At 71.2% G+C, this 52,424-nt stretch carries 41 protein-coding genes and 2 rRNA genes (1 of these 43 only partly in view); 19 read left to right on the top strand and 24 right to left on the bottom strand.

Annotated elements, in window-relative coordinates:
- Positions 1-45 precede the first annotated feature (45 nt).
- Together A6A08_RS05680 and A6A08_RS05675 are read right to left on the bottom strand one after the other, a co-directional pair.
- Positions 46-3,138 (bottom strand): 23S ribosomal RNA (locus A6A08_RS05680).
- A 319-nt stretch (positions 3,139-3,457) separates the two neighbouring features.
- A 16S ribosomal RNA gene (locus A6A08_RS05675) occupies positions 3,458-4,990 on the bottom strand.
- The 16S and 23S rRNA genes sit together here, the layout of an rRNA operon.
- 1,357 nt (positions 4,991-6,347) lie before the next feature.
- Between A6A08_RS05675 and A6A08_RS05670 the strand changes: the two genes are divergently transcribed.
- From A6A08_RS05670 to A6A08_RS05660, 3 genes are all read left to right on the top strand, one after another.
- Positions 6,348-6,977 carry a DUF6230 family protein gene (locus A6A08_RS05670; RefSeq protein WP_073701452.1) on the top strand — a complete coding sequence of 210 codons (630 nt, stop codon included), beginning with the start codon at positions 6,348-6,350 and terminating at the stop codon, positions 6,975-6,977.
- A gap of 71 nt (positions 6,978-7,048) precedes the next feature.
- Positions 7,049-7,411 (top strand): DUF6114 domain-containing protein, encoded by a 363-nt coding sequence (locus A6A08_RS05665; protein WP_073701451.1) that lies wholly within the window; start codon positions 7,049-7,051, stop codon positions 7,409-7,411.
- Positions 7,412-7,590: 179 nt separating this feature from the next.
- Entirely contained in the window at positions 7,591-8,262 is a 672-nt protein-coding gene (locus A6A08_RS05660) for a hypothetical protein (RefSeq protein ID WP_073701450.1), read from the top strand.
- 120 nt (positions 8,263-8,382) lie between these two features.
- On the opposite strand, the gene A6A08_RS05655 is transcribed toward A6A08_RS05660, so the two are convergent.
- Both A6A08_RS05655 and A6A08_RS05650 read right to left on the bottom strand, forming a co-directional pair.
- A complete protein-coding gene (locus A6A08_RS05655; protein ID WP_073701449.1) occupies positions 8,383-8,631 on the bottom strand; it encodes a hypothetical protein in 249 nt (82 codons plus the stop codon).
- Positions 8,632-8,705: 74 nt separating this feature from the next.
- Positions 8,706-10,316 (bottom strand): molybdopterin-dependent oxidoreductase, encoded by a 1,611-nt coding sequence (locus A6A08_RS05650; RefSeq protein WP_073701448.1) that lies wholly within the window; start codon positions 10,314-10,316, stop codon positions 8,706-8,708.
- Positions 10,317-10,506: 190 nt separating this feature from the next.
- Here A6A08_RS05650 and sigK point away from each other — a divergent pair, with 190 nt between their 5' ends.
- The 5 genes from sigK (at position 10,507) to A6A08_RS05625 (ending at position 14,782) form a co-directional block, all read left to right on the top strand.
- Positions 10,507-11,061: an ECF RNA polymerase sigma factor SigK gene (gene sigK, locus A6A08_RS05645; protein WP_073701447.1), complete on the top strand. Its 555-nt coding sequence runs from the start codon at positions 10,507-10,509 to the stop codon at positions 11,059-11,061.
- Positions 11,058-11,798 (top strand): anti-sigma factor, encoded by a 741-nt coding sequence (locus tag A6A08_RS05640; protein WP_073701446.1) that lies wholly within the window; start codon positions 11,058-11,060, stop codon positions 11,796-11,798. The genes sigK and A6A08_RS05640 overlap by 4 nt, the downstream gene beginning before the upstream one ends.
- Before the next feature lie 189 nt (positions 11,799-11,987).
- Positions 11,988-13,628, top strand: coding sequence for an AMP-binding protein (locus A6A08_RS05635; protein WP_073701445.1), 1,641 nt, complete (start codon positions 11,988-11,990; stop codon positions 13,626-13,628).
- Between the two features lie 217 nt (positions 13,629-13,845).
- Positions 13,846-14,340 carry a MarR family winged helix-turn-helix transcriptional regulator gene (locus A6A08_RS05630; protein ID WP_083608879.1) on the top strand — a complete coding sequence of 165 codons (495 nt, stop codon included), beginning with the start codon at positions 13,846-13,848 and terminating at the stop codon, positions 14,338-14,340.
- A gap of 208 nt (positions 14,341-14,548) precedes the next feature.
- Positions 14,549-14,782, top strand: coding sequence for a hypothetical protein (locus A6A08_RS05625; RefSeq protein WP_073701444.1), 234 nt, complete (start codon positions 14,549-14,551; stop codon positions 14,780-14,782).
- Here A6A08_RS05625 and A6A08_RS05620 read toward each other — a convergent pair.
- Positions 14,779-16,086, bottom strand: a complete 1,308-nt coding sequence (locus tag A6A08_RS05620; protein WP_083608877.1) for a PHB depolymerase family esterase — start codon at positions 16,084-16,086, stop codon at positions 14,779-14,781. The genes A6A08_RS05625 and A6A08_RS05620 overlap by 4 nt on opposite strands.
- 237 nt (positions 16,087-16,323) lie before the next feature.
- Here A6A08_RS05620 and A6A08_RS05615 point away from each other — a divergent pair, with 237 nt between their 5' ends.
- Both A6A08_RS05615 and A6A08_RS05610 read left to right on the top strand, forming a co-directional pair.
- The gene (locus tag A6A08_RS05615; RefSeq protein WP_073701442.1) at positions 16,324-17,157 is read left to right on the top strand and encodes a 3-hydroxybutyrate dehydrogenase; all 834 of its coding nucleotides are present in this window, start codon (positions 16,324-16,326) and stop codon (positions 17,155-17,157) included.
- Positions 17,142-19,202 (top strand): GAF domain-containing protein, encoded by a 2,061-nt coding sequence (locus A6A08_RS05610; protein ID WP_073701441.1) that lies wholly within the window; start codon positions 17,142-17,144, stop codon positions 19,200-19,202. Before A6A08_RS05615 ends, A6A08_RS05610 begins: the two co-directional genes overlap by 16 nt.
- 95 nt (positions 19,203-19,297) lie before the next feature.
- Here A6A08_RS05610 and A6A08_RS05605 read toward each other — a convergent pair whose 3' ends face one another.
- The 6 genes from A6A08_RS05605 to A6A08_RS05580 are packed head-to-tail and all read right to left on the bottom strand — an operon-like array spanning position 19,298 to position 25,091.
- Entirely contained in the window at positions 19,298-20,212 is a 915-nt protein-coding gene (locus A6A08_RS05605; protein WP_073701440.1) for an alpha/beta fold hydrolase, read from the bottom strand.
- On the bottom strand, positions 20,209-21,345 hold the full coding sequence (locus A6A08_RS05600) for a branched-chain amino acid ABC transporter permease (protein ID WP_143181676.1): 1,137 nt from the start codon (positions 21,343-21,345) through the stop codon (positions 20,209-20,211). The genes A6A08_RS05605 and A6A08_RS05600 overlap by 4 nt, the downstream gene beginning before the upstream one ends.
- Entirely contained in the window at positions 21,345-22,244 is a 900-nt protein-coding gene (locus tag A6A08_RS05595; RefSeq protein ID WP_073701438.1) for a branched-chain amino acid ABC transporter permease, read from the bottom strand. Before A6A08_RS05595 ends, A6A08_RS05600 begins: the two co-directional genes overlap by 1 nt.
- Positions 22,241-23,089: an ABC transporter ATP-binding protein gene (locus A6A08_RS05590; protein ID WP_073701437.1), complete on the bottom strand. Its 849-nt coding sequence runs from the start codon at positions 23,087-23,089 to the stop codon at positions 22,241-22,243. Before A6A08_RS05590 ends, A6A08_RS05595 begins: the two co-directional genes overlap by 4 nt.
- Positions 23,086-23,913: an ABC transporter ATP-binding protein gene (locus A6A08_RS05585; RefSeq protein ID WP_073701436.1), complete on the bottom strand. Its 828-nt coding sequence runs from the start codon at positions 23,911-23,913 to the stop codon at positions 23,086-23,088. Before A6A08_RS05585 ends, A6A08_RS05590 begins: the two co-directional genes overlap by 4 nt.
- Positions 23,914-23,915: 2 nt before the next feature.
- Positions 23,916-25,091: a substrate-binding domain-containing protein gene (locus tag A6A08_RS05580; protein WP_073701435.1), complete on the bottom strand. Its 1,176-nt coding sequence runs from the start codon at positions 25,089-25,091 to the stop codon at positions 23,916-23,918.
- Positions 25,092-25,492: 401 nt separating this feature from the next.
- Between A6A08_RS05580 and A6A08_RS05575 the strand changes: the two genes are divergently transcribed.
- Positions 25,493-25,681 (top strand): hypothetical protein, encoded by a 189-nt coding sequence (locus A6A08_RS05575; protein WP_073701434.1) that lies wholly within the window; start codon positions 25,493-25,495, stop codon positions 25,679-25,681.
- A 196-nt stretch (positions 25,682-25,877) separates the two neighbouring features.
- Complete coding sequence (locus tag A6A08_RS05570) at positions 25,878-26,720, top strand: SDR family oxidoreductase (RefSeq protein ID WP_073701433.1); 843 nt, start codon at positions 25,878-25,880, stop codon at positions 26,718-26,720.
- Between the two features lie 22 nt (positions 26,721-26,742).
- Here the strand turns inward: A6A08_RS05570 and A6A08_RS05565 are convergent, their stop codons facing one another.
- Complete coding sequence (locus A6A08_RS05565; protein ID WP_073701432.1) at positions 26,743-28,557, bottom strand: PASTA domain-containing protein; 1,815 nt, start codon at positions 28,555-28,557, stop codon at positions 26,743-26,745.
- Positions 28,558-28,678: 121 nt separating this feature from the next.
- Here A6A08_RS05565 and A6A08_RS05560 point away from each other — a divergent pair, with 121 nt between their 5' ends.
- The gene (locus A6A08_RS05560) at positions 28,679-29,647 is read left to right on the top strand and encodes an ADP-ribosylglycohydrolase family protein (RefSeq protein ID WP_073701431.1); all 969 of its coding nucleotides are present in this window, start codon (positions 28,679-28,681) and stop codon (positions 29,645-29,647) included.
- Between the two features lie 87 nt (positions 29,648-29,734).
- Positions 29,735-30,253: a YbaK/EbsC family protein gene (locus tag A6A08_RS05555; protein WP_073701430.1), complete on the top strand. Its 519-nt coding sequence runs from the start codon at positions 29,735-29,737 to the stop codon at positions 30,251-30,253.
- A 132-nt stretch (positions 30,254-30,385) separates the two neighbouring features.
- Here A6A08_RS05555 and A6A08_RS05550 read toward each other — a convergent pair whose 3' ends face one another.
- Together A6A08_RS05550 and A6A08_RS05545 are read right to left on the bottom strand one after the other, a co-directional pair.
- Positions 30,386-31,483: a CU044_5270 family protein gene (locus tag A6A08_RS05550; RefSeq protein ID WP_073701429.1), complete on the bottom strand. Its 1,098-nt coding sequence runs from the start codon at positions 31,481-31,483 to the stop codon at positions 30,386-30,388.
- Positions 31,480-32,097, bottom strand: a complete 618-nt coding sequence (locus A6A08_RS05545; RefSeq protein ID WP_073701428.1) for an RNA polymerase sigma factor — start codon at positions 32,095-32,097, stop codon at positions 31,480-31,482. The genes A6A08_RS05550 and A6A08_RS05545 overlap by 4 nt, the downstream gene beginning before the upstream one ends.
- A gap of 489 nt (positions 32,098-32,586) precedes the next feature.
- Here A6A08_RS05545 and paaZ point away from each other — a divergent pair, with 489 nt between their 5' ends.
- The 3 genes from paaZ to A6A08_RS05530 all read left to right on the top strand — a co-directional run bounded on the left by paaZ (position 32,587) and on the right by A6A08_RS05530 (position 36,866).
- Positions 32,587-34,620: a phenylacetic acid degradation bifunctional protein PaaZ gene (gene paaZ, locus A6A08_RS05540; RefSeq protein WP_073701427.1), complete on the top strand. Its 2,034-nt coding sequence runs from the start codon at positions 32,587-32,589 to the stop codon at positions 34,618-34,620.
- A 198-nt stretch (positions 34,621-34,818) separates the two neighbouring features.
- Complete coding sequence (locus tag A6A08_RS05535; protein WP_073701426.1) at positions 34,819-35,718, top strand: NAD(P)-dependent oxidoreductase; 900 nt, start codon at positions 34,819-34,821, stop codon at positions 35,716-35,718.
- 158 nt (positions 35,719-35,876) lie between these two features.
- Positions 35,877-36,866, top strand: a complete 990-nt coding sequence (locus tag A6A08_RS05530) for an MBL fold metallo-hydrolase (protein ID WP_073701425.1) — start codon at positions 35,877-35,879, stop codon at positions 36,864-36,866.
- Positions 36,867-36,882: 16 nt separating this feature from the next.
- Here A6A08_RS05530 and A6A08_RS05525 read toward each other — a convergent pair whose 3' ends face one another.
- From A6A08_RS05525 to pdhA, 4 genes are all read right to left on the bottom strand, one after another.
- Positions 36,883-37,242 (bottom strand): VOC family protein, encoded by a 360-nt coding sequence (locus A6A08_RS05525; RefSeq protein ID WP_073701424.1) that lies wholly within the window; start codon positions 37,240-37,242, stop codon positions 36,883-36,885.
- Positions 37,243-37,344: 102 nt separating this feature from the next.
- Positions 37,345-38,778: a dihydrolipoamide acetyltransferase family protein gene (locus tag A6A08_RS05520; protein WP_073701423.1), complete on the bottom strand. Its 1,434-nt coding sequence runs from the start codon at positions 38,776-38,778 to the stop codon at positions 37,345-37,347.
- Complete coding sequence (locus A6A08_RS05515; RefSeq protein ID WP_073701422.1) at positions 38,775-39,767, bottom strand: alpha-ketoacid dehydrogenase subunit beta; 993 nt, start codon at positions 39,765-39,767, stop codon at positions 38,775-38,777. The genes A6A08_RS05520 and A6A08_RS05515 overlap by 4 nt, the downstream gene beginning before the upstream one ends.
- Before the next feature lies 1 nt (position 39,768).
- On the bottom strand, positions 39,769-40,854 hold the full coding sequence (gene pdhA, locus A6A08_RS05510) for a pyruvate dehydrogenase (acetyl-transferring) E1 component subunit alpha (protein WP_073701421.1): 1,086 nt from the start codon (positions 40,852-40,854) through the stop codon (positions 39,769-39,771).
- A gap of 375 nt (positions 40,855-41,229) precedes the next feature.
- On the opposite strand from pdhA, the gene A6A08_RS05505 reads away from it, so the two are divergent.
- On the top strand, positions 41,230-41,727 hold the full coding sequence (locus tag A6A08_RS05505; RefSeq protein ID WP_073701420.1) for a phosphoribosyltransferase: 498 nt from the start codon (positions 41,230-41,232) through the stop codon (positions 41,725-41,727).
- Between the two features lie 5 nt (positions 41,728-41,732).
- Here the strand turns inward: A6A08_RS05505 and nrfD are convergent, their stop codons facing one another.
- The 3 genes from nrfD to fdh are packed head-to-tail and all read right to left on the bottom strand — an operon-like array spanning position 41,733 to position 46,968.
- Entirely contained in the window at positions 41,733-42,827 is a 1,095-nt protein-coding gene (nrfD, locus tag A6A08_RS05500) for an NrfD/PsrC family molybdoenzyme membrane anchor subunit (RefSeq protein WP_073701419.1), read from the bottom strand.
- A complete protein-coding gene (locus tag A6A08_RS05495) occupies positions 42,827-43,717 on the bottom strand; it encodes a 4Fe-4S dicluster domain-containing protein (protein WP_073701418.1) in 891 nt (296 codons plus the stop codon). The genes nrfD and A6A08_RS05495 overlap by 1 nt, the downstream gene beginning before the upstream one ends.
- The gene (gene fdh / locus A6A08_RS05490) at positions 43,714-46,968 is read right to left on the bottom strand and encodes a formate dehydrogenase (protein ID WP_073701417.1); all 3,255 of its coding nucleotides are present in this window, start codon (positions 46,966-46,968) and stop codon (positions 43,714-43,716) included. Before fdh ends, A6A08_RS05495 begins: the two co-directional genes overlap by 4 nt.
- A 381-nt stretch (positions 46,969-47,349) precedes the next feature.
- Between fdh and A6A08_RS05485 the strand changes: the two genes are divergently transcribed.
- Positions 47,350-49,008, top strand: coding sequence for a catalase (locus A6A08_RS05485; protein WP_073701416.1), 1,659 nt, complete (start codon positions 47,350-47,352; stop codon positions 49,006-49,008).
- Between the two features lie 117 nt (positions 49,009-49,125).
- On the opposite strand, the gene A6A08_RS05480 is transcribed toward A6A08_RS05485, so the two are convergent.
- From A6A08_RS05480 to A6A08_RS05470, 3 genes are all read right to left on the bottom strand, one after another.
- Positions 49,126-49,584 (bottom strand): DUF4383 domain-containing protein, encoded by a 459-nt coding sequence (locus tag A6A08_RS05480; RefSeq protein ID WP_199866849.1) that lies wholly within the window; start codon positions 49,582-49,584, stop codon positions 49,126-49,128.
- A gap of 126 nt (positions 49,585-49,710) precedes the next feature.
- Positions 49,711-50,823 (bottom strand): enolase C-terminal domain-like protein, encoded by a 1,113-nt coding sequence (locus A6A08_RS05475; RefSeq protein ID WP_073701415.1) that lies wholly within the window; start codon positions 50,821-50,823, stop codon positions 49,711-49,713.
- A protein-coding gene (locus A6A08_RS05470) for an FAD-binding and (Fe-S)-binding domain-containing protein (RefSeq protein ID WP_242422124.1) crosses the window boundary here: on the bottom strand, positions 50,820-52,424 show its 3' portion. It continues 1,446 nt past the right edge of the window; the window shows 1,605 of its 3,051 coding nt (coding positions 1,447-3,051); its start codon lies off the right edge, out of view; it ends in the stop codon at positions 50,820-50,822. The genes A6A08_RS05475 and A6A08_RS05470 overlap by 4 nt, the downstream gene beginning before the upstream one ends.

Raw genomic sequence — 52,424 nt, 5'->3', positions numbered from 1 at the left:
CGAGCAAGCTCCGTGAACAATGTGCGCGAACACCCAATTATCTGCAGCGGACAAGCCCTCGGCCTATTAGTACCGGTCAGCTCCACCCCTCACAAGGCTTCCACACCCGGCCTATCAACCCCGTCGTCTACAGGGAGCCTTACCCTCTCAAAGGAGGCAGGAGACCTCATCTCGAAGCAGACTTCCCGCTTAGATGCTTTCAGCGGTTATCCCTCCCGAACGTAGCCAACCAGCCATGCCCTTGGCAGAACAACTGGCACACCAGAGGTTCGTCCGTCCCGGTCCTCTCGTACTAGGGACAGCCCTTCTCAAGTCTCCAACGCGCACAGCGGATAGGGACCGAACTGTCTCACGACGTTCTAAACCCAGCTCGCGTGCCGCTTTAATGGGCGAACAGCCCAACCCTTGGGACCAACTCCAGCCCCAGGATGCGACGAGCCGACATCGAGGTGCCAAACCATCCCGTCGATATGGACTCTTGGGGAAGATCAGCCTGTTATCCCCGGGGTACCTTTTAGCCGTTGAGCGACACCGCTTCCACACGCCGGTGCCGGATCACTAGTCCCAGCTTTCGCTCCTGCTCGACACGTCCGTCTCACAGTCAAGCTCCCTTGTGCACTTACACTCAACACCTGATTACCAACCAGGCTGAGGGAACCTTTGGGCGCCTCCGTTACTCTTTGGGAGGCAACCGCCCCAGTTAAACTACCCACCAGACACTGTCCCCGAACCGGATCACGGTCCAAAGTTAGATGCCCGAAACAGTCAGAGTGGTATTTCACCAACGCCTCCACCGCCACTAGCGTGACAGCTTCACCGGCTCCCACCTATCCTACACAAACCATCCCAAACACCAATGTCAAGCTATAGTGAAGGTCCCGGGGTCTTTCCGTCCTGCTGCGCGAAACGAGCATCTTTACTCGTAGTGCAATTTCACCGGGCCCATGGTTGAGACAGTGGGGAAGTCGTTACGCCATTCGTGCAGGTCGGAACTTACCCGACAAGGAATTTCGCTACCTTAGGATGGTTATAGTTACCACCGCCGTTTACTGGCGCTTAGATTCCCAGCTTCGCAGGAGCGAACCCCCACTAACCAGTCCTCTTAACGTTCCAGCACCGGGCAGGCGTCAGTCCGTATACAGCGTCTTACGACTTCGCACGGACCTGTGTTTTTAATAAACAGTCGCTTCCCCCCGCTATCTGCGACCCCACCCAGCTCCGGATGCAAGATCCATCACCAGACAGGGCTCCCCTTCTCCCAAAGTTACGGGGACAATTTGCCGAGTTCCTTAACCATGGTTCACCCGAACGCCTCGGTATTCTCTACCTGACCACCTGCGTCGGTTTAGGGTACTGGCCACACACGAACTCGCTAGAGGCTTTTCTCGACAGCATGGGATCACTCACTTCACCTAAAACGGCTCGGCATCACGTCTCAACCACATGATGTGCGGATTTACCAACACACCGGCCTACACGCTTACCCCCGGACAACCACCGCCGGGTAGAGCTACCCTCCTGCGTCACCCCATCACTTGCCTACTACGGGATCGGTTCCCAGACCAGTCCAGAGGCAGTTCCCGAAGGAACCATCAAGAACCAGCGTGGTTAGCATCACCCGGCTCAGCATGGACGCTCGTGCACGGGTACGGGAATATCAACCCGTTATCCATCGACTACGCCTGTCGGCCTCGCCTTAGGTCCAGACTCACCCTGGGCGGATTAACCTGCCCCAGGAACCCTTAGTCAATCGGCGGCAACGTTTCTCACGTTGCTTTCGCTACTCATGCCTGCATTCTCACTCGCACACCCTCCACCACACGATCACTCGGCAGCTTCCCCGGATGCACGACGCTCCCCTACCAACCCAGGAACAAATCCTAGGCTTCACAGCTTCGGCGGTGTGCTTCAGCCCCGCTACATTATCGGCGCAGAACCACTTGACCAGTGAGCTATTACGCACTCTTTAAAGGATGGCTGCTTCTAAGCCAACCTCCTGGTTGTCTCAGCAACTCCACAACCTTTCCCACTTAGCACACGCTTAGGGGCCTTAGCTGATGATCTGGGCTGTTTCCCTCTCGACTACGAAGCTTATCCCCCGCAGTCTCACTGCCGCGCTTCACTTCACCGGCATTCGGAGTTTGTCTGACGTCAGTAACCTTGTCGGGCCCATCAGCCAAACAGTAGCTCTACCTCCAGCAAGAAACACGCGACGCTGCACCTAAATGCATTTCGGGGAGAACCAGCTATCACGGAGTTTGATTGGCCTTTCACCCCTACCCACACCTCATCCCCCAGGTTTTCAACCCTGGTGGGTTCGGGCCTCCACGAGGTCTTACCCCCGCTTCACCCTGGACATGGGTAGATCACTCCGCTTCGGGTCCACAGCATGCGACTCCAACGCCCTCTTCAGACTCGGTTTCCCTACGGCTACCCCACCCGGGTTAACCTCGCCACACACCATGACTCGCAGGCTCATTCTTCAAAAGGCACGCCATCACCAGCCACAAGGACCAGCTCTGACGGCTTGACAGCACACGGTTTCAGGTACTATTTCACGACCCCTCACCGGGGCACTTTTCACCTTTCCCTCACGGTACTAGTGCACTATCGGTCATCAGGACGTATTTTGGCTTAGCAGGTGGTCCTGCCAGATTCACACGGACTTTCACGGGCTCCGCGCTACTCGGGAACACACCAACACCTAGACGGTCACTTCATCTACGGGACTCTCACCCACTCCGGTTCCGCTTCCCAACGGATTCAACTATGACCGACATCAGCGCTCCAGGCCGGCAGACCTGGACAGGTGCACCCCACAACCCCGCACACGCAACGACTGCCGTCTCTCACACGCCTGCGGTTTAGCCTCTTCCCCGTTCGCTCACCACTACTAGGAGAATCACTGTTGTTTACTCTTCCTACGGGTACTGAGATGTTTCACTTCCCCGCGTCACCACCAACTGCCCTATACATTCAGACAGCGGCAACCCGACACAACTCGGGCTAGGTTTCCCCATTCGGACACCCACGGATCACAGCTCGGTTGACAGCTCCCCGTGGCCTATCGCGGCCTCCCACGTCCTTCATCGGCGCCTGATGCCAAGGCATCCACCGTGTGCCACTATCACTTGGCCACTACAGATAACAAGATGCTCGCGCACACTATTCACAAATCAAAACACCAACCGCACACTCCGACACCACTCACACCACCAGGATCCTCGTCCTGACGACACCTGAGAGTTCTCAGAGGCGGTCCGCGGGAACCAACCACGACGGTTGCTTCCTCAGACACCCAACAGCGCGCCCCCGGATGCTTCTAGTCACCCGAGGTCAAGTTCGATCTGTCTTCAAGCCACTCCCGGTGCGGACAGTCCGAAGACCGACCACCCGGGTCCACTTTCGAGTCCGACCAGCACATAGAGTGAACGCTGGCCTGCAAAAGACTCCTTAGAAAGGAGGTGATCCAGCCGCACCTTCCGGTACGGCTACCTTGTTACGACTTCGTCCCAATCGCCAGCCCCACCTTCACTCACTCCCTCCCCGAAGGGTTAGGCCGCAAGTTTCGGGTGTTGCCGACTTTCATGACGTGACGGGCGGTGTGTACAAGGCCCGGGAACGTATTCACCGCGGCGTTGCTGATCCGCGATTACTAGCGACTCCACCTTCATGGGGTCGAGTTGCAGACCCCAATCCGAACTGAGACCGGCTTTTAGGGATTCGCTCCACCTTGCGGTATCGCACGCCCATTGTACCGGCCATTGTAGCATGTTTGCAGCCCAAGACATAAGGGGCATGATGACTTGACGTCATCCCCACCTTCCTCCGAGTTGACCCCGGCAGTCTCCCATGAGTCCCCACCATCACGTGCTGGCAACATGGAATAAGGGTTGCGCTCGTTGCGGGACTTAACCCAACATCTCACGACACGAGCTGACGACAGCCATGCACCACCTGTCACCCGCCAACTAAATGACCCCACATCTCTGCAGGTCCACGGGTGATGTCAAACCTTGGTAAGGTTCTTCGCGTTGCGTCGAATTAAGCAACATGCTCCGCCGCTTGTGCGGGCCCCCGTCAATTCCTTTGAGTTTTAGCCTTGCGGCCGTACTCCCCAGGCGGGGCGCTTAATGCGTTAGCTACGGCGCGGAAACCGTGGAAAGTCCCCACACCTAGCGCCCAACGTTTACGGCATGGACTACCAGGGTATCTAATCCTGTTCGCTCCCCATGCTTTCGCTCCTCAGCGTCAGGTAAGGCCCAGAGACCCGCCTTCGCCACCGGTGTTCCTCCTGATATCTGCGCATTTCACCGCTACACCAGGAATTCCAGTCTCCCCTACCTACCTCTAGCATGCCCGTATCCACTGCAGAACCGGAGTTAAGCCCCGGTCTTTCACAGCAGACGCGACACGCCGCCTACGAGCTCTTTACGCCCAATAATTCCGGACAACGCTCGGACCCTACGTATTACCGCGGCTGCTGGCACGTAGTTAGCCGGTCCTTATTCCCCACCTACCGTCAACCCCCAGAGAACTGGGAGCCTGCGTTGGTGGTAAAAGAGGTTTACAACCCGAAGGCCGTCATCCCCCACGCGGCGTCGCTGCGTCAGGCTTTCGCCCATTGCGCAATATTCCCCACTGCTGCCTCCCGCAGGAGTCTGGGCCGTGTCTCAGTCCCAGTGTGGCCGGTCGCCCTCTCAGGCCGGCTACCCGTAATCGCCTTGGTAGGCCGTTACCCCACCAACAAGCTGATAGGCCGCGAGCCCATCCCCAACCGAGAAAACTTTCCACCCACCACCATGAGATGGCGGGTCGTATCCGGTATTAGACGGCGTTTCCACCGCTTATCCCGGAGTCAGGGGCAGGTTGCTCACGTGTTACTCACCCGTTCGCCGCTCGTGTACCCCGAAGGGCCTTACCGCTCGACTTGCATGTGTTAAGCACGCCGCCAGCGTTCGTCCTGAGCCAGGATCAAACTCTCCATAAAGGTCACTCAACCCGACCCGGCGATCCTCGCGGACCGTCCCTGGGCGGGTAAACCTAGAAGTAATCCTGACCAACCGGGTCACCCCGGCTAATCAAAGGAACCCTCCACACCGAAGTGTGGCGGGGCCAAAACAAACATGGCTTAAAGAAAATCAAACACGCGCTGTTGAGTTCTCAAGAAACAACCGCTCTTCCCGTACAAGCCCGGAACCGAGAGTTCCTGTCGCTTTTCCGTGGAAGGCGCTGTATGCGTTTCCGCTTTGTTGTGTCTTCACTTTATCAGGTGTTCCGTTTCCCGCCAAACCGGCGGTTTTCGGTGTTCCTGGTCGGGGTGAAGCCCGGTGTGCTTCCGCGTTTTCCTTGGAAGCGCCCTCCGAGCTTACCGGCTCGAGAACACTGCTCGAACCAGTCAGTCAGAGAAGGGAGTGAACCGGCCCGTCCGCGGGGATCCGCGTCCGTCTCGCTCGGTACTTCCCCAACTCTACCCCTGCGCCGGAGTGCTNTGACCAACCGGGTCACCCCGGCTAATCAAAGGAACCCTCCACACCGAAGTGTGGCGGGGCCAAAACAAACATGGCTTAAAGAAAATCAAACACGCGCTGTTGAGTTCTCAAGAAACAACCGCTCTTCCCGTACAAGCCCGGAACCGAGAGTTCCTGTCGCTTTTCCGTGGAAGGCGCTGTATGCGTTTCCGCTTTGTTGTGTCTTCACTTTATCAGGTGTTCCGTTTCCCGCCAAACCGGCGGTTTTCGGTGTTCCTGGTCGGGGTGAAGCCCGGTGTGCTTCCGCGTTTTCCTTGGAAGCGCCCTCCGAGCTTACCGGCTCGAGAACACTGCTCGAACCAGCTCGACTCGGGAGAGAAGGATGGTGCCGCCGGACCGGTCCGGTTCCGAGTCGGCCCGAGGGCCGCTCGCCGTCCCGTGGCGACTCGGTGAACACTACCCCCGCCCGGAACACCGAGCAAACCGAAACGCCTGTGTCGCCACTCACACCTTGGCCCCTCGCGCGGGGTCGGCGGCCACCGGGCACGCCCCCACGTGACTCACCCCGTTGAGGAGGATGCCCTGGCCGGGCACTCACTGGAATGACAAAGAACGGAACGGCGACGTGAAATAGGAACAGCGTTTTCGCAGCCCAGGACACCCGTGGCATCGAAACAAGGCGTTTACCAGGGAACATGGAGAAAGGCGGGTAAACACCCTTGAAATCCTTCCGGGGGCGATACATGATGTGCAGCGTTACTGGAACGGATTCTGGTCCGGTGGCACCCCGGCCGGGGGCGACCACGACCAGGCCGCGTGCCGGATGTTCGGGGGACGGCGGGCGCAGCGCGGCCATGCACCCACGGAAGGACCTGCATGGACACCACATCCCCCGACGCCACCGCGGCTTCTGGGAGCCACACCAGCTGGAAGCGCTTCGCGCTCTTCTCCATCCCGGCGAGCGTCGCCGTGGGCGGCATCCTGGTCGCCATGGCCCAGGGCGCGCTCGCGGCCTCCTTCACCGTCTCCGGCCAGGACTTCAAGATCTCCGCCGACCATCTGGACGGTGAGGGGTTCGTCCAGTACGGCTGGCTGGACCAGACGGTCCGTGAGGAGGCCGTGCCCGTGGCCGTCGCCGGTATCAGGCACGCGGAGATCGAGGGCCTGTGCCAGTCGGTCCTCACCGAGTTCCCCCTCATCGGCAAGATCTCGCTCCAGCTGACCGCCGGTGACCAGGGCGCCCCCGTCATCGCGGAGAACCTGGTCATCGACATGTCCCAGATGGACGGCAACGCCGAGTTCGAGAACATCGAGATCGGCCGCGACGCGGGCACGCTCGACCAGGGGCCCGAAGGAGCCCAGGGATTCAACGACCTGTTCGGCATGCAGTCCGACACCATCGTCGTGGAGGACCTGGAGCAGACCGCCAGAGCGGCCAGCGCCGGGACCTTCCGCCTCTCGGGGCTGAGCCTGGGCCTCAGCCTCGGGGAGGACGAGTGCTTCTGAGGTCGTTGCGGAGCCTGTGGGAGGCCTGGCACCGATGGTGCAAGCGCCGCCCCTTCGCGGGAGGGCTCCTGATGATCCTCTCCGGCGTCGTCATGACGTCGTTCGTCGCGATGCCGGTGGAACTGATGATCCAGACCGGTGTCGGCGGGGTCTCCTCGCTGATGTTCGGCGGCATGCTCGCCGTCCTCGGGCTGGTCACCTGGTTCACTCCGAACCAGCACGTCATCACCGGTTCGCTGGCCGGATTCCTCGGCCTGGGCGCACTCATCCTCTCCAACCTGGGCGGCCTGGTGATCGGCACGCTGCTGGCACTGGTCGGCGGCGGGCTGGCCTTCTCCTGGCGCCCCGTGGCCCGGCCGCCGCGCGGGAGGCGACGGCGCCCACGCGAACAGGCACGGCGGGACACGGAGGACGTCCCCCGTTCCGGGGAGTGATCCCCGACCGTCCGAGCCGTGCCTCCCCGATCACCGGGGGCACGCGGGAGTACCCGGGCCCGCGTGTTCCCGGTCGTCCACCAGGAAAACCACGTCTACCGAGTCGGCGCGTACCTTCCGTATCCCGTCCGGTCGGCGCCTTCCGTGCGCCCACCGGCCGTTACACACAAGGAGTACTCATGTCGGTTCCGCGACCGATGGCCCCCGCTCGCGTCCTCCTCGCCGCCACGGCGGCCGGTGCCCTGGCACTGGCCTGGGGCGGCAGTGCCGCCGCCCAGCAGGGTTCGACCACCGTGGCGCCCGCCGGCGCGGCCTTCGAGGCCTCGCTCAGCGGCAGCGCCACCTTCACCGCAGGCAGCGTCGTGGTGACCTGCCAGGTCTCGTCCACCTCTCCGGGCGACGGCAACAACGTCGTGCCCGAGGCGCCCGACAACCACAACCCCGCAGGTGCGGTCTCCTCCACGATCAACGCCCCGGACTTCACGGACTGCTCGACCAACGTGCCTTTCGTGAACGCGTCGGTCGCCGTGAACGACCCGGTGTGGGAGATGACCATGCAGCACGGCTCGCCGTCCGTCGGCACGATGGTGATCCCCGCGGGGGGCATCGTGGTGACCACCAGCGGCCTGTCCTCGTGCACCGCGACGGTCAGCCCGGACGGTCCGGTCGGCATCGGCGGCACGTGGACCAACGGTGACCCGGCCTCGACGCTGGCCTTCGACACCGCGGCCCCGGTCGAGGTGACGGGCGGGTTCGGCTGCCCGACCAGCGCGACCGAGGCGCCCTTCCAGGCGACCTACGAGGTGACCAACGCCGATGACCCGGCCTCACCGATCACCGTGACCGGCTAGGGACGGTCCCCTCCGGGCCGCGGGGCCGCGTGTGAGACCGTCCCCGCGGCCCGGACACGGTCGCCGTGTGGGAGGGGCCGCCGCGCGGCGGCCCCTCCGTGGGCCGGGTCCCGCCCTCTTCTACATGTCGTCGTCACCCATGTCGTCGCCCTGCATGTCCTCGTCCATGGACTCCTCGTCCATCGACTCCTCCGACATGTCGCCGCCCTCCATGTCCTCGCTCATCGACTCCTCGGACATCTCCTCGCTCTCCACGGTGTCGCCCCCGGCGGCGCCGTCGTCGCACGCGGCCAGGCCGAAGGCCGCGACGAGGCTGAGGGCCCCGCTCGCGAGGAGGCGGCCGAGCTGGTTCGAGGCGATCGTGCGCATGGTGTTCTCGTCTCCTTGTCATCGCTGTCGCGACGGGTTGGCCGGGCCCCGTACGGGCCCGGGGTCTGTCGGGGTCAGGCCACGTTCACGGTGACGGTGTGGTGGCCGGTCGCCCCGTCCGGAGCGGGCGGCGCCTGCTCGGAGGTCTGGGTGTGTCCGTCGCGGTCGGTCGCGCGGACGGCGATCCGGTGCTCTCCGGACCCGGCGTCCCAGTCGAGGGCCCACTGCCGCCAGGTGTCGGCGGTGTCCTCCTCCGCGAGTCCCGCGCCGGTCCACGGTCCGCCGTCGACGCTCACCTCCACCCGGTCGACGCCGGTGTTCTGGGCCCAGGCCACTCCGGCGACGGTGATCCGGCCCCGGTCGAGGTCCGCGCCGTCGCGGGGGGTGTCGATGCGCGACTGGGTCTTGACCGGACCGCGCGCGGACCAGCCCCGGGGCACCCAGTAGGCGTCGAAGGCCCCGAACGTGGTCAGCTCGATCTCGGTGATCCACTTGCAGGCGGACACGTATCCGTACAGGCCCGGGACGACCATGCGGACGGGGAATCCGTGGTCGTAGGGCAGCGGCCGCCCGTTCATGCCGACCGCGAGCATGGCCTCCCTTCCGTCCATGACGTCGGTGACGGGCGTGCCGATGGTCATGCCGTCCTGGGAGCGCGAGACGAGCTGGTCGGCCGGTCCTCCGTCGGCGGGGGAGCGGACGCCGCTATCGGCGAGGAGGGAGGCCAGCGGCACGCCGATCCAGCGTGCGTTGCCGACGTAGGAACCGCCGACCGGGTTGGACACGCAGGCCAGGGTGATGTCGCGTTCCCTGAGGTCGGGGTGCTCCAGCAGTGCGGCGTAGGTGAGGACCCGCTCCCGTGCGACCCCCAGGCCGTGGACGCGCAGGGACCACGTGGAGGCGTCGACGCGCGGTACCGACAGTGCGGTGTCGATCCGGTAGAAGTCGGCGTTGGGGGTGAAGAAGGGCGCGAGCCCGTCCAGCTCCAGGTCGGCGCCGTCGGGCACCGGCGGGGCCGGGTCGCCCGGGCGCGGGAGTACCGCGTTGCCGGGGGTGAGGCCGGTCGCGGGCCCCGAGGCGGTCAGGAGCCGGGCGCCGATCCCCGTTCCCGCGGACGCCGCGGCGGCGGCCCCGGCCAGCAGGGCGAACCGGCGCCGGTCGAATCCGGTGGGCGTGCCCTCCCTTCCGCCGGGGGAGGGTTCCGGTGAGGAGCCGACACTGTCCACAGCCTGTGGACGGTCGGCCGCGGCTCCGAGCAGCCAGAGGAGGACCCCGGTACAGACGGCGGCACCCGCCAGGGTGGGTAGCGCGTCGAGCGGTCCGCTGCCGGGGCGGGTGAGCACCGACGCCAGTCCCACGGCGGTGAAGGCGGCGATTCCGGCCGGGCCGAAGGCCCTCCGGCGTCCGGCGGCCGCTCCGACCAGGGCCGCGGTCAGGGCCAGGAGCACCGCGGTCCCGATGAGCAGGGCGGGTTTGTCCGCCGTCCCGAAGGTGTCGACGGCGAACTGCTTCACGGGCGGCGGCGCGAGGTCGACGACCGCGTCCCCCACGGCCAGCAGCGGTGTGCTGGTGGGGCGTGACAGCGCCACGGCGGCGGCCTCGGCCACGGCCAGCGCGGACGCGGTGGCGACGAGCCCGGCGACGGCGGCCGGTCCCCGGCGGGTGCTGCGGGTGGTGTCGGACATGCCCCCGGTTCGGTGCGGAGCCGGGCGGGGCGACGGCCGAAACGGTAACGAGTGGGTAAAGTCCGCCAGGCCGGGGTCACCGGCCCGGCGACGGCGCCGAATGCCTGTGCAGGCAGGGAAGAGGTGGTGGCCGACGAAGCGGACAGCCGAGTGGGAACACGGGGAGGCCGATCCTCCCGGCGGCGAGGACATGCTGGAGGACCCCCTGGCGCGGCTCCTCCAGCAGGCCGCCATCGGTGACCTGGCCGCGTTCGAGGGGGTCTACCGGCGGCTGTCCGGTCCGGCGTTCGGCATCGCCCGCCGGGTCACGCTGAACGAGGCGCAGGCCGAGGAGGTCTGCCAGGAGGTGTTCTTGGAGGTCTGGCGGACCTGTGCCCGCTACGACCGGTCGCGGGGGAGCGTCTCGGCGTGGATCCTGACCATCGCGCACCGGCGGGCCGTGGACCGGGTGCGCTCGGAGCAGGCGGCGTCGACCCGGCTCGCCGCCGCCGGGCGCCTGGAGTCCGAGGCGACCCCGCGGGACTCGGTCCCCGACCAGGTCGAGCACCGCCTGGAGCGGGAGAAGGTGCGCCGGTGCCTGCGCAGGCTCACCCGGACCCAGCGCGAGGCGGTTCGGCTCACGTACTACACGGGGTACACGCAGCGGCAGGCGGCCGACCTGCTGGAGGTCCCGCTGACCACGGTCAAGGGACGGCTGCGTGACGGTCTGATCAGGCTGCGCGACTGCCTGGGGGTGGGCGTATGAGCGAGGCGGGTGTGCACGGGCTGACCGCGGGTTACGCGGTCGACGCCCTGGACCCGGAGGAGGCGGAGGCCGCCGAGCGGCACCTCGCGGAGTGTGAGGACTGCCGGCGCGACCTGGCGGACTTCAGGGAGACGGCGGTGCGCCTGGCCGGGGCCGAGGTGCGGGAGCCGCGGCCCGAGGTGTGGGAGGCGGTCCGCGGGGCCGCCCTGCGGACCCGCCAGCTGCCGCCGCTGACCGGCGCGCCGGAGCCGGGCGCCCACCCGCGTGCCGGGGTGGTGCGCCTGCCGGTCCGGTCCCGGTGGCTGCCGTGGACGGTGGCAGCGGCGTGTGCGCTGGTCGCGGTGGTGCTCGCGGGATCCCTGGTGTCGGTGAGCCAGCGGATGGACGCCGAGGCCCGGCACGCGGCGGAGATGGAGAAGCTGCTCGCCGCACCCGACACGAACATGGTGGAGGCCCCGCTCGGAGACGCACGGGCGACGGTCTTCGCCTCCTACGAGATGGACGCGGCGATGCTGGTGGTGGAGGGCCTGCCCTCGGCGCCGCGGGGGATGGCCTACCAGATGTGGTGGGCGGACGAGGGCGACGTGCGTCCGGCGGGGAGGCTCGAGCCCTCGGCGGACGGTCGGCACTCGGGGATGGCCGAGGACATGGGGCGCCCGGAGCAGCTGCGCGTGTCGCTGGAGCCGGCGGAGGGTGCGTCGGAGCCGAGCGGAGAGGCGATGTCGATCGACATGTGACCCGGTGCCGGTCCGGCTCGCGGTTTCGTACCGGAGTGACAACCACGCGCGGGTGGGGACTCACTCCGGAACGGAGAAACGGCGCGGGTTCCTCGCTTACGGTCGCAGTACTTCCGGGGAGTCACGAGGCGAAGGCTCTCCGGGAAGGCGCGGAACGCTTCGCCCGTCCCGTCCGCTTACGGAGACACCATGGCGCCCAACGCCGAAGGACCGTCCGCGATCCCACGACTGCTCCAGGCCCTCAGGACGGCGGGGGTCCTGGTCCGCGCCGGTGTGCTCGGCCCCGGGCGCCCCGACAGGATCGTCCGCCAGCTCCGCGCCCTGCGCACGTGGGGTGCCACGATCGCCGGCGGTTACGCCGCCGCGAACGAGCGTGTGCCCGACGCCGTGTCGGTCGTCGACGAGCGGGGGTCCGTGACCTTCCGCGAGATGAACCTGCGCGGCCGCGCGCTGGCCCGGGACCTGCACCGCGCGGGGGTGGGACCGGGCGCGCGGGTGGGCGTGCTGTGCCGCAACCACAGCGGTTTCGTGCAGGCGATGGTGGCCTGCGGCCGCATAGGCGCGGACACCGTGCTGCTGAACACCGGGCTGTCGGCGGCCCAGTTGTCCGCCGCGGCGACGGGCAACGGGGTGTCGGTGGTCATCGCGGACGCCGAGTTCGAGGGCCTGTGCTCGGAGCTGCCGCCGGAGATGGCCCGGGTGACGGCCTGGGGCGAGCCGTCGGTCGAGGGGCCCCGGATCCCGTGGCGGGCGGAGGAGGGCGCGGAGGGCGATCCTCCGCCGCCGGAGCAGCCGGGCCGGTTGGTCGTGCTGACGTCGGGGACGACGGGCGCGCCCAAGGGGGCGCGGCGGCCGACCCCGAGGGGGCCCCAGGACGCGGCCTCGGTGCTGTCCCGCATCCCCCTGCGCTCCTCGGACCGCATCCTGGTCTCGGCGCCGATCTTCCACACGTGGGGGCTGGCGGGTGTGCAGCTGGGCATGTCGATGCGGGCGACATTGGTGATGCGGCGGCTGTTCGACCCCGAGGACGTGCTGCGGACGGTGCAGGAGGAGCGGTGCACGGCGCTGTTCGCGGTGCCGGTGATGCTGCGGCGGATCATGGACCTGCCCCGGTCGACGCGCGAGCGGTACGACACCTCGTCGCTGCGGGTCGTGGCGTGCAGCGGTTCGGCGATGAGCCCGAAGCTGATCACGGAGTTCATGGACGAGTTCGGGGACGTGCTCTACAACCTGTACGGGTCGACCGAGGTGTCGTGGGCGACGATCGCCACGCCCGAGGACATGCGCAGGTCCCCCACCACGGCCGGCCGGCCGCCCCTGGGAACGCGGATCGCGGTCCTGGACGACAGCGGCGCGGAGGTCCCGCCGGGGACCGAGGGGTCGATCCACGTCGGCAACGACATGCTCTTCGACGGCTACACGAACGGGCGGAGCAGGAGGGTCGCGGGCGGGTTGATGGAGACCGGCGACCGGGGCCGCGTGGACGCGGACGGGCTGCTGCACGTGGCGGGCCGGGACGACGACATGATCGTCTCGGGCGGGGAGAACGTGTTCCCCCGGCCTGTGGAGGAGGCGATCGTGACGCTTCCGGAGGTGCGCGAGGTCGTGGTGGCGGGTGTGCCCGACGAGGAGTTCGGGCAGCGGTTCGCGGCCTTCGTGGTGCCCCGCGAGGGCGAGGCCGTGGACCCGGACAGGGTGCGGGCGCACGTGCGCGACGTGCTCGGCCGGTTCTCGGTTCCGCGCGACGTGGTGGTGCTGGACGGGTTGCCGCGCAACGCCACGGGCAAGGTGGTCAAGCACCTGCTGCCGTACCGGGCGCCGCGCCAGTAGGTCCGAGTGGATTCCGGCGGACCGGAATCTGTACGGAGAGACGACTCCCTTCCCCCGTCTTCCGGTGCGTGTGGGCCGGGGGAGGGGTCGGAGCTGGCACCGACGTCTTTTCCGACCTGCGCGAACACTCTGCGCCATCCTTACCGGAACCCCGTACCCATCTTCTTTGTGCGCAAGGTAATTGCGGGCTTTGAATATCGGGCATGAGGTAACTAACATGGTGTCGATGCCCGACCGATCCCCCGCCCCCGCGGGCGACTTCCCTCTTCCCGCCGTCGACGAGCAGATGTGCTTCGCGCTCTACGCCGCGTCGCGTGCGGTCGTCAACCTCTACAGGCCCCTGCTGGAACCCCTGGGGCTGACCTATCCCCAGTACCTGGTGATGATGCTCCTCTGGGAGCGCGGTGAGTGCTGGGTGAAGGACTTCGGGTCCGTGCTCCAGTTGGACTACGGCACCCTCACCCCGCTGCTCAAGCGCCTGGAGACCCGGGGGCTGCTGCACCGGGGCCGCGACCCGCGGGACGAGCGCTCAGTGCGCGTCGTCCTCACCGATGAGGGCAGGCGGTTGAGGGCGAGCGCCGAGGGCATTCCGGAGGCGATCGGCAGGGTCATCGACCTTCCCGAGGAGGAGTTCGAGGCCACGAGGCTGGCGTTGCGCCGCCTGACCGCGAACGTACTCGCGGGCGAGGCCCGTCTGCCCGGGACCAGCTGAGGCGGACGGGCTCCGTCACCGCTCCCGCCGTCGGGGGACGGCGGCGGACCCGGTGACGGGTGGGGACGGACGCCACGGGGGTCGTGTCCGTCCCCGGAAAGGGCGGGCCGCGGTCGCGGCCCGCCCGCGGTCGTCTCGGCCCCGGGGCCGCCGGTGCCCGTGTCCCCGTTCCCCTGAGGGCCGGCCCGGGCGGGGCTAGGGTGAGCACATGTCGATCTGGGCGTCAGACAACCGCAGTGGCCAAGTCCGCGAGGCCCTGACCATGCTCCTGTCCCAGGGAGTGATAGACGACTTCCGGATCCGGCCGGACGAGGAGTTCCCCTTCCGGGTGACCGTACCGGCCGGCGTGGTCCCGATGACCGAGCACCAGGCCGCGCACTTCGCGCTCGGTGCGGCCGTGGGCCACTTCGGGCGCCTGGCGCGCGGCGGGGACGGGCTCTAGCACCCTGCGGAGGTGTGCTCCCAGTAGCCCGGCGAGGTCTCGGTCACCGACGTGGTGACGAAGACGTTCCACAGGCCGAGCGGGTCGTCGGAGCCGACGGCGTAGGTCTGCCCGAGGCGCTGGACCGCCCGGCCCTGCGACACGTGGCCGTAGTTGTCGTCGGTCACGCACACGCCGGATTCGGGCTCCTCCGTGGGCGGGTCCGTGGGCTCCTCGGTCGGCGGGTCCGTGGGACCGGTCCCGGGGCCCTCGCCCCCGTTCCCGATGCCCCAGAAGTCGACCGTGTACCCGGTCGAGCAGACGGCGGCGAGGAAGTAGGCGCCCGCCGTGCCGCAGTCCTCCGACGGGTCGACGGGGGTGCCGTGGCCCATGCCGGAGACCGTGTAGTGGGCGACGGACGCGCTGTCGGCGTCACCGCCGTAATAGGCGGCGGTGGTGGACCCGGGCAGCCGCTCGGTGGCGTCGGGACCGCCGGACAGCCCGTGCACGTTGGTCCACTGGCTCACACCGGCCTCGCCGTTGGCGGGGGCCACCGTGGTGTCGGAGGTGCCGTGCCAGACGGCGACGCGCGGCCAGGGGCCGCTCCGACCGGGGTTCTTGGCGCGCACGGCGTCGCCCCACTGCTGCGCGCTCCTCGTCTTTCCGGGGTTCATGCAGCTGAAGGCGTCGATCATGCTGCTCGCACAGCCCACGGGGACCCCCGCGACGATGCCGCCCCCGGCGAACAGGTCGGGGTAGGCGGCGAGGAGCTCTCCGGCCATGGCGCCTCCGGCGGAGAGCCCGGAGACGTACACCCGGTCGGCGTCCAGTCCGTGGGAGGACACGGCGTGCCCGACCATGGAGCGGACCGAGCGCGCCTCACCGGAGTCGCGTGCGGTGTCGCCGCGCTCGAACCAGTTGAAGCAGCTGCTGGCGTTGTTGGCGGACTTCTGCTCGGGGTAGACGAGGGCGAAGCCGTGCTCGTCGGCGTGCTCCGCCCATCCGGAGTGGCCGTGGTAGGCGGCGGCGTCCTGAGCGCAGCCGTGCAGCAGCACGACCAGGGGCGCGCCGGCGGGCAGACCGTCGGGCACGTAGGAGTACATCGACAGGTTGCCGGGGTTGGTGCCGAACGAGGAGACCGGGGTGAGTGTGGCCGCCGAGGCGCGTGGGGCCAGGGCGATCAGCAGGGCGGCGACCGTGACGGCGACGGCGGCCAGGGCCGCGGTGAGGGAGAGGGCGGTCCGCCGCCGGCCGGGGGACACCGCGCCGTGGGCACCGGGCGGGGGCGGTGGCGGATGGTGGACAGAGGTCGCTGTGAGGGCCATGGGGGGTACCTCCGAGGGGATCTCCGAACGGTGAGCGGGGGGTCGGTGCACCGTGGCTGGGAGCCTAGCCCCGCTGTGACGTGGACGACATGTCCGAGAGACCCCGGTCACGGCGCCGCCGCCAGTGGGAAGCCCACAGTCCGGACGAAACCCATGGGTGCTGACCACATGTCTGCGGCGCGGGGTGTGTCCACCACCCCTATCCCCCGGCGGGAGAGGCACGCCTAGTTTGCTGCCATGACGACGCACGAGTTCCTGTCGGGCACGGCGCGGCAGGCCACCCAGTCCCCCGCCCCCGAGACCACGGGGGGCGCCCACACCACCCGGGTCGACCTCACGGGAAGGACCGCCCTGGTGACCGGGGCGGCCAGCGGCATCGGCAGGGCCTGCGCCCTGCGCCTGGCGGACGCCGGGGCCGGCGTCCGGCTGGTCGACGTCGACGGGGAGGCCCTGGAGGCGCTGGCCGACCGGGGCGTCGGCGAGGCGGTGCGGCTGGACCTGACCGACCTGGACGCGGCCGAGGAGGCCGCCCGGGGCGCGGACATCGTGGTCAACAACGCGGGCGTCCAGACGGTCGCACCCGTCCAGGACTTCCCTCCGGAGCGTTTCTCCCTCATCCTTCGTCTCATGGTCGAGTCGCCGTTCCGCGTGGTGCGCGGCGCCCTGCCCCACATGTACGAACAGGGGTGGGGCCGCGTCGTCAACATCTCCTCGGTGCACGGGTTGCGCGCCTCGGCCTACAAGTCGGCCTACGTGACCGCCAAGCACGGCCTGGAGGGATTCTCGAAGGTGGTCGCCCTGGAGGGCGCCGCACACGGGGTGACCTCCAACTGTGTGAACCCCGGCTACGTGCGTACCCCGCTGGTGGAGAAGCAGATCGCCGCCCAGGCGGAGGCGCACGGCATCCCGGAGGAGCGCGTGGTCTCGGAGGTCCTGTTGGCCAGGACCCCGCTCAAGCGGCTGATCGAACCCTCCGAGGTCGCCGAGCTGGTCGCCTACCTGTGCGGTGAGGACGCGTCGTTCGTCAACGGCGCCTCCCTGCCCGTGGACGGAGCATGGAGCGCGAGCTGAACACCACCACTTCCGGCACCCCCGACCCCGACGCCCCCGGTGCCGTCGTCCCGGGCGCCGTCTCGCCAGGACCCGAGGATCCGGGCGGTGGGGGCCCCGCGGGCTCCGAAGGGCAGGCGTTCTTCCTGGACCTGCTGCTGCGCGACGCCCCGGCCGTGGAGTACGAACGGCCGGTGCTGCGCGCGCGGGCGCGCGGTGAGGACCCGGAGGTGGTGGCCGCCCTGGAGGCCGCCAAGCTGACGGCACTGCGGGTGCGGTCGGTGATGCGCGACCGGCAGCGCCGCGAGTCGGAGCTGAGCGCGCTGTTCGAGACGGCCAACGACCTGGCGGGGATGCGCAGCCTGGACCAGGTGCTGCAGGCGATCGTGGAGCGGGCCCGCAACCTCCTGGGCACCGACATCGCGTACCTGACGCTGAGCGATCCGGAGGCGGGCGGCACCTACATGCGGGTGACGTCGGGGTCGGTCTCGGCGTCGTTCCAGCGGCTGCGGCTGGCCCCGGGCCGGGGGCTGGGCGGGCTGGTGGCCACCACGGCGCTGCCCTACGTGACGGCCAACTACTTCGCCGACCCGAGGTTCGTGCACGCGGACAACATCGACCACGCGGTGCGCGAGGAGGGCCTGGTGGCCATCCTGGGCGTCCCGCTGAAGATGAACGGGCGCGACGTGGGTGTGCTGTTCGCGGCGAACCGGCGCGAGCGCCCCTTCGCGCACTCGGAGGTCGCCCTGCTGTCGTCTCTGGCCGCGCACGCGGCCATCGCCATCGACAGCGCGAACCTGATCGACGACACGCGGCGCGCCCTGGACGAGCTGCACACCGTCAACGAGCGGCTGCAGCGGCACACGGCGTCGGTGGAGCGCTCGGCGGCGGCGCACGACCGGCTGACCGACCTGGTGCTGCGCGGCGGCGGGGTGCGCGAGGTGGCGGCCGCGGTGGCCGAGGTGCTGGGCGGCACGGTGCTGATCCACGACGCGACCTCGGACGAGTCGGTGACCGCCGGCCCGCAGGGTGCGGTGGAGGAGTCCGCCCGGGGAGGCACGCCGTGGGACTCCGGTGACGGCGGCCTGGCCGATGCGGTGCGCTCGTCGCTGGCCAGCGGCCGTGCCGTGCGGGCGGGCCGGGCATGGGTGGCGTCGGCGGCGGCCGGGACCGAGCCCCTGGGAACGCTGGTGCTGCGCGGGGTGGAGCTGGACTCCACCGACCAGCGGGTGCTGGAGCGGGCCGCGATGGTGACGGCGCTCTTGCTGCTCATCCGGCGCTCGGTGAGCGAGACGGAACTCCGGGTGCGCGGTGACCTCCTGGACGAGCTGCTGGAGGTGCCCGCGCGCGATCCGGTATCACTGCGGCAGCGGGCGTCGCTGCTGCGCGCGGACCTGGACGGCCCGCACGTGCTGGTGGTCGCGGAGGCGCCGGGCGCGGACCCGGGAAGGCTGCGCTCGGCGGCGACCCACGTCGCCGAGACCACCGGGGGACTGGCCGGGAGCCGGTCGGGACGCCTGGTGCTGGCGCTGCCCGGGACGGGCCCGTCCGCGGTGGGGCGCCGGGTGGCCGACGAGCTGTCGGCCGCGGCGAACGGCCCGGTGACGGCGGGGCTGGCCGGCCCGACGGACGGCCCGGCGTCGTTCCGGGACGCGTTCGCCGAGGCGTCCCGGTGCCTGCAGACCCTGCGGGCCCTGGGACGGGAGGGAGGCGTGGCCACCACCGAGGACCTCGGGTTCTCGGGGCTGCTGCTGAGCCAGGACCGGGACGTGCCGGGGTTCGTGTCGGCGACCCTGGGTCCGCTGCTGGAGTACGACGCCAGGAGGGGCACGCTCCTGGTGGAGACGCTGCGGGCCTACTTCGCGGCGGGGGGCAACCTGTCGCGCGCCAAGGAGGAGCTGCACATCCACGTGAACACGGTGGCGCAGCGCCTGGAGCGGATCGGCCAGCTCATCGGGGCGGACTGGCAGCGCCCCGGCCGGGCGCTGGAGCTGCAGCTCGCCCTGCACCTGCACGGGCTCCTGGACAGGGGCGTGGACCTGTCGGGCGACCAGGACGCCGGCTGACCGGCCGCCCCGGCCGACCGGTGGGGAGGGTGGCCGGGGCGTGACGCGCACCGTCCCGCCCCGGCACCGGTACGCGGGGGAGCCGGACGGCCCCGTCAGCGTTCGCCCCGGCCGTCGGCCGTCTCCCGGATGAGGCCGGTGACGTGCTCGGCGACCAGTGCGGCGGTCGGGGAGAACAGAGGACTGTAGTGGTTGTCGTCGGGGAGTTCGACGGTGGCCAGGTCCTCGGGGAGCCCGGCCAGCCGCTCGCGCGTGTACAGCCCCGGGCTCTCGTCCATGAGGCCGCGCGCCGCCCACAGCAGGCGGGCGGGACAGGGCAGCCGGTGGACGGCGCCGAGCGCGTCGGGGTCGGCGAGGACCTGTTCCCCGTCCGTGCGCACGGCCTCCTCGTCGCAGGACGAGCACATGGCGGGCGGCTCACCCGCGAGGTCGCGCAGGACGTAGTGGTCCACCCAGGTGTTCCAGCGCCCCTCGAAGGCGGGGTGGCGCCTCCAGAAGTCCCGGTAGTGGTCGGGCCCGTCGAAGGTCATGCGCAGGCGGGCCATGGCGGGGCCGAGCACGGCGTCGATGTCGGTCCCGGGCGGCGCGGGCAGTCCGTGCCCGCCGTCGACCAGCAGCAGTCCGGACACCCGGTCGGGGTGGCGGACGGCGGCCAGGCAGGCGACGAACGCGCCCATGGAGTGGCCGACCAGGACGGTGCGGTCGATCCCGTGGCCGTCGAGCACGGCGGCCGCGTCGTCGGCGTGGGCGGCCAGGCCGTGCGGTCCGGCCAGGTGGCCGCTGCGTCCGCGTCCGCGCAGGTCCGGCGCGATCAGCGGCGGACCGCCGAGCCCGGACAGCTCGGCGGCGAGGCGGGCGAAGGAGTGGCCGTTGGCGGTGATGCCGTGGACGGCCAGGACCGGGGTGCCGGGCCCCCCGCCCCAGCGGGTGACGGCCAGGGCGTCCCCGGCCTTCCCGGGGACGGGGACGGTGTACTCGTCCCCGTCGGTCCAGACGGCGGTGTCGGTCATTCCCGTGCGTCCTTCCTGTCGCGTAGGGCCGAGCGGAGGCGCCCGGGGAGGGCGACGAGTCCGCCGGGGAAGAAGAACACCATCAGCACGAACAGCGTGCCGAGGATGAACAGGGGCTGGGACAGCGGTGCGGCGATCCACGCGGGCAGCGCCGTGAAGGACTCGGATCCGCCCAGCTGGAGGAGCCGGTGGTCGGCGTAGGTGTACAGGGCGGCGCCCAGGAGCGGACCCCAGCGGGTGCCCGCACCGCCCAGGGCCACCATGACCAGCAGGGTGAGGGTGAACTCGGCGGTGGTGATGGTGGGGGTGACGCCGCCGATGACCAGCAGGTAGACGACGCCGCCCAGGGAGGCCAGGCCGCCGCCGACGGTGAAGGCCGTGAGCTTGTAGGGATAGGGGTTGACGCCGAGGACGGCGACGCGCTGCTCGTTGGCGCGGATGCCCCGCCAGACGCGGCCGACCGGGGAGGCGGTCAGCCACCAGACGACGCCGACGGAGAACGCCGCGTAGGCGACGGCCACCCAGTACAGGTTGACGGTGTCGACCACGCCCACGAACGCGTCCGGGACCATGGCGGTGTTGAGGGACAGGCCCTCCTCACCGCCGGTCAGGCGGCCCGGGTCGCGGGAGATGAGGATGGATCCGGCCTGGGCGAAGGCGAGGGTGACCATGGCCAGGGCTATGCCGTTGACGCGCAGTGAGACGGCTCCGAGGAGCAGGGACAGCAGGGTTCCGCCGACGACGGCGACCAGCGCCGACCACAGGAGCGGGAGTTCGGCCACCCGCATGAGCAGCGCGGCGGTGTAGGCGCCGCAGGCGAAGTAGAGGGAGTGCCCGAAGGAGAGCAGGCCCACCCGGCCGTAGAGCAGGTCGTAGCTGGTGGCCAGCCCGCCGAGGACCAGGCAGAACGCGATCAGGTGCAGGGTGGACGGACTGTTGAGGGCACCCTCGAACAGCCCGGGGACGTGCAGGGTGGAGAAGGGCAGGGACAGCGCCACCGCGAGGACGGCGACCGGGACCGCCCACGAGGGCGGGCGCCGGCGTCGGCGGACACCGCCCGCGGCCGGCGGCGCGGTGCCGCCGCCGGGGGTGTCGGTGCCGGGGGCCTGGGCGGCCACGTCGGTGTCGGTCATCATGCCACCCTCTCCGCGGACTTCCTCGCGGTCAGTCCGCCCTGCCTGGTGAGCAGTACGAGGGCCAGGACGATGACCACGGCGATGTCGCCGAGTCCGGCGACGGTGTAGTAGTTGGCGAACTGCTGGATGAGGCCGACCGTGACGGAGGCGATCGCGCAGCCGGTGAGCGAGGTGGTCCCGCCGATCACCACGACGATGAACGCGAAGATCAGCAGGGACAGCCCCTGGGTCGGGGTCACCACGCCGAAGTACAGGCCGCCCAGGGCCCCGGCCAGGGCCGCGGCGGCGCCGCCGATGGCGAACACCAGCGTGAAGGACCTGCGCACGTCGATCCCGAGGGCGGTGACCATGGCGCGGTCCTGCACACCCGCTCGGACGATGAGCCCGTAGCGGGTACGCGAGTTGAACAGCCACAGGGCCGCGAACACGGCGACGGCGGCCAGGATGAGCAGGAAGCGGTCCCGGGGGATGTGCACGCCGAGGACGGAGGCGGCGCCGCTCACCAGTTCGGGCTTGGGGAAGGTGAGCGGGTCGGCGCCCCAGACCGCCTGGATGAGCGCGGGGACGGCCAGGCTCAGGCCGACCGTGGCGAGGATCTGCTCGCGGTGCCTGCCGTAGAGCGGGCGGATGACGCAGAGCTCGACCAGGGTGGCGGCCAGGGTGCCCGCGGCCACGCCGAAGGCGACGGCGAGCAGGAAGCCGAACCCGGCGGGGCCGGCTCCGGGCAGGTACTCGGCGGCCCACCAGGTGCCGTAGGCGCCGATGGCCAGGAAGGCGCCGTGCGCGAAGTTGAGCACGTCCATCAGGCCGAAGATCAGCGAGAGCCCGGAGGCGATGAGGAAGTAGAGGGCGCCCAGGCCGAGTCCGGTGATGACGAGGAGGACGACGGTGCTCACGCGGTCCGCCTCCCTTCGGTCTCGGCGCCGGGGGTGGGGAGGGCGGCGGTGCCGGGAGCGACGGTCTCCTCGGCGGGGCCCCGGGCGTCGGCCGTGCCCTCGGCTCCGGGGGCGCCCGGGGCGCGGGGGGTGCCGGCCGTGCGGGCCACGCCGAGGAGTGCGCGGACGCGGTCGGCGTCGTCGAGCAGTTCCAGGGCGGGCCCGGTGTGGACCACGCGGCCCGCGTCGAGCACCACGGCCCGGTCGGCGACCCGGCGGACCAGGGACAGGTTCTGCTCCACGAGAAGGACCGGCACCTGCCGCGCGGCGCGGGCGACGGCGTCGGCGACCTCGCGGACGATGCGGGGGGCCAGGCCCTTGGTGGGCTCGTCCACGATGAGGAGCTTGTTGTCGTTGAGCAGGGCCCGGCCGATGGCGAGCATCTGCTGCTGGCCGCCGGACAGGGTGCCCGCGGGCTGGTCGGCCCGCCTGCCGATCTCCGGGAACAGCTCGTGGACGAGGTCGTAGCGGTGCTCGCCGGGGCGCCGCTCGGCGAGGCGCAGGTTCTCGGCGACGGTGAGGGCGGAGAAGATCCCCCGGTCCTCGGGCACGTAGCCGATGCCTCCGGCGACGATGGCGTGGGTGGGGCGGGCGGTGATGTCCGTGCCGTCGAAGACCACCCGTCCGGTGCGCGGCACCAGCCCGAGCAGGGCCTTGACGGTGGTGGTCTTGCCGACGCCGTTGCGGCCCAGGAGAGCGGTGACGCCCCGGTCGGGCATGGAGAAGGACACCCCCTGGAGGATGTGCGAGCCCTCGATCCACACCTGCAGGTCGGCCGCGTCCAGCAGCGGCCTCCCGGCGCTCACGCCCCGTCCCCGAGGTAGGCGGCCTGCACCTCGGGGTCGGCCATGGCCGAGTCCGGGTCGGTGAAGGCCAGCAGTGCGCCGTGGTGCATCACGGCCAGGCGGTCGGCCATGTCGAGGAGCACCTCCATGTGGTGTTCGACCATGAGGACGGTGCAGCCCTGTTCGCGGTGCACGTCCCGGATGACGGTGGTGAGCTCGCCGATCTCCCCGGCGCTGACCCCGGCCATGGGCTCGTCCAGGAGGATCAGGCGGGGGCGGCGGGCCAGGAGGAGGGCGAGTTCGAGTTTGCGCTTGTCGCCGTGGGACAGGTCGCCGGCGAGGGCGTCCGTCCGGTGGGCGAGGCGGACCAGGTCCAGGGCCTCGGTGGCCTCGGCGCCGCCGTCGGGGGTGGCGCGGCGCCAGAAGCGGCGGGACTCGCCGGTGCGGGCCTGGACGGCCAGGCCGACGTTGGCGCCCACGGTGAGGTCGCCGAAGACGCTGGAGGTCTGGAAGGTGCGGCCCATGCCGAGCCGGGCGCGGCGGTGGGGCGCGTACCGGGTGACGTCGGTCCCGGCGAGGCCGATGCTGCCGCCGGTGGGACGGGTCAGGCCGGAGACCAGGTTGAACAGGGAGGTCTTGCCCGCACCGTTGGGGCCGATGAGGGCGACGAACTCGCCCTCCTCCACGCGCATGGTGACGCCGTCGACGATGACGGCGCCGCCGACCGACCAGCTCAGGTCCTCCAGGGCCAGGACCGGGACGGCGCCGGGGGCCTCCGCGCCGGACGGGCCGGAGGTGTCGGGCGCTTCCGCGGCCCCGGTGGTGTCCGTGGTTTCGGGGGCCATGCCTACTCCGCGACCGCGGGCTCGACGTCCGCGGCGGGGATCTCCGCGACCAGCTCGGGGTGGGCGTCCTCGCCCTCGCCGACCAGTTCGACCTGGTACATGGGCTGGATGAGGGCGTGGTCCTCGGCGCGGATGGTGAGCTCGCCCTTGACGCCGTCGAAGGTCCAGCCCTCCAGCGCGTCGATGCGGTCCTGGACGCCGTCCCCCGCCGCGGCGGCGTGCACGATCATCTGGGCGGCGGTGAAGCCGTCGGGGGTGAAGAGGTCGACGGTGCCGCCCCCGGCCTCCACGGACTCCTTCATGGCCTGGGCGGCCTCGGTGCCGGAGGCGCCGTCGAAGTAGTGGGAGAGGAAGGAGATGCTTCCGCCCGCCTCCCCGAAGACCGGGTAGGACGGCTTGATGTCCAGGCCGGTGACGACCTCGGTGGAGTCGAGGATGCCCTGCTGGTCCAGGGCCTGCCACATGGCGGAGGCGGTCTCGCCCGCCCACGCGACGAAGACCAGGTCGGGCTCGGCCTGGCTGACCTGCTCGGCGAAGGGGGTGAGGTCGGTGGTGTCCGGCGGGGCCAGGACGCTGTCGACGCCGGCGCCCTCCGCTTCGAGGACCTCGGTGACGGCGGCGACGTTGTCCTGGCCGAAGGCGTTCTGCTGGGCGAACACCAGGACCTCCGCTCCCTCGGGGTCGTCCATGAAGGTGCCCGCGGTGAGGATGTCCTGGTAGGTCTGGCGGCCGGAGCGGAAGGTGTGGTCGTTGATCCCGCTGATGGCGTCGGTGGCCGCGGGGCCGGAGACGAAGAGGATGTCGTTCTGCTCGGCGAGCGGGGCGACCTGGACGGCGATGCCGGAGGCGGTGGACCCGGCGATGATGTCGTGGCCGGTGCCGATGAGCTCGCGGGCGGCGGAGATCGCCTTGGTCGGGTCTCCGGCGTCGTCCATGTACTCGACCTCGACGGGGCGGCCGTCGATCTCCAGGGTGCCGTCGGTGGCGTGGTCGAGGCCGGCCTCGAAGCCCTGCTTGTACTGTTCGCCGTAGCTGGCGAGGGGGCCGGTGGCGGAGTAGACGATGCCGACCCTGATGGGCGCGTCCTCGCCTCCCCCGGCGGCCTCGCCGGGGCTTCCGCAGGCGGTCACGGCGAGGACGACCGCGCAGGAGGCGGCGGTCAGGGGGGTCTTGCGCATTTCTCTCCTCCAGTCGGCACCCGTCTGTCCGACACAACCGCCCGAGCTGGGGGATGGGGTGCCAACCCGAAGGTAGAACCGGGGTGACCCGTTTCACATGTAGCGAGCACATACATTCGGTCCCGAATCGATGTACGGGGAGCCCACACGTGCTGCCGGGTCGGGGCCGGGGGTGCCCGACGGCGGGGTGACGCGCGCACCGGCCGCTTCGCCCCCGGCCCGGGTCGCCGGACCCGCGTCCCGTCGTAGTGCCCGCGCCCCTGCGGCGGTCCCCGTCCGGCCCTGCGCGCCTTCGGACGCCTCCGCGCCGTTGCACCGCCGCCGACGCGGGTACGGCTGCCGGTGCGACGGTTCTTCCGTGCCGGCGCGTTCCCACAGAGATTCGGAAAGGTGACGGAGCAGTGGAGAAGAAGAGACTCGCCCATATCGTTCTCGCCCTCCTGACCAGTGGCTCGGTCCTGTTGGGCGCGTACCTGCCCTTCGCGTGGTCCGGACTCGTCGGCTACGCCGCGGCCGGTGTCGTCCTGGTGGTGTGGGCCGCCTACGCGGGACGCCTGTACCAGGAGCGCGAGGAGACGCCCACGGCCTGAGGTGGCGGACACGCCCCGGTGAGCCCGGCAGCGGGGGAGGCACGCGCCGCGGCCACCCGTCCGCTCCCCGGGGCTCCGGAACTTCCACGTCCTCCCTTGACCTCAACATTTATTGAGGAATGAGTATGGCTTCCGGGCACCGGTCCGGTGCCCGCCCGGACGGGGGTCCGGGCCTTGCCACGACAGGAGGAAGACGATGAACCAGCCGGTCCTGGTCACCGGAGCCACAGGGAAGACCGGACGCCACGTGGTGGCGGGCCTGCTCGCCGAGGGGGTTCCCGTGCGGGCGCTCGTGCGCGGTCCGGCGGGCGTGCGCCTGCCCGACGCGGTGGAGGACGTCGGGGGCGACATCACCGACCCCGGGGCCGTGGCCGCGGCCGCGAGGGGCACCGCCGGCGCGTACCTGCTCTGGCCCGGTTTCGGCACCGACGGGATCAGGGAGACCGTCGAGGCCCTCACCCGGCACGCGCCGCGGGTCGTGTACTTCTCGGCGGTGGCGGCGGGGAACGACCCCGACAGCGTGTGGGGGCGGGTGGAGACCGCCGTGCGCGACTCCGGCCGGGAGTGGACCTTCCTGCGCGTCACCGGCCTGGCCGCGAACACGCTGGGCTGGGCCGACCAGGTCCGCGCGGGCGCGGTCCGCGCCCCGTTCGGCCGGGCCTCCCGCTCCCTGGTCCACGAGCGGGACGTCGCGGCGGTCGCCGTACGGGCCCTGCTGGACGGATCGCACGCGGGCAGGAGCTACACGGTCACCGGCCCCGAGTCACTGCCCCAGGCCGACCAGGTCCGTGTCATCGGCGAGGAGGCCGGCCTGCCCGTACGCTGGGAGGAGCAGCCCGAGGAGGAGGCGCGCGCCGAGATCGCCGAGACCATGGGCGAGGTCTACGCGACCGACGGGATGGCCTACTGGGCCTCCCTCGTCGACACCCCGGAGCCCGTCTCACGGGACGTCGAGGAGGTCACCGGCCGACCGGCGCTGACCTTCCGCGAGTGGGCGCGCGAGCACGCCGGGGACTTCGCCCCGCACGTGTCGCGCTGATCCCGGAACCCGGGCCGGCCCCTCAGCAGGAGCCCTTGTCCTCCCAGACACCCCACTGATCGTTGCCCGGCGGCATGCCCTGGATCCACCAGCGCGCCTCGTACTCGCGGCCCTGGTACCGCACCCGGTCGCCCTCGTCGTAGACGGTGTCCCCGTTCCACTCCGGTGCGTCGCAGGGGTTGCCGGAGTCGCCCCGGCCACCGCGGCCGCCGCCGTTGCCGTGGTCTCCCCTGCCGCCCCGGCCGCCCTCGTCCTCGGAGGGGGAGGCCTCCTCCTCGGTCTCCTCCGGCTCCGGTTCCGGTTCCGGGCCGGTGGACACGGTGACGGCGACGGTTCCCCCCTCCGGCAGGATCGTGCCGGGCTCGGGGGCCTGCCCGCTCACCTCGCCGGCGATCACGGTGTCGTGGTGCTCCTCGACCACCTCCGCGGTCAGGCCGAGCGCGGCCAGGGCGGCACTGGCGTCCGCCTGCGCCATGCCGACCAGGGTGGGGACGATGACGCCCTCGCTCACGTGGAGGACGACCGGTTCCTCGCGGTCGCCCTCCCGGCCCGCCTCGGGCTCCGTGGACAGCACGGTGCCCGGCGGTTCCTCGGCGGAGTGCTCCTGGACGACCTCGGTGCCGGTGAAGCCGGCCTGGCGCAGCGCGTCGCGCGCCTCGTTCTCGGTCCCGCCGACCACGTCGGGGACCTCCACGAACTGCGGACCGGCGGAGACCCACAGCAGGACCTCGGCGCCCCGCTCCACCGTGCTGCCCGCGGAGGGCGTGCTGTCGGCGACCGCTCCGGGGCCGACGGTGTCGCTGTAGGCCTCGTCGAACCGCACGGTCAGCTCCAGGCCGAGCGCGGCCAGGCGCTCCTCGGCGTCCTCGGCGGAGGCGCCCACGAGGTCGGGCAGCTCGGCGCGGCCGTCCGGGACCAGTGCCCAGCCGGCGGCGAACAGCGCCAGGACCAGTACGCCCGCTCCGACGAGCACGGGGACGCGCCGCCACAGAGGGACGGGGCCGCCCCGGTCCCGGCGGTGCTCCTCCGGCGCGTCGGTGATGACCGGGATCGGCCTGGTGTCGTCGGCGGCGAGGTCGGCCGGAGGGCCGGAGAGCGACCGCAGCACCTGTTCGACGACGGTGAGGTACCGGCCCGCGTCACGCGGGCGGTAGCGCGGGTTGGGGTCGGTGGCGTTGGCGACCAGCATGTCCAGGTCGGACGGCATCTCCGGGATGGCGGAGGAGAGCCGCAGCGAGTGGGCGTCCGGGTCGACCGGCACACCGGTCATCAGCGTGTACAGGAGCCGCCCGGCGGCGTGCACGTCGGTGTGGGTCTCCGGCCCGGCGTCCTCCTCGGCGTCGAAGAGCAGGGGGAACCCGGTGACCCGCACCCCGCCCTCGCCGTCCACCACGACCTTGTCCAGGTCCAGTTCGCCGTGTACGACCCCCGCCCCGTGGGCTACGTCGAGGGCGGCGAGCACCCCGGCCGCGATGGTCAGGGCCACGTGCGGCGGGTAGCGGAGGCCTCCGCCCCCCAGCGTGTGGGCGAGGGTCTCCCCCTGCAGGTACTCGGTGACCGCGTACACGTGGTCGTCGTCGCGCCCGTGGCCGAGGATCCGCGCGAGCCCCGGGTGGCGGAGCTCCTCCAGGGTCCGGGCACGTTCCAGGAACGCGTGCACGGCGCCGTGGTCGTGCACCAGCCACGGGTGCAGGACGGTGACCGTGACGGTCTGGTCGGCGCTGAGGTCGTGCGCGACGTGGACGGTTCCCGAGGCACCGCTGCGGAGCTGTTTGCCGAGGATGTAGCGCTCGTGCAGCGTGATACCGAAGAGGGGATCGGGAGCGGGGGTCTCCATGCGACGAATTCTATGTCCCAGGACCCCGGCATATCGTCCGTTAGCAGGCCGAATGCGGACAGGGAACGCCCTGTAGGGTCAACTCGCAGCACCCCCGGTACCGAAACGTTGCGAGGTCCCTGTGAACCTTCCTCCCTCCGGAACGACGGACGACCGCGTGGTCGGAGTCCTGCTCGGCTCCGCGTGCGGCGACGCCCTCGGTGTGCCCTACGAGTTCGGTCCGACGCCGGCCGAGGACCGGATCCCGGAGATGGTCGGGGGCGGGCTCGGCCCCTACGAGCCGGGGGAGTACTCCGACGACACCCAGATGGCGGTGTGCATCGCCCAGACCCTGCGCGACCACGAGGACCCGGTGTCGGCGGAGGCCCTGCGCCAGACCGCCGACGCCTTCCTGCGCTGGGCGGACAACGGCGCCTCGGACATCGGCAACCAGACCGCGTGGGTGATGCGCCGGTCCGGGCACGCCCTCGGGCGGCCCGAGGTCGCCGAGGTGATGGAGCGCGCGGCGGCGGACCGCTTCGCCGAGGGGGTGCCGAGCGCCGGGAACGGGTCGCTCATGCGCACGGGACCGCTGGCGCTGGCCTACCCGGACGACCGCGAGGGCCTGGCCGCGGCCGCCGACCGCTACAGCCGCCTCACCCACGGCGACCCGCTGGCCTCCGAGGCGTGCGTGCTGTGGTGCGAGGGGATCCGCCACGCGGTCGCGCACGCCGACCTGTCCGGGGTGCGCGCCGGCCTGGACCTGCTGCCGAAGGGCCGGCGCGCGGCGTGGGCGGCGTGGCTGGACGAGGCCGAGGAGCGGCCGCCGCACGCCTTCAACCCGAACGGGTTCGTGGTGAGCGCCCTGCAGGCGGCGTGGTCGGCCGTCGTGCGCGGCGACCTCACGACAGCGCTGCGGGCCGCCGTGCGGGCGGGCGACGACACCGACACCGTGGCGGCCATCGCCGGGGCGCTGCTGGGAGCCCGGTGGGGCGCGAGCGCGATCCCGCAGGAGTACCTGGACGCGGTGCACGGATGGCCCGGGTACCGGGCCGAGGGGCTCGCCGAACTGGCGCTCGGCGCCGCCGGGCGCCGGGCGGGGAAGGGCTAACCTGGGCCGTGTCCCTCCTCGGCGGCCCTGCGCGAGGGGGGCTTTCGACGGCTTCCGACCGACTTGTCGACGACATCGAGGTGTGCCATGTCCGGTGAACTGAACTGGGTACGGGCGGACCAGCGCCCGGAGCTGCTGGCCGGCCCGGTCCTGGCCGCGGTGCGGGGACGCGACGACGTGCGGGTGGCGGAGATCGATCCGGAGCTCGCCGACACGGCGGAGTTCTGCGAGCGGTACGGGATGCCCCTGGAGACCAGCGCGAACTGCGTGGTGGTCGCCGCCAAGCGCGGCGGGGAGGTGTCCTACGCGGCGTGCATGGTCCTGGCCACCCAGCGCGCCGACGTCAACGGGACCGTCCGCCGCCGCCTGGGCGCGCGCAAGGCCTCGTTCGCCCCCATGGACGAGGCCACCGGGCTGACCGGCATGGAGTACGGCGGCATCACGCCGTTCGGCCTGCCAAAGGCGTGGCCGGTCCTGGTGGACGAGGCCGTCGCCGCCGGGGGCGACGTGGTCGTGGGCAGCGGGGTGCGCCGCTCCAAGCTCCTGGTGCCCGGCAAGCTGCTCGCCGACCTTCCCGGGGCCCAGGTCCTGGCGCTGACCAGGTAGCGGTGCCGGGAGCGCCGGCAGCGCAGGGGGGCCGGAGCGCGTCCCCCTCGCGTGTCGACACGTCGACCTGCGGACTCGTCGCCATGTCGGCGCGAACGTCGACATGGCGACGAGTCGCCTCCGGCGGCCCCGTCAGGGGGTGTCCCCGACCTCCGGCACCCACGCGGACTCGACCAGGACCGTGTACTGGTTCACCCGCGGCAGGTCCTCGTCCGGCGCGGAGTCCGACTCCACGGCGACCGTCTCGTGGTAGAGCGGCATGCCCGTGCCGGGGTCGAACATGATTCTCCGCTCCAGGACGTAGCCGTCCCCGGCGTCCTCCTCGACCAGGAACAGCTCGCCCTCGCGGCCCTCCCTGTCCCTGGCCGTGCCCGCGTACAGCACGTCGCCGTGCCCGGCCAGGGCGCGCAGCGCGGCGGCCTGCACCCCGGGGTCGACCGGGGCCTCCTCGTACATCTGCTGGAGGGCGTGGACGAGCGCGACCGCTTCGGAGGGGTCCGCCGCCGTGCCGGAGCCGTAGCCGCCGCCCTCGGCGAGCTGGTCCGCCAGCCGCCCGGGGTCGGTGGACAGGTCTTCGGGACCCCAGGTGAAGAACATGCCGTTGCCGCCCTCGCCGTCGCCCCACTCGAACTCCTCGGGTCCCCGCTCGAAGAGCCACCGGACCGGGTTGCGGTCGCCGCCCAGGTGCTCGGGCATGCTCGGGGTCGAGACGTGGCGCCCGGACTCGTGGGGGGTGCGCCACACCTGCTCGTTCGTCGGGACGATCCCCCAGCCCTCCTCCCCGGTGTCGGCGTCCTGGGAGTAGGTGAGGGTCCACCGCGCGGTGCGCACGTAGGCGACGTCCCCGCCCCTCGGCGGAGGGGGCTGCTCCTCGGCGGCCTCGGCCAGGGCGAGGAGGCGCTCGCGCCCCTCGGACGCTTCGGACACGGAGGCCTCCAGGGGGGCGGGGGGCGGGCCGGCGTACGCGGGCCGGGCGGCGTTCCAGCCGAGGGGGACGATCACTGCCGCGGCGGCGAGCACGGCGGCCAGGCCCAGGACGGGACGGTGCCAGGGCCGTCCGGGGAGCAGGCCGCGGACCCGGCGCCGGCGGTTGCCCGCGGCGATCACCTCGACGCGGGAGAGCTCCCTGGTGGCCGGGCTCGCGTGGACGGAGGCGGCGGGATCGTGCGCGGCGAGCAGCGCGCGTACGGCGTCGGTGTCGCCGCCGGGGCCGGTACGGGTGCGGTTCACTTCTCCTCCACGGAAACTCGGACGTGCGCGGGACTCCTCCGGGCCTTCGCCGCTCGGGCGCCGGCCGGAGGCGGGGGCTCCGGGGGAGAGGAGTCCAGGAAGCGCTCGATCCGGCGGCGCGCCCGGTACAGGCGCACGCGCGCGGTCGCCGTGGTGCAGCCCAGGACCCGGGCCGCGTCGCGCAGCTCCAGCCCCTCCCAGGCCAGGAGCATCACCAGCTCGCGGTCGGTGGCGCTGAGCCGGTCCAGGGCGCGCAGCGCGGTGTCGCGCTCCTCCACCTGGTGGACGGTGTCCGGCGCCTCCCGGCCCCGGGTGCCGCCATCGGGGAGCAGCACCTCGCCGCGCCTTCGGTCACGCCGCCGCCTGGCCCGGATGACGTTGCGCGCCACCCCGTAGAGCCAGGGGAGGGGCTGGTCCTTGGGCAGGCGGTCGTACCTGCGCCAGGCGACGGCGAAGGTCTCGGCGGCGACGTCGTCCGCGGAGTCCGCGCCCAGACGGCGGACGGCGTAGCGGTGGACGTCGTCGTAGTGCCGTTCGAAGAACCGGGTGAACCCGCCCCTCGCCGCCCCCTCCGGGTCCGCGTCCGCGGGTTCCGGGCCCGTGTCACTGCTCATCGGCTTCCTTCCGTGCGTATCTCACCCTCCTTCTGTCCGCAGGGTCCTGCTTGTTACAGCATCGGGGGCGAGGAAACGACCCGTCACCCTGTCGGGGGTCCGGCACGGCGACGGGCCGTGACGTCGGCGGAGGGTCCCGGGACCGCACGGCCGTGTGCGTGCGTACTGCCTGGCGGGCCCGTCCGGTCCGGACCTGCCGGTGGAGTCGGTGGCCGCGGCGCACCGGATGTCGACCCGGTACCTGTACAAGCCGCACCGCGAACAGGGGTCCACGCCGACGCGGTGGGTCTGTTCGGAGCGGCTGGCGCGCGTCCGGAGTGACGGCACGCGAGATCCGTGCCGAGGTGGGCTGAGAAGGTCTCCTGCCCGCCGCTGAGGTGGGGAAATCCCAGTTGGGCCGTGGTGCGCCCTCCCTCGCACTATTTACTGACCGATCGGTCTGTAATACTGTTCGAGCAAGAGAGCACAGCCCGAGGAGAGGACCGTCAGGTGTCCGAAACACTGCAGAGCTACGCGCAGGGGGCGTGGTTCACCCCCGCGGACGAGGGCTCGCCCCTGGCCGACGCGAACACCGGCGAGACCGTCGCCCGCATCTCGGCCAACGGCCCCGACGTCGCCGGGATGGTGGACTACGCACGCCGTGTCGGCGGCCCGGCGCTGCGCGCGCTCACCTTCCACCAGCGCGCGAACCTCCTCAAGGAGGTCGCCAAGCACCTGATGGAGTACAAGGAGGAGTTCTACGCGCTCTCGCACCGGACCGGCGCGACCAGGCGCGACACCGCCGTGGACGTGGACGGCGGGTTCGGGACGCTCTTCAGCTTCTCCAGCAAGGGCCGCCGCGAGCTGCCCAACTCCACCGTCATCCTCGACGGCCCCCTGGAGCAGCTCGGCAAGCAGGGCACGTTCGTCGGCCAGCACGTGTACACGTCCCGTCCGGGCGTGGCCGTGCAGATCAACGCGTTCAACTTCCCGGTGTGGGGCATGCTGGAGAAGCTCGCCCCCGCCTTCCTCGCCGGGATGCCGAGTATCGTCAAGCCCGCCGGGCAGACCGCCTACCTCACCGCCGCGGTCGTGCGGCGGATGGTCGGGTCCGGGCTGCTGCCGGAGGGCTCCCTCCAGCTCCTCGTCGGCAGCCACAGGGGGCTGCTCGACAACCTGGGCCCGCAGGACATCGTGGGCTTCACCGGCTCCGCCGCCACCGGCGCCATCCTGCGCAACCACCCGAACGTGGTCAGCGGCGGCGTGCAGCTCAACGTCGAGGCCGACTCCCTCAACTGCTCGATCCTCGGGCCGGACGTGTCCGAGCAGGACCCCGAGTTCGACCTGTTCGTCAAGCAGGTCGTCACCGAGATGACCGTCAAGGCCGGGCAGAAGTGCACCGCCATCCGCCGGGTCATGGTGCCCGAGCCGATGGCCGACGCCGTCGTCGGCGCCCTGGCCGACCGGCTGTCCAAGGTGGTCGTGGGCGCGGCGGACCACCCGGACGCGCGCATGGGCGCCCTGGTCTCGCTCGACCAGCGCGAGGAGGTCCGCAAGGCGGTCAAGGCGCTGCGCGCCTCCAGCGAGATCGTCCACGGCGACCCCGAGGCCGTGGAGGTCGTCGGCGCCGACGCCGACTCCGGCGCGTTCATGTCCCCGATCCTGCTGCGCGCCGAGCCCGGTGCCCGTGAGCCGCACGAGGTGGAGGCCTTCGGCCCGGTCAGCACCGTGATCACCTACGACGGCGTCTCCGAGGCCGTGGAGCTGGCCGCGCGCGGCAGCGGCAGCCTGGTGGGCTCGCTGGTCACCAACGACCCGGACGTGGCCCGCGAGGTCGTCCTGGGCGTCGCGCCCTGGCACGGGCGCATCCTGGTGCTCAACCGGGACGACGCCAAGGAGTCCACCGGCCACGGCTCCCCGCTTCCCGTCCTGGTACACGGCGGGCCCGGCCGCGCGGGCGGCGGCGAGGAGATGGGCGGTGTGCGCGGCGTCAAGCACCACATGCAGCGCACCGCCGTGCAGGCGTCCCCGGACATGGTCACCGCGATCACCGGCCACTGGACCACGGGGTCGAAGCGCGACGTGGGCGACGTGCACCCGTTCCGCAAGGACCTGTCGCAGCTGCGGATCGGCGACACGATCCGGTCGGCGGAGCGCACCGTCACCCGCGCCGACATCGACCACTTCGCCGAGTTCACCGGCGACACCTTCTACGCGCACACCGACGAGGAGGCCGCCGCCGCCAACCCGCTGTTCGGCGGGATCGTGGCGCACGGCTACCTGGTGGTGTCGCTGGCGGCGGGCCTGTTCGTGGACCCGGCCCCGGGACCGGTGCTGGCCAACTTCGGCGTGGACAACCTGCGCTTCCTCACTCCGGTGAAGGAGGGCTCCACCATCCGGGTGACGCTGACCGCCAAGCAGATCACGCCCCGCACGAACGCCGACTACGGCGAGGTGCGCTGGGACGCCCTGGTCACCGACCAGGACGGCGAGGCCGTGGCCACCTACGACGTCCTCACCCTGGTCGCCAAGGGCGAGGAGTAGACAGGCAGACGAGTCGGCCTGTCGACAAGGCGCCCTGTCGCCGCACCCCGCGGCGGCGGGGCGCCGCGTCGTGCCCGGGTACCCCGGCCCCGGTCCTCGGCCGGGGCCTCTCGTCCGCGACCCGGGCCCTTGACCTCAAGTCAAGTTGAGTTCCTAGCCTTTCCGGGCGACGGGCATCCGCTCCGAAGGGCAGGGAACATGCTGACGAGAACAGACGGCGGCGACGCCGGTGCGGCTCCCCGGGTCACCGTGCTCGGCCTCGGCGACATGGGGTCGGCGATCGCCAGGACGTTCGTCGAACGCGGCCACCACACGACGGTCTGGAACCGGACGGCGGGCAGGACCGCTCCGTTGGCCGGCCTCGGCGCCACGGCCGCCGCGACGGCCTCGGAGGCGGTGGCGGCGAGCGGGCTCGTCGTGGTCTGCCTGCTCGACGGCACAGCGGTCGACGAGGTACTGGCCTCGGTCGATTCCACGATCGCGGGCAGGGTGCTGGTGAACCTCACGAGCGGTTCCCCCGCACAGGCGCGGGCCTACGAGCGCTGGGCGCGTGAGCGCGGTGCCGAGTACCTCGACGGCAAGATCATGGGGGATCCGCCGCACGTGGGCACCCCGGACCTCCTGCTTCCCATCAGCGGTTCCCGGCGCGCGTTCGACGCCCACGAGTCGACACTGCGGGCACTGGGCGACACCGCCTACCACGGCACGGACGCCGGCCTGGCCGCCGTGGAGTTCATGGCCCAGGTCGCGGTGGGCTACGAACTGCTCCTCGGATTCCTGCACACCCTCCGGCTGGTGCGGGCGGAGGGGGTCGACGTGGTGGAGTTCGCCGAGCGTGCCGCCGGTTTGGTGGCCGCGTACCCGACGCTGCTGACCTCGATCGGCGAGGCGGTCGGATCCGGCGACTACCCGCCGGACCTCGGTCCCCTCAGGGTCCAGGCCGCACTGATGGACGACATGATCGGCCACCGGGAGTCCATGGGCGTGGAATCCGCGCGGATGCGGGAGGTCAGGGAGCTGATGAGGCGCCGGATCGCCGAAGGCCACGGCGAACAGGGCTTCTCGAGCCTGTTCGCGCTGTTGGGCGAGGGGCGGTGAGGCCCTCCCGGCCTCGCCCGCCGTGCGGGGCGGACCGGACCCGCCCAGGACCGAACCGGGAGGCGGGGTGCCGGCGTTAGGGAAAGGCAGCGGTGAGAGGCCGTTCCGGCTCCCGCCCCGCCACCCTTCCTTCCCCGACAGCCAGCAGGAGGACCGCCGTGAAGCCACCGTCCCCCCGTGAGGACAGCAGCGACGCCCTCTCCCGGCGCCGCTTCGCCCGGCTCGCCGTCGTCGGGCTCGCGGCCGGCGCCGGGGTGGTCGGTCCCGCCTCGCCGACCGCGGCCGCCGCGACGGACGGCCAGTGCTACTACGACCGTGCGGTCAGGCTGGCAGGGGAGGACCCGGTCCTTCGGAACCTCGTCCGGGCGCTGACCCCCGGCACCGCTCCTCCTGAACTGGCCGCTCCGGCCCCGGTGAGGCTGTTCGACAACCTGGCCATGCTGAGCGTGGGATTCGTGCACGCCATGGCGGTCCTCACCGACGACGGGATCGTGCTGATCGACGCGCTCAGGTCCCCCGAGGACGCCGGGAACGTGATCGTCCCGGGTCTGCGCGAACTGGGAGCCGATCCGGAGGCGATCAGGTACGTCGTCGTCACCCACGGCCACCACGACCACTTCGGCGGGGCGCAGTACCTCGCCGACCGCTACGGGGCACGCGTGCTGATGTCACCGGCCGACTGGGACCTCGTCGAACGCACCCGGCCGGAGCACGCCCCCTCCCGGGACCTGGAGATCACGGACGGCCAACGCCTCACCCTCGGCGACACGGCCCTCCGCCTGTACGCCACTCCCGGCCACACCGCGGGCACCGTCTCGCCCATCCTCCCCGTGCGGACGGGTTCCGAGAGCCATACGGCCATGCTGTGGGGAGGCACCCGACCGACCGAGAAGCTCGCGGAACTGCGCACCTACCTGGCGTCCATCCGCTCGTTCCGCCACCGGATGCGCAGGGCCGGGGTGGACGTGGAACTGGCCAACCACCCCATCGACGACGGGCTCGCGCGCGCCGAGCAGGTCCGCGACGATCCCGGTGGAGACAACCCCTTCGTGCTCGGCCGGCGGCGGACCGACCGGTTCATGGAGGTACTGGACCTCATGCTGCGCGGCCGGACCGCCGACGCCGAGGCCCGGGAGGGCGAGGAGTAGGCGGGCCCGCCCGCCGTCAGCGGGCGGAGGGCTCCACCAGGCAGAACTCGTTGCCCTCGGGGTCGAGCAGCACCTGGAAGGTCCCCTGCCCGTCGGTGACCGGGCCGCCCCTCCGGCCGGCTCCCCCGGCGACGACCGCGTCGGCGGCCTCGGCGATGTCGTCCACCCGTACGTCCATGTGGATGCGGTTGCGCCCGGTCCCGGGCCCGGGATCGGGCTGGAAGGACAGCCGGGGCCGCCCCTCGGCACCCGCCACGTAGGCCCAGCCGTCGGGCCTCGCCACCGGCTCGCCTCCCAGCACGAAGGCCCAGAAGCGGGCGAGGAGGTAGGGTTCGGCGGCGTTGACGACCCACTGGTCCACGGTTCCCACGGTCATGGCGCCCGAGCCTAGCGGAGGCCGGTGGACGCGGGCGGAGGAGCACCGGACAGGAAAGCGCCCCGGGGTGCCGACTCCCCGGGGCGCTGCTCGGAGCCGCGCCTACAGGCGGGCGATGGCCGCGGCCGGGTCCTCCATGGCGTCGGCGACCACGCGCATGAAGCCCGCGGCGGCGCCGCCGTCGCACACGCGGTGGTCGAAGGCGAACGACAGCTGCGTGATCTTGCGGGCGGTCAGCTCCCCGTCCACGATCCACGGGCGGTCCATGATCCGGCCCAGGCCGAGAATCGCCACCTGCGGGTGGTTGATGATGGCGGCGCTGCCGTCCACCCGCAGCGACCCGTAGTTGTTGAGGGTGAAGGTGCCGCCGGTCATCTCGGCCGGGGAGACCCCGCCCTCCCGGGCCGCGGCGGTGACCCGCCTGATCTCCGCGTCGAGTTCCGTCGTGGTGAGCCGGTGCGCGCCCATGACGGCCGGGGCGACCAGGCCCCGGTCGGTCTGCACGGCCAGGCCCAGGTTCACGCCGTCGTACTGCACCAGCTCGCCGCGCTCGGTGTCCACCAGACCGTTGAGCTCGGGGTACGCACGCAGACCGGCGAGCACGAACCGGGCCACGTAGGACAGCAGTCCGGGCCCGGACGGGTGGGACTCGCGCAGGCGGACCAGCTCGGTCGCGTCCACGTCCACCCAGACGGTCGCCTCGGGGATCTCGCTGCGGCTGCGGGACAGCGACGCGGCGACGCTCTTGCGGAACCCGCTCATGGGCACCCGCTGGGACTCGGCCAGCCCCGTGCGCGCGTCCACGGCGCCCGCCGCGACGGGCGCGGGCTCGGCGGCGGGCGCGGACGCGGCCGGGGATCGCGCGGGCTCGGCTGCGGCCTGCGCGGCCTCGATGGCGGCGCGCACGTCGCGCCGGGTGATAAGCCCGCCCGGACCGCTTCCGGGAACCTCGGAGATCCGCAGCCCGGCCTCGCGCGCCATCTGCCGGACCAGCGGAGAGGTGACCAGAGGGGGACGCGTGGGCGCGGGGGCCGGTGTGCCGTCGCCCGCACCGGAGGCGGCCGTGCCCGTGGACGCGGGCACGGCGGGCTGGGCCGGGCGCGCGGGCGGGCGGTTGCGCGGGCGCCGGCGGCGCCCGGAGGCCTGTGCCTCGGGCGTTCCGTAGCCGATCAGCACGTTCCCCGACCCCGATCCGGCGCGCTCCTCCTCGCGGTAGCGCTCCCCCGCCGACACCGGCGCGGCGTCGGACCCGGCCGCGGTGTCGGACCCGGCCGCGGAGGCGGGCTCGCCGGCGGAGCCGTCGGCCACGCTGATCAGGGGCCTGCCGACCTCCATGACCTGGCCCTCCTCGCCGTGCAGCGCGCTGACCGTGCCGGCGAACGGGGAGGGGACCTCCACGATCGACTTGGCGGTCTCCACCTCCACGACCGGCTGGTCCACGGCCACGGTGTCGCCGACGGCGACGAGCCACCGCACCACCTCGGCCTCGGTGAGGCCCTCTCCCAGGTCGGGGAGGTCGAAGGTCTGCGTCGTCACTGGTCCTCCCACTGAAGGTCGTCGACGGCGTCCAGGATCCGGTCCACGCCCGGCAGTTGGAAGCGCTCCAGCTTCGGGGGCGGGAAGGGGATGTCGAAGCCGGTGACGCGTCGCACCGGCGCGGCCAGGGAGTGGAAGCAGCGCTCGGTCACCCGCGCGACGATCTCCGAGGCGACGCTGGCGTACCCGCTGGCCTCGGCGACCACGACCGCACGGCCGGTGGAGCGCACCGCCTCGCACACGGTGGCGTCGTCGAAGGGGACGAGGGAGCGCACGTCCACCACCTGGAGGCTGCGGCCCTCCTGGGCGGCGGCCTCGGCGGCCTCCAGCGCGGTGGGCACCGACGGCCCGTAGGCGATGAGGGTGGCGTCGGTGCCGGGCCGGCGTACCACGGCCCTGCCGATGGGCGGCTCGGGGACCGTCAGGTCGACCTCGTCCTTGCCCCAGTACAGCTTCTTGGGCTCCATGAAGACGACCGGGTCGTCGGAGGCGATCGCATCGCGCAACAGGAAGTAGGCGTCGGCGGGCGTGGACGGGGTGACCACGGTCAGGCCGGGCGTGTGCGCGTAGTAGGCCTCGGAGGAGTCGCAGTGGTGCTCGACGCCGCCGATCCCGCCCGCGTAGGGGACGCGGATGACCATGGGCAGCCCGACCCGGCCGCGGGTGCGGTTGCGGGTCTTGGCCACGTGGCTGGCGATCTGCTCGAAGGCCGGGTAGGCGAACGCGTCGAACTGCATCTCCACGACGGGGCGCATGCCGTTCATCGCCATGCCGACGGCCATGCCGACGATGCCGGACTCCGCGAGCGGGGTGTCGAAGCACCGGTCCTCGCCGAACTCGGCGGTGAGCCCGTCGGTGATGCGGAAGACGCCGCCGAGGGGGCCGACGTCCTCGCCGAAGACGTACACCGCTTCGTCCTCGGCCATGGCGTCGCGCAGGGCGTGGTTGAGGGCCTGCGCCATGGAGAGCTTGGTGGGGTCGGTCGCCATGTCAGTTGCCCTCTCTGCTCAGTTCGTCGGCCAGGAAGGCGGCCTGTTCGTCCAGTTGCGGCGTGGGGGTGGAGAACACGTGCGCGAACAGCTCGGCGGGGTCGGGGTCGGTCTCCTTCGAGACGCCCTCGCGCATGGCGGTGGCCACGGCCTCCGCCTGCTCGGTGATCTCGGCCCTCCGGGCCTTGGTGAGCAGGCGCTTGCGCCTGAGGTAGGCCTCCATGCGCAGCAGCGGGTCCCGCGCCTCCCAGGGGTCGACCTCCTCCTGGCTGCGGTACCTGCTCGCGTCGTCGGCGTTGGTGTGCGCCTGCATCCGGTAGGTGTGCGCCTCCACCAGCTGGGGGCCCTCACCGGCCCGGGCGGCGGCCACGGCGCGGTCCAGCACGGCGAGCACGGCGGGGGTGTCGTTGCCGTCCACCCGCTCGGCGTTCACCCCGTAGCCGACGCCCTTGTGGGCCAGCGACGGGGCGGCGCTCTGCCGGGCCAGGGGCACGGAGATGGCGTACTCGTTGTTCTGCACGAAGAACACGACCGGCGCCCGGAACACCGCGGCGAAGTTCAGCGCCTCGTGGAAGTCGCCCTCGCTGGTGGCGCCGTCGCCGCACAGCGCCATGACCACCGTGTCCTCGCCCCGCAGGCGGGCGGCGTGCGCGACGCCCACCGCGTGCAGCAGCTGGGTGGCCAGCGGTGTCGCCTGCGGCGCCACCTTGTGCGCGTAGGGGTCGTAGCCCGCGTGCCAGTCGCCCTTGAGCAGGGTGAGGACCTCCACCGGGTCCACCCCGCGGGCGATCACGGCGGCGGTGTCGCGGTAGGTCGGAAACAGCCAGTCGCCCTCCGTCAGGGCCAGGGCCGCGCCCGTCTGGCAGGCCTCCTGCCCGTGCGAGGAGGGGTAGACGGCCAGGCGGCCCTGGCGCACGAGGGCGCTGGCCTGGTCGTTGACGCGTCGGCCGATCACCAGGGAGGTGTACGCGGCCAGCAGCCGCTCCGCGGCCGGGAACGGCAGGGCGGCCCCGGCCACCGGGCTCCCGGTCTCGTCGAGCAGCCGCACCGGCTGCTCGGAGGGGAGAAGGTCCCGGTTATCAGCCATGGCTTCCAACCTCCTGTGTCAGAGAGATGTGTGCAGACACATGGTGGTATTTGTTGCCATCTGTTCGCTACAAAGGGGAAAAATCCGAGAAAACGTCGAGTTCTGGCGGCGAATATCTTGCCATTCGTCCATAAGTGTGACCCAGAACACCAGGCAGCGTGGACAAGTGGCCGACGGTCCCGGGCCCCAGGTCGCGGAGAGGACCGGCCCCCAGAGGAGGAGGCCGGGGCGGTGGCGCCGAGCAGGTGCAGGACCGCCGGGCCGCGCGGGAGGAGCCTCCCCGCCGGACACGCCCTAGCATGGTGCGGTGCCGCGCCGCCTCCGGCGGAACCTCCCCGCGGTGCGCACCACACCACCGGGAAAGAGGGGAAGCCCGTGAGCGACGAGCGCGAGAACCTGAGCTACGAGCTCTTCGGCACCGCGATCCGCGACCTGGCCCGCGCGGTCGCCGACGACGGGTTCGAGCCCGACATGATCCTGTCCATCGCGCGCGGCGGACTCTTCGTCGCCGGCGGCCTGGGGTACGCGCTCGACGTCAAGAACCTGCACGTGATGAACGTGGAGTTCTACACCGGGGTCGGCACCACGCTCGACATGCCCGTCATGCTGCCCCCCGTGCCCAACGTGGTCGACCTCAGCAGCAAGCGGGTCCTCGTCGCCGACGACGTCGCCGACACGGGCAGGACCCTCAAGCTCGTCCACGACTTCTGCGTCGAGCACGTCGCCGAGGTCCGCAGCGCCGTGATCTACGAGAAGCCGCAGTCGCTGGTCAAGTGTGAGTACGTCTGGAAGCACACCGACCGGTGGATCAACTTCCCCTGGTCGGTGGAACCGCCCGTGGTCTCCCGCCCGGACCAGGTCCGCGACGCCTGACCCCTTCAGTCCCCCGGCTCGCGCGCCGGGGGAGCGGAGGCGTCCCCGCCCTCCCGTGCGGCCTCCCGCTCGGCCATCCGACGGCGCTGCGGCACCACCGTGTACCTGGGATCGGCGGCGGACTGCTTCCCGGCGTGGAAGACCCCCAGGCGGGTGCAGGCCGAGCCGGCGAGCAGGGCCGCGCCGCTGACCGCGGAGAGGAGGCGGCTGCGGCGGCCGAGCACCGCGCCGGCGGCCCCGGCCAGGGTGAGCGCCTTGGCGGTGCGGACGAACACCCCCGCACGGCCCCGGCGGTAGGGCTCACCGGAGAGCCCCATCCGGTGCTCCATGGTGCTGGAGAGCGCCGTCTCCAGCAGGGCACCGCCCACGGCCGCGCGGCGCGCGGGGCCGCTCTGCGCCAGGGGTGCGGTGACCAGGCCCGCCCCGCCCGCCGCCGCGGCGGCGGAGGAGGCGAACACGAACGGCATGTACCGGTGGCCGTCGTGCCAGGCGGGTACGGCGGTGTCGCAGACCAGCGGTGCCGTGTAGGTGGCGACCAGCGGTCCCATCGCCGCGGCGCCGAGGGTGGCCGCTCGGCCGGTCCGCGGGAACCACCCGGTGAGGGAGGTCGCGGCGGCGACCCCGGCGAGGGGGCCGTAGGTCATGAGGATCCACGACCCGACGCTCATCGGCGAGGTCGGCTTGAACACCCGCAGCATGTTGAGGAAGCGCTCGGGGCGTCCCAGGTCGTGGATGAGCGCGACCGTGGAACCGGAGATCGCGCCCAGGGCGGTGTACTTCAGCGGCCGGGCCAGCTCCGGGCGCCCGGTCAGCTCGGCACCGGCGGCGAGCACCGACGACGCCCCCGCCAACCCGCCCAGGAACAGGTACCCGCCGATGTCGGGAGCCTCCCACACGATCTGGTTGAGGACGGGCTTGCCGTAGTAGGAGCGGAACTCGGCGTCGGGCACCCGCGTGGGCTCTCCACGCCCCCTCCCTCCGCGGCGCCCGCCGCGCCGGCGGCGCTGCTCCTTCCCGGCGACGTCGGCGGCACCCGTGATCGCCTCCCGTCCGGGGCGCTGCCCGCGTATGCCCTCCTTGGTCACGTCCGACGTGCTCATCAGCGCCTCCCTGCGAACGTCGCGGCCACTCCGGCCAGCAGCGCGGCGGCCGCGACACCGGCATGCCTCCACATGGACGGCAGGTCGCGCGTGGTCACCACCGGGTCCGGCGGCAGCCCGTAGACCTCGGGCTCGTCCAGCAGCAGGAAGAAAGCGCCCGCGCCGTCCACCCCGTTCGACGGGTCCTCGCCGTACAGGCGGGCGGAGGACACCCCGGCCCCGTGGAGGTCCTCCACGCGTTTCTCCGCGCGCTCGCGCAGCTCGTCGAGGTCGCCGAACTGGATCGAGTCCGTGGGGCACGCCTTGGCGCAGGCGGGTTCCATGCCGTCGCCGAGCCGGTCGTAGCACAGGGTGCACTTCCAGACCCGGCCGTCGCCCTCGCGTTGGTCGATGACCCCGTAGGGGCAGGCGGGGACGCAGTACCCGCAGCCGTTGCAGATGTCCTCCTGCACCACCACCGTGTCGAACTCGGTGCGGAACAGGGCCCCGGTCGGGCACACGTCCAGGCAGGCGGCGCTGGTGCAGTGCTTGCACACGTCCGAGGACATCAGCCAGCGGAACTCGCCCCGCTCGTCCGCGCCGGCGGCGGCGCCGGGCAGCTCGAAGGAGGGCATACCCAGGTCGACGGCCCCGGGCCGCCCCACACCCGGGTCCTGGAAGCCGAGGGGCTCGCGCTGCTCGACGAAGGCCACGTGGCGCCACGTGTCGGCGCTCAGCCCCTGACTGTTGTCGAAGGACATGGCCGTGAAGTCCAGGCCGTCCTCGGGGACCATGTTCCATTCCTTGCAGGCGACCTCGCACGCCTTGCAGCCGATGCACACGCTCGTGTCGGTGAAGAAGCCGACCCGCTCGGGCCCTCCGCTCCCGTTGTTCTCCGAGGACACGCTCATACCTCCAGTCCCGTCCGCTCCGTGATTCCGGCCCGCTCCCGGTACTCCCGCACCAGGTCGAGCCGCGCGGGCCCCCGGGGGCGCCGGCCCGGGCGGATGTCGGCCGTGAGCGCCTTGACCTCCTGGATGTGCACGTTGGGGTCCAGGGAGATCGACATCAGCTCGTTGACCGCGTCACCCGTCGAGTACCCGTTGGGCCCCCAGTGGTAGGGCATCCCGATCTGGTGGACCACACGTCCCTGCACCCGCAGCGGTGCCATCCGGTCCGTGACCATCACCCGGGCCTCGATGGCGTTGCGCGCCGTGACGACGGTGGCCCAGCCGCCGTGCTCCAAGCCGCGCTCCTCGGCCAGCTCGGGGCCGACCTCGCAGAAGAACTCGGGCTGCAGCTCGGAGAGGTAGGGCGTCCACCTGCTCATCCCGCCCGCCGTGAAGTGCTCGGTGAGCCGGTAGGTGGTCACCACGTACGGGAAGACGTCCGAGCCCGGGGCACCGGGGCCGGGGTGGTACATGTTGTACTCGTGCGGATACGTCAGCCGCGTCGGGTTGCGCTGGTGGCCGTACAGCGGGTTCGTGAACGGCGTGTCCTGCGGCTCGTAGTGGGTGGGCATCGGCCCGTCGTTCAGCCCGGCGGGCGCGTACAGCCACCCCCTGCCGTCGGCCTGCATGATGAAGGCGTCCGTACCGCTCAGCGCGTCCACCCCCTCGACGCCCTCCGGCGGACGGTAGTCGGGCGCCTTGCGGTTCTCGAAGTCGGGCGTGTCGTGCCCGACCCAGCTGCCCTGTTCGGCGTCCCACCAGATGAGGCTCTTGCGGGGGCTCCACGGCTCGCCGTTCTCGTCCGCGGACGCGCGGTTGTAGAGGACGCGCCGGTTGTCCGGCCAGGCCCACGCCCACTCGGAGGCGATCCAGTCCTGCTCGGTGTGGGGCCTCTTGCGTGCCGCCTGGTTCACCCCGTCCTTGAAGACGCCGCAGTAGATCCAGCAGCCGCAGGAGGTCGACCCGTCGTCGCGCAGTTCGGTGTAGACGCTGAGCGGGCGCCCCTCGGCGTCGTGGCCGTTGATCTCCCTCAGGACCGCCGCCGCGTCGGGCTCGCCGTCCTCCTCCAACGGGTAGTCCCACGTCAGGTCCAGGACCGGGCGGTCCTTGGGGTCCTCGGAGCCGGCGAGCATCTCGCGGATGATCCGGCCCAGGTGGTACATGAACCAGAGGTCGCTGCGCCGATCGCCGCTGGGGGACACGGCGCGCTCGTGCCACTGGAGCAGCCGGTTGGTGTTGGTGAAGGTGCCCGACTTCTCGGTGTGCGCCGCGGCCGGGAAGAAGAACACCTCGGTGCCGATGTCCTCGGTCCGCTTCTCACCGGACTCGATCTCCGGCCCGTCCTTCCACCAGGTGGCGCTCTCGATCAGCGAGAAGTCGCGTACGACCAGCCAGTCCAGCTCGGCCATGCCCATGCGCTGGGCCCGGCTGTTGGCCGATCCCACCGCGGGGTTCTCGCCCATGAGGAAGTAGCCCTTGCAGTCCCCGGCGATCTGGGCCATCACGGTGTCGTAGTGGCTGTGGGAGCCCGTGAGCCGGGGGAGGTGGCCGAAGCAGTAGTCGTTCTCCGCGGTCGCGTTCTCCCCCCACCAGGCCTTGAGCAGGCTGACGGTGTAGGCGCGCATCCCGTCCCAGAACCCCTTGCGCGGGTTGCCCGCGGCCAGGACGTAGGAGTCCAGGGACCCCTCCTCGTGGGCGTGCGGCATCGGCAGGTAGCCCGGCAGGAGGTCGAACAGGGTCGGCACGTCGCTGGAGCCCTGGATGCTGGCGTGCCCGCGCAGCGCCTGGATGCCGCCTCCCGGGCGGCCGACGTTTCCCAGCAGCAGCTGGAGGATGGAGGCGGCCCGGATGTACTGCGAGCCGACGGTGTGCTGGGTCCAGCCCACGGCGTAGCAGAAGGCGCTGGTGCGGTCCCGTCCCGAGTTGCCGGTGAGGTGGTCGCACACCCGGAGGAAGGTCTCCCGCGGGATCCCGCAGATCTCCTCGACCATCTCGGGCGTGTAGCGCGCGTAGTGGCGCTTGAGGATCTGGAACACGCAGCGGGGGTCGGTGAGCGTCGGATCCTCCCGGGGCTTGTTGCGGATCACCGCGCCGCCCGACCCCTGCTGTTCGGGGCGCCCCGACCTGCTGGTGTCGAGGCTCTCCTGCAGACGCTCCTTGTACAGCTGATTGCGGTTGCCGGACGAGGCGGCCACATCCGCGTCCTCGTAGCTCCAGGTGGAGGCGTCGTAGCTCTTGTCCTCCTCCGAGAAGCCGGAGAACAGGCCGTCCAGGTCCTCGGTGTCCCGGAAGTCCTCACCGACGATCATCGCCGCGTTGGTGAAGGCGAGCACGTAGTCGCGGAAGTACTTCTCCTCGGTGAGGACGTGGTTGATGATCGCGCCGAGGAAGGCGATGTCGGTGCCCGCGCGGATGGGGACGTGCAGGTCGGCGAGGGCGCTGGTGCGGCTGAACCGGGGGTCGACGTGGATGACCACGGCGCCCCGGGCCTTGGCCTCCATGACCCACTGGAATCCGACGGGGTGGGCCTCGGCGAAGTTGGAGCCCTCGATGACGATGCAGTCGGAGTTCTGCAGGTCCTGGAGGAACATGGTCGCCCCGCCGCGGCCGAAGCTCGTGCCCAGTCCGGCGACGGTGGAGCTGTGGCAGACCCGGGCCTGGTTCTCCACCTGGACGACGCCAAGCGCGGTCAGGAGCTTCTTGATGAGGTAGTTCTCCTCGTTATCCAGCGTGGCGCCGCCGAGGCTGGCGATCCCCAGCGTGCGGGCCACCCGCCGGCCTGCGTACTCCTGCTCCCACGTCTGGCCGCGTGTGCGGACCACCCGTTCGGCGACCATCCTCATGGCGGTGTCGAGGTCGAGCTCCTCCCAGTCGGTGCCGTACGGGCGGCGGTAGAGGACCTTCTCCTCGCGGCCGGACCCGGTGGTGAGCTGGAGGCTGGCCGACCCCTTGGGGCACAGGCGGCCGCGGCTGACGGGGGAGTCGGGGTCGCCCTCGATCTGGACGACCTTCTCGTCCTTGACGTAGACGTTCTGGGAACAGCCCACCGCGCAGTAGGGGCAGACCGACTGCACGACCCTGTCGGCGTCCTCGGTGCGTGATCTCAGGTTCTCGGACCGCGAGGACTTCGCGGCGGCTCCGAGGCCCATCCGGTCCTCGCCGGTGAGCTGCCGGTACACCGGCCACGACTCGATCCACGTGCGTACACCCATGCTCGCCTCCGCATCAGCCCGGGACCTCGGCGCCTCCGGCATCTCCCACTACCCACGGATCGCGGGGGCATGGGTCCGGGTTCCCACGGTGTGCCAGGGCCTGGGCCCGGCCGGGGAGGACACGCCGCTCATGGCGAATCCATGGGCGGGCCGTGACGCCGCGGCCGGAAGCGGGGGTTTCACGTGAAACACCGGCGCCGGGAGGGCTTCCGGAGCAGGCGAACGGAAGGGGACACGCCCCCGCTGGCCGCCCCGTAAGAAGGACGGTCCCCGTACTCCCTCCACTTGGTAAGAACTTCCCCTGCCGTGAGTTCCCGACCACCGCAGTGGGCAGGGGGGAGTCGGAAGAGGAACATGACGACTCGGTGGGGGACCAGTCACATGACCGACGTATCCAGCCAGGGATCCGCGCCCGGGGACGACCGCAGGACACTCACGAACCGGCAGGGCCACCCGGTCTACGACAACCAGAACCAGCGCACGGTCGGCGCACGGGGGCCCGCCACGCTGGAGAACTACCAGTTCCTGGAGAAGATCAGCCACTTCGACCGGGAGCGCATCCCCGAGCGGGTGGTGCACGCGCGCGGCGTGACCGCGTTCGGCTACTTCGAGTCCTACGGCAAGTGGGGCGACGAGCCGATCAGCCGCTACACGAGGGCCAAGCTCTTCCAGGGCCAGGGCAAGCGCACCGACATCGCGCTGCGCTTCTCCACGGTCATCGGGGGCCGCGACTCCTCCGAGTGCGCCCGCGACCCGCGCGGATTCGCCGTCAAGTTCTACACCGAGGACGGCAACTGGGACCTGGTGGGCAACAACCTCGCGGTGTTCTTCATCCGCGACGCCATCAAGTTCCCCGACGTGATCCACGCCCTCAAGCCCGACCCGGTGACCTTCCGGCAGGAGCCGAACCGCATCTTCGACTTCATGTCGCAGACCCCCGAGTGCATGCACATGCTGGTCAACCTGTTCAGCCCGCGCGGCATCCCCGCGGACTACCGGCACCAGCAGGGCTTCGGCGTCAACACCTACAAGTGGGTCAACGACGTGGGTGAGACGGTGCTGGTCAAGTACACGTGGATGCCCAAGCAGGGCGTACGGAGCATGACCGAGGCCGACGCCGCCAACATCCAGGCGAACGAGACCGGGCACGCGACCAAGGACCTGCACGAGGCCATCGACCGCGGCGACCACCCCGAGTGGGAGCTGCTCGTGCAGATGATGAGCGACGAGGAGCACCTCGAACTCGACTTCGACCCGCTGGACGACACCAAGACCTGGCCGGAGCAGGACTTCCCGCCCAAGCCCGTGGGACGGATCGTGCTCGACCGCAACGTGTCGGACAACTTCGCCGAGAACGAGCAGATCTCCTTCGGTACCGGCGTGCTCGTGGACGGCCTGGACTTCTCCGACGACAAGATGCTGGTCGGCCGCACCTTCTCCTACAGCGACACCCAGCGCTACCGGGTGGGGCCCAACTACCTGCAGCTGCCGGTGAACCAGGCCAAGAACGCGAGTGTGCACACCAACCAGCGCGACGGCCTGATGACCTACCACCAGGACACCGGTGGGGAGAACCCGCACGTCAACTACGAGCCGTCCATCACCGGCGGCCTGCGCGAGGGGCAGTACCCCACGCACGACGAGCAGGGCCCGGAGATCCGGGGGAGGCTCACCCGCAAGCGCATCGTGCGCACCAACGACTACAAGCAGGCGGGGCAGCGCTACCTCCTGATGGAGCAGTGGGAGCGCGACGACCTCGTGCACAACTTCGCGACGCTGCTCTCCCAGTGTGACCGGCCGATCCAGGAGCGGATGGTCTGGCACCTCCTCCTGGTCGAGGACGACCTGGGCCTGCGCGTCGGCAAGAGGCTCGGCGTCGGGCCGGAGGACGTGGCGCACCTGGACCCGCTCCAGAGCCAGACCCTGACCGACGAGGACCGCCAGCGCCTGGCCAACCTGGGCAAGAACGGCCCCCGCGACGTGTCGGGGCTGACGATGACCCACTGCGTGCCCAACCACCGCCACAAGGTCGAGCGCTGAGGCCCACCGGGCCAGAACGCGCGGACGGGCTCCGGATCCTCCGGAGCCCGTCCCTCTTTTGTGCACGCTCCCGGCGCCGTGGCCGGTGCGGGGCGGCGCAGGCCCCGCTGAGGGGCCCTAGCGCCCCGACCTGCGGGTGGGAGCCAGAAGGAACCCGAGCGCGATCATGCCCACGCCCAGGCCCAGGTGCAGCCAGTTGTCGGCGCTGTCGAGCGGCACGAAGTTCGCCGCGCTGTCGAGGTCGATCACCAGGCCGTACAGCCACAGCACCAGGTAGACGACACCGCCGCCGACGAGGAAGAGCTTCGCCAGCGCCGCGGTACGCGCCATCGCCACACCGGCCACACCGAAGAGCAGGTGGACCAGGTTGTGCAGGATCGACACCTGGAAGATCCCGAGCAGCTGGGCCTCGGACTGGTGCCCGGCGAACTGCATCTGGTCGTAGTTCGTGGTCACGCCGGGGATGAATCCCATCAGGCCCACCAGCAGGAAGACGATTCCGACGATGAGTGCGGTGAGACGGATCGGCTGCCTGGACAGACTGGTCGCGCCCTGGGTCGACGTCCGGTCGGACATGGTTTCCTCCACCGTGGTCGCGTTCCTATCATCCGTCCCAGTGGCAACAGAGACGGTACTGAACTCCTACCCATAGTGATGTATGTCACTCGGCTGTATGGAGCTAAATGAGGCGAAAGAGCGAGGTCAGCCGGTGCGGTAGCGCTCTGCGTCGGCCTCCCGGAGGGTGAGCCCGTGGCCCGGACGGTCGGGGTCCGGCCGCAGGGAGCCCTCGCGGGGCGGATCGGCACCGTCGAAGAAGAGGGCCTCGATACGCACGTGGTCGTGGAACCACTCCAGGTGGCGCAGGTTCGGCAGGGACAGCGCCGCGTGGAGGTGCAGGTAGGGCGCGCAGTGCGCCGACACCTCCAGGCCGTGCGCGGCCGCCACGGTCGCCGCGCGCTGCAGTTCCAGGACGCCGCCGCACCGGGTGAGGTCGATCTGGAGGCAGTCCACCGCCCCGGCCGCGCACATCCGCTGGAAGTAGGCCAGGTCGAAGCCGTACTCCCCGGCGGCCACGTCCGCCGGGACCGCGTCCCGGATCCGCCGGAGCCCGTCGAGGTCGTCGGAGGAGACCGGCTCCTCCAGCCAGCGCACGTCCAGCTCGCCCATCGGTCCGGCCAGCCGGATCGCCTGCTTGGCCGTGTAGCCGCCGTTGGCGTCGGCGAAGAGCTCGGCCCCGGGCCCGATCACCTCGCGGGCCAGGCGGAGCCGCTCCAGGTCGCGCCCCTCGCGGGCGCCCCACGACTCCCCGATCTTGATCTTGACCCGCCCGAAGCCCTGCTCGTGCACCCAGTGCGCCAGCTGCTCGCGCAGTACGTCGTCGGTGTAGCTGGTCAGGCCGCCGCTGCCGTACAGCGGCGCACTCTGGCGCGCGGCGCCGAGCAACCGGTACAGGGGCAGGCCGAGCAGGCGTGCCTTGAGGTCCCACAGAGCGGTCTCGACCGCCGAGACCGCGTAGCCGACCGTGCCCGGCCGGCCCGCGTTGCGCACCGCGCGGACCATGGCCTCCAGTGCGGCGGGCACATCCAGCGCGGGACGGCCCCTGACGTGTTCGGCGAGCAGGTCGCGGACGACGGCGGCGCAGGCGGCGGGGCCGTAGGTCCATCCCAGCCCCTCGTGGCCGCCCCCGCCCACCCGGACGAGCACCATCGTGGTGGAGTCCCAGGTGAGCGTGCCGTCCGCCGCGGGGCGTCCGGTGGGAACGGTGTAGACGGCCGCGTCCACACTCGTGACGGCCGGATCCGGTACCCCGTTCATGAGCGCCGCCCCCGCTTCCCGGAGGACCCGCGCCGTCCCGCGCGCATCGCCTCCTCGCGGATCTCGTCCACGTCGTAGGCGGGCACCCGGCGCGGAGCGGCGAAGCGGGTCGCGGCCCTCTCCGGGTGGCGGGAGGGCAGCGCGTCCCGCATGGCGAGGTCCAGGGCCTCGGCGAGGTGGACGGCCTCCCGCCCGGTGTCGGCCTGCTCGACCTGGGTGCGGCAGCTGAACCCGTCGGCCAGCAGGAGGGCGCCGGGGTCGGCCTCGCGCACCGCGGGCAGCAGCCCCGACTCGGCGACGGCCATGGACACCTCGTAGTGCCCCTCCTCGAAGCCGAAGTCGCCCGCCAGCCCGCAGCAGCCCACGTCGAGGAGGTCCACCTCCGTGCCGGCGCGTCCCAGCAGCCGCCTGTCCTCGTCGAACCCCAGGACCGCGTGCTGGTGGCAGTGCCGCTGGACGACGGCCGTACGTCCCAGGCGGGGCGGCTCCCAGTCGGACGCGTACCGGTTGAGGAACTCCGAGAACGTGAAGAACTGCGCGCGCAGTCTCTCCACGTCCTGGTCGTGGGGGAACAGCTCGGCGGCGTCCGAGCGGAAGACGGCCGCGCACGAGGGCTCCAGGCCGATGACCGGCGTACCCGCGCGGATGTCCTCGCGCAGCGCGTCGACGGTGCGTCCCAGCACACGGCGCGCCACGCCCAGCTGGCCGGTGGAGATCCAGGTCAGCCCGCAGCACAGGGTCCGCGGCGGCACCCGGACGCGGAAGCCCGCCGCCTCCAGGACGCGGACGGCCGCCGCCCCGATCGCCGGGTGGAAGTTGTCGGTGAAGGTGTCCGGCCACAGGATCACCTCGCCGCGCTCGCCGTCCTTCGAGCCGCGCCTGCGCATGGAGTCGCTGAAGCGGACCGGGGCGAACGCGGGCACCGGGCGCTCCCGCGCCACACCGCCGAGCCGCTTGCCCGGGCGGGCGAGGAACGGGACGGAGCTCAGCGCGTTCACCAGTTCGGGCGCGAGGGAGGCGGCTCTCGCCCACACGGGGAGCCACCCCAGGCTGTAGTGGGCCGCGGGCCGCACCCTCCCGGCGTGGTGGTGGGAGAGGAACTCGGCCTTGTAGGTGGCCATGTCGACGTTGACGGGGCAGTCGGTCTTGCACCCCTTGCAGGCCAGGCACAGGTCCAGTGCGTCGTCGACCTCCTGCGAGCGCCAGCCGTCCTGGATCACGTCCCCCTCGAGCATCTCGAAGAGGAGCCGGGAGCGCCCGCGGGTGGAGTGCTCCTCCTCCCGCGTCACGCGGTAGCTGGGGCACATGACGCCGCCGCTGTCCTTGCGGCACTCGCCGACGCCCACACAGCGCAGCACGGCCCTGGAGAAGTCGGCGTCGTCGTGCGGATAGCCGAAGTGGGTGTCGGTCCGAGCGGGCTGGTAGTCGGTGCCCAGCCGCAGGTTCTCGTCGAGGCGCTCCGGTCCGCCACCGTCCGGGGCGACGAGCTTGCCGGGGTTCATCCGGTCGTCCGGGTCGAAGATCCTCTTGACCTCGGAGAAGGCGGGCATCAGCTCCGGGCCGAACATCTTCGGCCACAGTTCGGCGCGCGACTGGCCGTC

The organism is Nocardiopsis sp. TSRI0078 (genome assembly GCF_001905145.1).
GTDB lineage: Bacteria > Actinomycetota > Actinomycetes > Streptosporangiales > Streptosporangiaceae > Nocardiopsis.
Note: the sequence above shows the minus strand (reverse complement) of the source record. Positions and strands in the feature narration are given on the sequence as shown.

Excerpts from the sequence above, each read along its gene's own strand:
- A6A08_RS05635 (WP_073701445.1), top strand. The coding sequence starts at position 11,988 with ATGGCGCCCAACGCCGAAGGACCGTCCGCGATCCCACGACTGCTCCAG.
- A6A08_RS05485 (WP_073701416.1), top strand. The coding sequence starts at position 47,350 with ATGACCGACGTATCCAGCCAGGGATCCGCGCCCGGGGACGACCGCAGG.
- A6A08_RS05655 (WP_073701449.1), bottom strand. The coding sequence starts at position 8,631 with ATGCGCACGATCGCCTCGAACCAGCTCGGCCGCCTCCTCGCGAGCGGG.
- A6A08_RS05610 (WP_073701441.1), top strand. The coding sequence starts at position 17,142 with ATGGAGCGCGAGCTGAACACCACCACTTCCGGCACCCCCGACCCCGAC.
- A6A08_RS05625 (WP_073701444.1), top strand. The coding sequence starts at position 14,549 with ATGTCGATCTGGGCGTCAGACAACCGCAGTGGCCAAGTCCGCGAGGCC.
- A6A08_RS05620 (WP_083608877.1), bottom strand. The coding sequence starts at position 16,086 with ATGGCCCTCACAGCGACCTCTGTCCACCATCCGCCACCGCCCCCGCCC.
- A6A08_RS05660 (WP_073701450.1), top strand. The coding sequence starts at position 7,591 with ATGTCGGTTCCGCGACCGATGGCCCCCGCTCGCGTCCTCCTCGCCGCC.
- A6A08_RS05480 (WP_199866849.1), bottom strand. The coding sequence starts at position 49,584 with ATGTCCGACCGGACGTCGACCCAGGGCGCGACCAGTCTGTCCAGGCAG.
- A6A08_RS05545 (WP_073701428.1), bottom strand. The coding sequence starts at position 32,097 with ATGAGCAGTGACACGGGCCCGGAACCCGCGGACGCGGACCCGGAGGGG.
- A6A08_RS05515 (WP_073701422.1), bottom strand. The coding sequence starts at position 39,767 with ATGGCGACCGACCCCACCAAGCTCTCCATGGCGCAGGCCCTCAACCAC.
- A6A08_RS05640 (WP_073701446.1), top strand. The coding sequence starts at position 11,058 with ATGAGCGAGGCGGGTGTGCACGGGCTGACCGCGGGTTACGCGGTCGAC.
- A6A08_RS05600 (WP_143181676.1), bottom strand. The coding sequence starts at position 21,345 with ATGACCGACACCGACGTGGCCGCCCAGGCCCCCGGCACCGACACCCCC.
- A6A08_RS05580 (WP_073701435.1), bottom strand. The coding sequence starts at position 25,091 with ATGCGCAAGACCCCCCTGACCGCCGCCTCCTGCGCGGTCGTCCTCGCC.
- A6A08_RS05670 (WP_073701452.1), top strand. The coding sequence starts at position 6,348 with ATGGACACCACATCCCCCGACGCCACCGCGGCTTCTGGGAGCCACACC.
- A6A08_RS05525 (WP_073701424.1), bottom strand. The coding sequence starts at position 37,242 with ATGACCGTGGGAACCGTGGACCAGTGGGTCGTCAACGCCGCCGAACCC.
- A6A08_RS05565 (WP_073701432.1), bottom strand. The coding sequence starts at position 28,557 with ATGGAGACCCCCGCTCCCGATCCCCTCTTCGGTATCACGCTGCACGAG.
- A6A08_RS05555 (WP_073701430.1), top strand. The coding sequence starts at position 29,735 with ATGTCCGGTGAACTGAACTGGGTACGGGCGGACCAGCGCCCGGAGCTG.
- A6A08_RS05650 (WP_073701448.1), bottom strand. The coding sequence starts at position 10,316 with ATGTCCGACACCACCCGCAGCACCCGCCGGGGACCGGCCGCCGTCGCC.
- A6A08_RS05475 (WP_073701415.1), bottom strand. The coding sequence starts at position 50,823 with ATGAACGGGGTACCGGATCCGGCCGTCACGAGTGTGGACGCGGCCGTC.
- nrfD (WP_073701419.1), bottom strand. The coding sequence starts at position 42,827 with ATGAGCACGTCGGACGTGACCAAGGAGGGCATACGCGGGCAGCGCCCC.
- fdh (WP_073701417.1), bottom strand. The coding sequence starts at position 46,968 with ATGGGTGTACGCACGTGGATCGAGTCGTGGCCGGTGTACCGGCAGCTC.
- A6A08_RS05535 (WP_073701426.1), top strand. The coding sequence starts at position 34,819 with ATGCTGACGAGAACAGACGGCGGCGACGCCGGTGCGGCTCCCCGGGTC.
- A6A08_RS05495 (WP_073701418.1), bottom strand. The coding sequence starts at position 43,717 with ATGAGCGTGTCCTCGGAGAACAACGGGAGCGGAGGGCCCGAGCGGGTC.
- A6A08_RS05585 (WP_073701436.1), bottom strand. The coding sequence starts at position 23,913 with ATGGCCCCCGAAACCACGGACACCACCGGGGCCGCGGAAGCGCCCGAC.
- A6A08_RS05630 (WP_083608879.1), top strand. The coding sequence starts at position 13,846 with ATGGTGTCGATGCCCGACCGATCCCCCGCCCCCGCGGGCGACTTCCCT.
- A6A08_RS05605 (WP_073701440.1), bottom strand. The coding sequence starts at position 20,212 with ATGACCGACACCGCCGTCTGGACCGACGGGGACGAGTACACCGTCCCC.
- A6A08_RS05570 (WP_073701433.1), top strand. The coding sequence starts at position 25,878 with ATGAACCAGCCGGTCCTGGTCACCGGAGCCACAGGGAAGACCGGACGC.
- A6A08_RS05665 (WP_073701451.1), top strand. The coding sequence starts at position 7,049 with ATGATCCTCTCCGGCGTCGTCATGACGTCGTTCGTCGCGATGCCGGTG.
- pdhA (WP_073701421.1), bottom strand. The coding sequence starts at position 40,854 with ATGGCTGATAACCGGGACCTTCTCCCCTCCGAGCAGCCGGTGCGGCTG.
- A6A08_RS05615 (WP_073701442.1), top strand. The coding sequence starts at position 16,324 with ATGACGACGCACGAGTTCCTGTCGGGCACGGCGCGGCAGGCCACCCAG.
- sigK (WP_073701447.1), top strand. The coding sequence starts at position 10,507 with ATGCTGGAGGACCCCCTGGCGCGGCTCCTCCAGCAGGCCGCCATCGGT.